The 49785-nt window shown below is 65.5% G+C and carries 46 protein-coding genes and 8 pseudogenes; 30 read left to right on the forward strand and 24 right to left on the reverse strand.

Annotated features, from left to right (window positions below; genetic code table 11):
- The 4 genes and pseudogenes from ACWEQQ_RS42720 to ACWEQQ_RS42735 all read left to right on the forward strand — a co-directional run.
- The coding region (locus ACWEQQ_RS42720; RefSeq protein ID WP_452352243.1) for an alpha/beta hydrolase family protein at positions 1 to 681 on the forward strand (681 nt) is incomplete at its 5' end.
- Between the two features lie 179 nt (positions 682 to 860).
- The gene (locus tag ACWEQQ_RS42725) at positions 861 to 1409 is read left to right on the forward strand and encodes an MATE family efflux transporter (protein WP_452352244.1); all 549 of its coding nucleotides are present in this window, start codon (positions 861 to 863) and stop codon (positions 1407 to 1409) included.
- A 132-nt stretch (positions 1410 to 1541) separates the two neighbouring features.
- Positions 1542 to 2243: a hypothetical protein gene (locus ACWEQQ_RS42730; RefSeq protein ID WP_452352245.1), complete on the forward strand. Its 702-nt coding sequence runs from the start codon at positions 1542 to 1544 to the stop codon at positions 2241 to 2243.
- A 238-nt stretch (positions 2244 to 2481) separates the two neighbouring features.
- A pseudogene (locus ACWEQQ_RS42735) lies at positions 2482 to 3282 on the forward strand (IS5 family transposase).
- A 286-nt stretch (positions 3283 to 3568) separates the two neighbouring features.
- Here ACWEQQ_RS42735 and ACWEQQ_RS42740 read toward each other — a convergent pair.
- From ACWEQQ_RS42740 to ACWEQQ_RS42750, 3 genes are all read right to left on the reverse strand, one after another.
- Positions 3569 to 5176: an ISL3 family transposase gene (locus tag ACWEQQ_RS42740; protein ID WP_452352293.1), complete on the reverse strand. Its 1608-nt coding sequence runs from the start codon at positions 5174 to 5176 to the stop codon at positions 3569 to 3571.
- Between the two features lie 70 nt (positions 5177 to 5246).
- On the reverse strand, positions 5247 to 5417 hold the full coding sequence (locus ACWEQQ_RS42745) for a hypothetical protein (protein WP_452352246.1): 171 nt from the start codon (positions 5415 to 5417) through the stop codon (positions 5247 to 5249).
- 265 nt (positions 5418 to 5682) lie between these two features.
- Positions 5683 to 6312 carry a TetR/AcrR family transcriptional regulator gene (locus tag ACWEQQ_RS42750; protein ID WP_452352247.1) on the reverse strand — a complete coding sequence of 210 codons (630 nt, stop codon included), beginning with the start codon at positions 6310 to 6312 and terminating at the stop codon, positions 5683 to 5685.
- 57 nt (positions 6313 to 6369) lie between these two features.
- Between ACWEQQ_RS42750 and ACWEQQ_RS42755 the strand changes: the two genes are divergently transcribed.
- From ACWEQQ_RS42755 to ACWEQQ_RS42770, 4 genes are all read left to right on the forward strand, one after another.
- Positions 6370 to 8757, forward strand: a complete 2388-nt coding sequence (locus ACWEQQ_RS42755; protein ID WP_452352248.1) for an alpha-L-rhamnosidase-related protein — start codon at positions 6370 to 6372, stop codon at positions 8755 to 8757.
- An 18-nt stretch (positions 8758 to 8775) separates the two neighbouring features.
- Positions 8776 to 10044 carry a DUF3089 domain-containing protein gene (locus tag ACWEQQ_RS42760; protein ID WP_452352249.1) on the forward strand — a complete coding sequence of 423 codons (1269 nt, stop codon included), beginning with the start codon at positions 8776 to 8778 and terminating at the stop codon, positions 10042 to 10044.
- Positions 10041 to 11276 (forward strand): MFS transporter, encoded by a 1236-nt coding sequence (locus tag ACWEQQ_RS42765; RefSeq protein WP_452352250.1) that lies wholly within the window; start codon positions 10041 to 10043, stop codon positions 11274 to 11276. The genes ACWEQQ_RS42760 and ACWEQQ_RS42765 overlap by 4 nt, the downstream gene beginning before the upstream one ends.
- Positions 11277 to 11827: 551 nt before the next feature.
- Positions 11828 to 12505 (forward strand): LppU/SCO3897 family protein, encoded by a 678-nt coding sequence (locus tag ACWEQQ_RS42770; protein WP_452352251.1) that lies wholly within the window; start codon positions 11828 to 11830, stop codon positions 12503 to 12505.
- A gap of 63 nt (positions 12506 to 12568) precedes the next feature.
- Here the strand turns inward: ACWEQQ_RS42770 and ACWEQQ_RS42775 are convergent, their stop codons facing one another.
- Positions 12569 to 12787, reverse strand: coding sequence for a hypothetical protein (locus tag ACWEQQ_RS42775; protein ID WP_452352252.1), 219 nt, complete (start codon positions 12785 to 12787; stop codon positions 12569 to 12571).
- A gap of 90 nt (positions 12788 to 12877) precedes the next feature.
- Here ACWEQQ_RS42775 and ACWEQQ_RS42780 point away from each other — a divergent pair, with 90 nt between their 5' ends.
- Complete coding sequence (locus tag ACWEQQ_RS42780; protein WP_452352253.1) at positions 12878 to 13006, forward strand: hypothetical protein; 129 nt, start codon at positions 12878 to 12880, stop codon at positions 13004 to 13006.
- A 543-nt stretch (positions 13007 to 13549) separates the two neighbouring features.
- Here the strand turns inward: ACWEQQ_RS42780 and ACWEQQ_RS42785 are convergent.
- The 3 genes and pseudogenes from ACWEQQ_RS42785 to ACWEQQ_RS42795 all read right to left on the reverse strand — a co-directional run bounded on the left by ACWEQQ_RS42785 (position 13550) and on the right by ACWEQQ_RS42795 (position 15328).
- Entirely contained in the window at positions 13550 to 13867 is a 318-nt protein-coding gene (locus ACWEQQ_RS42785; RefSeq protein ID WP_452352254.1) for an EthD family reductase, read from the reverse strand.
- Positions 13864 to 14066, reverse strand: a pseudogene (locus tag ACWEQQ_RS42790) (hypothetical protein); the annotation flags it as partial. The pseudogene ACWEQQ_RS42790 and the gene ACWEQQ_RS42785, both read right to left, overlap by 4 nt.
- 126 nt (positions 14067 to 14192) lie before the next feature.
- Positions 14193 to 15328, reverse strand: a pseudogene (locus ACWEQQ_RS42795) (IS3 family transposase).
- Between the two features lie 352 nt (positions 15329 to 15680).
- Here ACWEQQ_RS42795 and ACWEQQ_RS42800 point away from each other — a divergent pair.
- A complete protein-coding gene (locus ACWEQQ_RS42800; protein ID WP_452352294.1) occupies positions 15681 to 16088 on the forward strand; it encodes a Zn-ribbon domain-containing OB-fold protein in 408 nt (135 codons plus the stop codon).
- Between the two features lie 67 nt (positions 16089 to 16155).
- A complete protein-coding gene (locus ACWEQQ_RS42805; protein ID WP_452352255.1) occupies positions 16156 to 16440 on the forward strand; it encodes a hypothetical protein in 285 nt (94 codons plus the stop codon).
- A 51-nt stretch (positions 16441 to 16491) separates the two neighbouring features.
- Here ACWEQQ_RS42805 and ACWEQQ_RS42810 read toward each other — a convergent pair.
- Positions 16492 to 16632: pseudogene (locus tag ACWEQQ_RS42810) on the reverse strand (LuxR C-terminal-related transcriptional regulator); the annotation flags it as partial.
- A 132-nt stretch (positions 16633 to 16764) separates the two neighbouring features.
- On the opposite strand from ACWEQQ_RS42810, the pseudogene ACWEQQ_RS42815 reads away from it, so the two are divergent.
- Together ACWEQQ_RS42815 and ACWEQQ_RS42820 are read left to right on the forward strand one after the other, a co-directional pair.
- A pseudogene (locus ACWEQQ_RS42815) lies at positions 16765 to 16908 on the forward strand (acetyl-CoA C-acyltransferase); the annotation flags it as partial.
- A gap of 57 nt (positions 16909 to 16965) precedes the next feature.
- On the forward strand, positions 16966 to 17811 hold the full coding sequence (locus ACWEQQ_RS42820; protein ID WP_452352256.1) for a 3-hydroxybutyryl-CoA dehydrogenase: 846 nt from the start codon (positions 16966 to 16968) through the stop codon (positions 17809 to 17811).
- A 415-nt stretch (positions 17812 to 18226) separates the two neighbouring features.
- Here ACWEQQ_RS42820 and ACWEQQ_RS42825 read toward each other — a convergent pair.
- Positions 18227 to 18439: pseudogene (locus ACWEQQ_RS42825) on the reverse strand (IS630 family transposase); the annotation flags it as partial.
- Positions 18440 to 18532: 93 nt separating this feature from the next.
- Entirely contained in the window at positions 18533 to 20053 is a 1521-nt protein-coding gene (locus tag ACWEQQ_RS42830; RefSeq protein WP_452352257.1) for a reverse transcriptase domain-containing protein, read from the reverse strand.
- Positions 20054 to 20403: 350 nt separating this feature from the next.
- Between ACWEQQ_RS42830 and ACWEQQ_RS42835 the strand changes: the two genes are divergently transcribed.
- The 3 genes from ACWEQQ_RS42835 (at position 20404) to ACWEQQ_RS42845 (ending at position 22215) form a co-directional block, all read left to right on the forward strand.
- Entirely contained in the window at positions 20404 to 20673 is a 270-nt protein-coding gene (locus tag ACWEQQ_RS42835) for a recombinase family protein (protein WP_452352258.1), read from the forward strand.
- A 382-nt stretch (positions 20674 to 21055) separates the two neighbouring features.
- Positions 21056 to 21733 carry a hypothetical protein gene (locus tag ACWEQQ_RS42840; protein WP_452352259.1) on the forward strand — a complete coding sequence of 226 codons (678 nt, stop codon included), beginning with the start codon at positions 21056 to 21058 and terminating at the stop codon, positions 21731 to 21733.
- Positions 21734 to 21750: 17 nt separating this feature from the next.
- A complete protein-coding gene (locus tag ACWEQQ_RS42845) occupies positions 21751 to 22215 on the forward strand; it encodes a hypothetical protein (protein ID WP_452352260.1) in 465 nt (154 codons plus the stop codon).
- 448 nt (positions 22216 to 22663) lie between these two features.
- On the opposite strand, the gene ACWEQQ_RS42850 is transcribed toward ACWEQQ_RS42845, so the two are convergent.
- Complete coding sequence (locus ACWEQQ_RS42850; protein ID WP_452352261.1) at positions 22664 to 23284, reverse strand: GNAT family N-acetyltransferase; 621 nt, start codon at positions 23282 to 23284, stop codon at positions 22664 to 22666.
- A gap of 75 nt (positions 23285 to 23359) precedes the next feature.
- Here ACWEQQ_RS42850 and ACWEQQ_RS42855 point away from each other — a divergent pair, with 75 nt between their 5' ends.
- On the forward strand, positions 23360 to 23611 hold the full coding sequence (locus tag ACWEQQ_RS42855; protein ID WP_452352262.1) for a hypothetical protein: 252 nt from the start codon (positions 23360 to 23362) through the stop codon (positions 23609 to 23611).
- Between the two features lie 14 nt (positions 23612 to 23625).
- Here the strand turns inward: ACWEQQ_RS42855 and ACWEQQ_RS42860 are convergent, their stop codons facing one another.
- The gene (locus tag ACWEQQ_RS42860) at positions 23626 to 24216 is read right to left on the reverse strand and encodes a leucine-rich repeat domain-containing protein (RefSeq protein ID WP_452352263.1); all 591 of its coding nucleotides are present in this window, start codon (positions 24214 to 24216) and stop codon (positions 23626 to 23628) included.
- Positions 24217 to 24853: 637 nt separating this feature from the next.
- Positions 24854 to 25071, reverse strand: a pseudogene (locus tag ACWEQQ_RS42865) (transposase); the annotation flags it as partial.
- Positions 25072 to 25155: 84 nt separating this feature from the next.
- Between ACWEQQ_RS42865 and ACWEQQ_RS42870 the strand changes: the two are divergent.
- Complete coding sequence (locus ACWEQQ_RS42870; protein ID WP_452352264.1) at positions 25156 to 25554, forward strand: hypothetical protein; 399 nt, start codon at positions 25156 to 25158, stop codon at positions 25552 to 25554.
- Between the two features lie 313 nt (positions 25555 to 25867).
- On the opposite strand, the gene ACWEQQ_RS42875 is transcribed toward ACWEQQ_RS42870, so the two are convergent.
- Genes ACWEQQ_RS42875 through rhaI form a run of 6 tightly spaced genes read right to left on the reverse strand, consistent with a single transcriptional unit; the run spans position 25868 to position 33380 of the window.
- Complete coding sequence (locus tag ACWEQQ_RS42875) at positions 25868 to 26509, reverse strand: LutC/YkgG family protein (RefSeq protein WP_452352265.1); 642 nt, start codon at positions 26507 to 26509, stop codon at positions 25868 to 25870.
- Positions 26506 to 27969: a LutB/LldF family L-lactate oxidation iron-sulfur protein gene (locus ACWEQQ_RS42880; RefSeq protein ID WP_452352266.1), complete on the reverse strand. Its 1464-nt coding sequence runs from the start codon at positions 27967 to 27969 to the stop codon at positions 26506 to 26508. The genes ACWEQQ_RS42875 and ACWEQQ_RS42880 overlap by 4 nt, the downstream gene beginning before the upstream one ends.
- Positions 27966 to 28694 carry a (Fe-S)-binding protein gene (locus ACWEQQ_RS42885; protein ID WP_452352267.1) on the reverse strand — a complete coding sequence of 243 codons (729 nt, stop codon included), beginning with the start codon at positions 28692 to 28694 and terminating at the stop codon, positions 27966 to 27968. The genes ACWEQQ_RS42880 and ACWEQQ_RS42885 overlap by 4 nt, the downstream gene beginning before the upstream one ends.
- A complete protein-coding gene (locus ACWEQQ_RS42890; RefSeq protein WP_452352268.1) occupies positions 28691 to 30169 on the reverse strand; it encodes a rhamnulokinase in 1479 nt (492 codons plus the stop codon). Before ACWEQQ_RS42890 ends, ACWEQQ_RS42885 begins: the two co-directional genes overlap by 4 nt.
- Positions 30166 to 32211: a bifunctional aldolase/short-chain dehydrogenase gene (locus ACWEQQ_RS42895; RefSeq protein ID WP_452352269.1), complete on the reverse strand. Its 2046-nt coding sequence runs from the start codon at positions 32209 to 32211 to the stop codon at positions 30166 to 30168. Before ACWEQQ_RS42895 ends, ACWEQQ_RS42890 begins: the two co-directional genes overlap by 4 nt.
- A 2-nt stretch (positions 32212 to 32213) precedes the next feature.
- Positions 32214 to 33380 carry an L-rhamnose isomerase gene (gene rhaI, locus ACWEQQ_RS42900; protein ID WP_452352270.1) on the reverse strand — a complete coding sequence of 389 codons (1167 nt, stop codon included), beginning with the start codon at positions 33378 to 33380 and terminating at the stop codon, positions 32214 to 32216.
- A gap of 145 nt (positions 33381 to 33525) precedes the next feature.
- Here rhaI and ACWEQQ_RS42905 point away from each other — a divergent pair, with 145 nt between their 5' ends.
- Positions 33526 to 34524: a LacI family DNA-binding transcriptional regulator gene (locus ACWEQQ_RS42905; RefSeq protein ID WP_452352271.1), complete on the forward strand. Its 999-nt coding sequence runs from the start codon at positions 33526 to 33528 to the stop codon at positions 34522 to 34524.
- Positions 34525 to 34588: 64 nt separating this feature from the next.
- On the opposite strand, the gene ACWEQQ_RS42910 is transcribed toward ACWEQQ_RS42905, so the two are convergent.
- Together ACWEQQ_RS42910 and ACWEQQ_RS42915 are read right to left on the reverse strand one after the other, a co-directional pair.
- Positions 34589 to 34798 (reverse strand): hypothetical protein, encoded by a 210-nt coding sequence (locus ACWEQQ_RS42910; protein ID WP_452352272.1) that lies wholly within the window; start codon positions 34796 to 34798, stop codon positions 34589 to 34591.
- Positions 34799 to 35016: 218 nt separating this feature from the next.
- Entirely contained in the window at positions 35017 to 35163 is a 147-nt protein-coding gene (locus ACWEQQ_RS42915) for a hypothetical protein (RefSeq protein ID WP_452352273.1), read from the reverse strand.
- 287 nt (positions 35164 to 35450) lie between these two features.
- Between ACWEQQ_RS42915 and ACWEQQ_RS42920 the strand changes: the two genes are divergently transcribed.
- The gene (locus ACWEQQ_RS42920) at positions 35451 to 35900 is read left to right on the forward strand and encodes a GNAT family N-acetyltransferase (protein WP_452352274.1); all 450 of its coding nucleotides are present in this window, start codon (positions 35451 to 35453) and stop codon (positions 35898 to 35900) included.
- A 75-nt stretch (positions 35901 to 35975) separates the two neighbouring features.
- Here ACWEQQ_RS42920 and ACWEQQ_RS42925 read toward each other — a convergent pair.
- A pseudogene (locus ACWEQQ_RS42925) lies at positions 35976 to 36251 on the reverse strand (IS30 family transposase); the annotation flags it as partial.
- Positions 36252 to 37208: 957 nt separating this feature from the next.
- Complete coding sequence (locus ACWEQQ_RS42930; protein ID WP_452352275.1) at positions 37209 to 37649, reverse strand: GntR family transcriptional regulator; 441 nt, start codon at positions 37647 to 37649, stop codon at positions 37209 to 37211.
- 166 nt (positions 37650 to 37815) lie between these two features.
- Between ACWEQQ_RS42930 and ACWEQQ_RS42935 the strand changes: the two genes are divergently transcribed.
- The 9 genes from ACWEQQ_RS42935 (at position 37816) to ACWEQQ_RS42975 (ending at position 47352) form a co-directional block, all read left to right on the forward strand.
- Entirely contained in the window at positions 37816 to 39003 is a 1188-nt protein-coding gene (locus tag ACWEQQ_RS42935) for a CaiB/BaiF CoA transferase family protein (RefSeq protein ID WP_452352276.1), read from the forward strand.
- Complete coding sequence (locus tag ACWEQQ_RS42940; protein WP_452352277.1) at positions 39000 to 39857, forward strand: HpcH/HpaI aldolase/citrate lyase family protein; 858 nt, start codon at positions 39000 to 39002, stop codon at positions 39855 to 39857. Before ACWEQQ_RS42935 ends, ACWEQQ_RS42940 begins: the two co-directional genes overlap by 4 nt.
- A 2-nt stretch (positions 39858 to 39859) precedes the next feature.
- Positions 39860 to 40669: an ABC transporter ATP-binding protein gene (locus tag ACWEQQ_RS42945; protein WP_452352278.1), complete on the forward strand. Its 810-nt coding sequence runs from the start codon at positions 39860 to 39862 to the stop codon at positions 40667 to 40669.
- The gene (locus tag ACWEQQ_RS42950) at positions 40666 to 41496 is read left to right on the forward strand and encodes an ABC transporter permease (RefSeq protein WP_452352279.1); all 831 of its coding nucleotides are present in this window, start codon (positions 40666 to 40668) and stop codon (positions 41494 to 41496) included. Before ACWEQQ_RS42945 ends, ACWEQQ_RS42950 begins: the two co-directional genes overlap by 4 nt.
- Before the next feature lie 10 nt (positions 41497 to 41506).
- The gene (locus ACWEQQ_RS42955; RefSeq protein ID WP_452352280.1) at positions 41507 to 42538 is read left to right on the forward strand and encodes an ABC transporter substrate-binding protein; all 1032 of its coding nucleotides are present in this window, start codon (positions 41507 to 41509) and stop codon (positions 42536 to 42538) included.
- Complete coding sequence (locus tag ACWEQQ_RS42960) at positions 42535 to 43377, forward strand: cyclase family protein (RefSeq protein WP_452352281.1); 843 nt, start codon at positions 42535 to 42537, stop codon at positions 43375 to 43377. Before ACWEQQ_RS42955 ends, ACWEQQ_RS42960 begins: the two co-directional genes overlap by 4 nt.
- Positions 43367 to 44737: an MmgE/PrpD family protein gene (locus tag ACWEQQ_RS42965; protein WP_452352282.1), complete on the forward strand. Its 1371-nt coding sequence runs from the start codon at positions 43367 to 43369 to the stop codon at positions 44735 to 44737. Before ACWEQQ_RS42960 ends, ACWEQQ_RS42965 begins: the two co-directional genes overlap by 11 nt.
- A 20-nt stretch (positions 44738 to 44757) precedes the next feature.
- Positions 44758 to 45456, forward strand: coding sequence for a hypothetical protein (locus ACWEQQ_RS42970; RefSeq protein ID WP_452352283.1), 699 nt, complete (start codon positions 44758 to 44760; stop codon positions 45454 to 45456).
- Positions 45457 to 45732: 276 nt separating this feature from the next.
- The gene (locus ACWEQQ_RS42975) at positions 45733 to 47352 is read left to right on the forward strand and encodes a PucR family transcriptional regulator (RefSeq protein WP_452352284.1); all 1620 of its coding nucleotides are present in this window, start codon (positions 45733 to 45735) and stop codon (positions 47350 to 47352) included.
- Between the two features lie 77 nt (positions 47353 to 47429).
- Here ACWEQQ_RS42975 and ACWEQQ_RS42980 read toward each other — a convergent pair whose 3' ends face one another.
- On the reverse strand, positions 47430 to 47798 hold the full coding sequence (locus tag ACWEQQ_RS42980) for a RidA family protein (protein ID WP_452352285.1): 369 nt from the start codon (positions 47796 to 47798) through the stop codon (positions 47430 to 47432).
- Positions 47799 to 48081: 283 nt separating this feature from the next.
- Between ACWEQQ_RS42980 and ACWEQQ_RS42985 the strand changes: the two genes are divergently transcribed.
- Positions 48082 to 49263 carry an NAD(P)/FAD-dependent oxidoreductase gene (locus tag ACWEQQ_RS42985; protein WP_452352286.1) on the forward strand — a complete coding sequence of 394 codons (1182 nt, stop codon included), beginning with the start codon at positions 48082 to 48084 and terminating at the stop codon, positions 49261 to 49263.
- Positions 49264 to 49785 lie beyond the last annotated feature (522 nt).

Raw genomic sequence — 49785 nt, forward strand, 5'->3', positions numbered from 1 at the left:
GCCGGAATGGCCTTCCTGCACGGGCGGCCGGAGATCGACGCCAAGCGGATCGGCCTGCTCGGGCACAGCGAGGGCGGGTATCTCGCGCCGCTGTATACCATGCGGCCGGACAGCGGAGTGGCGTTCGTGATCATGATGGCGGGGCCGGCGGTGCCGGGCTGGGATGTGCTGGTGGAACAGACTCGGCTGATCCTCACCGCGGAGGGCGCCACCGCGGAGCAGGTCGATCAGCAGGTGGCGTTCTACTCCGCCCTGTCGACCCTGCTGCGCTCCGGGGATCTGGAGGCCGCCAAAACCTATGTGCGACAGCGCAATGACTCTCTGCCCGCCGACAAGAAGCTGTCCGATGCGGAGATCGACAGGCTCGTGACGCCATACGAGGCGGCGCTGGTCGGCTACGACCCGGCCCCGGCGCTGTCGGCGCTGCGGGTGCCGGTGCTGGCCTTCTACGGCAGCAAGGATCTCCAGGTGCCCGCGGCCCAGAACGCGGGCCCGGCGCGCACGCTGCTGGCCGCCGATCCGGATGCGACCGTACACGTCTTCGACGGGCTCAATCACCCGATGCAACCCGCCGACAAGGGCACACCCGACGAGTACGCCAAGATCGAGACGACCATCGATCCGCAGGTGCTGACCTTCGTCACGAATTGGCTGACGCAGCGATTCCCCACCGCGCACTGACCGACTCGCGCACATTGCCCGAAGTAGTGGCGGGCATGCGAGACCAATCATTTCCGAGTTCCGTTGCCATCGATAGCAGCCCCCTACGCCTGGCACTGCTTCGAAAACCTTGACGATCTCGAACTGGTTGAGCAGATCGCCCGTTTCCCGTAGACGGCCCAGTACAACGGTGCGGCGAGGTGCTGGGATTGTTCGCGACCTGTTCGACCATTGCGTATCAGCTGAATATAGGCCTGTCTCAAGGTTCTTCGATCCTCATCAGCCGATCGATCGGACACGGTGACCGCGCCGCGGCAGGCGTCATCGCGGGCCGGGTGCTCACCACCAGCGTGGCCGCGATGATGGTCTACGGGCTGATCTACATCGTGGCGCCGCACGCGGTGCTGACACCGTTCCTGCACAAGAGCGACGGCGCAGACGTAGTCGCCGCGGCCTCCGGACTGCTGTGGTTCGCAATTGCCTACCAGTACCTCAAGGGTGCGCAGAACGTGTGTGTGGGACTGCTACGCGGACTGGGCAATACCAAGTCCGGACTGCGTAACACGCTCGTCGGGTACTGGGCTATCGGCATTCCCGCCATGGTGCTGTTCGCCCACTATCTCGGCTTGCGCGGTGATGGCGTGTGGCGGGGACTGTGCACCGGTTTCGGTGGAACCGCCGCGTTGCTGCTGCGGCGGTTCCGGCTCGACCTGAACGCGAACGAACCGGAACTCGCCGAAATTCGGTAACGCACAAGCTCACCCGAAGTTGTCCGGACGGGCACCGAGATCGACGTCGCTGCTCGGGCAGCGGCATGGGTGCGGTCGGGAAAAACCGCGAGCATCCGGCTCGGGGATTCGAGAAGAAAGAACGAACATCTGATGAGGAAGATCATCGCGACGTCGGCGCTACTTGCCGCGACGCTGGCCATGACCGCCGGGACTGCCGACGCCGCGCCCACAGCGAGCGACACCGGTGTCATCGACTACACCGCCACCAACAGCGACAAGGACGTGGTCATCCGGACCGATGCGGGATCGCTGGTGGTCGAGAATGGCGAGTTCAAGATCAAGGGGGCAGACGGCACGATCGTGGCCGGTACCGAATTGTCCTTCCGCGTGGACGATTTCGTATTCCCGATCGCGGCCGACATCCACGACCGGGTCGCGACCCTCACCCCGCAACTCGACCTCGCGCACGCGTCGTACCAACCGGTCGCGCTGCCGTTCGAGAACAGTGCGCCGTGGAAAAAGGACTACGACCGGGAGCAGGCTGCCTGGAACCGGATGACCAGCACCATCATCATGGGCGCCACCATCGGCACCCTGGTCGGTGGTATGGGTGGCGCGGCCGTAGGCTGTGCGCTCGGCGGCGTAGTCGGCGCCGGAGCCGCCGCGGCGGTAATCGTCGGCCTGTTCGGCCCGCTGGTGCCGGCCGCAGTGCTCGGCTGCCTCGGCGGTATGGCCGCTATCGGCTTCCTCGGCACGACCGCCGGCCAGCTGTTCATCACTGCTCCTGTCGCGATTCTGGCTGCCGCGCAATACTTCACGACCATCAACCAGCCGTTCGCCCCGGCCAAGTAGCCGGAGCGATCCGGCGGGTCCCGCTGGGGACGCTGGACCCGCGCGGCAACAGTTGCTGGGCGGGTTCGGTGGTCGTCGGGCGCCCGGTACTCCGGGAAAGCACGCGCAGGCGCTGAATTTGGACTAAGAACTCCTAACAGAATGGGGCTAGTGGGGGGAATGATGCTGGGCTGGTTGGTGTTCCCTCTGTGTTGCTTGTGAGTGGAGGTGCGCGACGGCGCAACGTAGGCCCTGGGAGATCGATGATGGGTTGTGGGCGCGGATCGCACCCCTGCTGCCGGTGGTCCCCCGCAAGACACAACATCCCGGCCGCAAGCGCCTCGACGACCGAAAAGTCTTGTGCGGCATCTTGTTCGTGCTCTACACCGGCATTCCGTGGGAGTTCCTGCCCCAGGAGCTGGGATACGGGTCGGGCATGACCTGCTGGCGGCGGCTGCGGGACTGGCACGCGGCCGGGGTCTGGCAGCGGCTGCACGAAACACTGCTGGCCGAGTTGAACGCCGCGGGGGCGTTGGATTGGTCGAGGGCGGTGGTCGACGGCTCCCACATTCGAGCGCTCAAAGGCGGCCCAAAACCGGACCGAGCCCGGTCGACCGTGCCCGAACAGGCTCGAAACACCATCTGATCACCGAAGGGCACGGCATCCCGCTGGCGGTCACGTTGACCGGCGGCAACCGCAACGACGTCACCGAGCTCATGGCTTTGATCGAGGCGATCCCGTCGGTCCGCGGCCGACGCGGGCGTCCTCGCCGACGCCCGGACACCCTCTACGCCGACCGCGGTTACGACCACGACAAGTACCGCAAGCTGGTGCGTGACAAGGGAATAACTCCGTTCATTGCCCGCCCGCCGTGGTATCGAACACGGCTCCGGGCTGGGGGTGCACCGCTGGGTGGTCGAACAGTCTTTTGCGCTGCTGCACTGGTTCCGACGACTGCGTATCCGCTGGGAGATCCGCGACGACATCCACGAAGCCTTCCTCAGCCTGGCCTGCGGCATCATCTGCTGGCGCCGACTGAACAACCTCTCACTTTGTTAGGAGTTCTAACACCGCAGTCAATTAGAGCAGCCCGATTATATGGTCTCGTGGACATCCCGTCCCCCGTGACTACCTGCAGCTCGAGCTCTTCAAGCCGAACCAAGCTCATCCGCGAACTGTTGACCGTGGGTGCGATCGTGGAGTGATATCGGTATGCCCTATGTCGGTTTGATCGTTGGTGTGGTTGTCCTGCTCGCGATTTCATCGGCAATGGATGGCGGGGGTGTCAACCCCGGCTGAATCTTGCATCTGGCAAAAATTTCTTGATTTGGCCGGTCCGGGTTGCTCAGTCGCTCAACAGGATTCGCTTCCGAAGAAGGTCTGGTTTCGCGCGCCCGAACATCTGGCGCTTGATCATCTTGATGCGGTTGACATGCCCTTCGACCGGTCCACTGCTCCAGGGCAGGGTCAGGCCGGCTGTCACCGCATCGAAGTCGCGGCGTAGGCCACGGACGAATGAGTGCAGGGCCGGCAGGTCGTCGGCGTCGACGGCCTTCATCCATTGCTCCAGTTCACGGCCGCGTCGCTGGCGCATCATCGTTGCGAAGGCCCGGATGTGACCGGCCAGGCCGGTGAGTTCGGGGCTCCTCGAGGTGAGGATCGCATCGAGCCGCTGCTGATCATCGGGATCGAGGCTGGTGGGGTCGCTCATGAGCCAGTTCACGACACGACGCACCGACGGCGGCTTGCGGACAGCGCGAGGAATGTGGCCCGTCGCCCGGAATTGATGAAGGTAACTCATGACAATCTTCGGTCCGCCGCGGTAGCCGGGGGCGTTGATCTCGTGGAACAGCTCGGTGGCGTTGGTGCAGCCCTCGTTCCATCTGCGATGCGAGTAGGGCTTGAACTCCTCGAGCAGACTCCGGCGCTGCCCGGTGCCAGTGTTGACCAGCAACTCCTCGACGTTGGCGGCAGGCGCGAAGCGCCGAACGGTTCCCCGAGCAAGCCCGAGCTGGGCGCCGATCGACCGCATGCTCACGCCGTCGGCAAGAAGTGTGTGGACCGCGGCGTAACGTTCGCGGGTCCGCACGGCCCACTTGTCCATCCGGTCCGCCGGTGGCGCAACCACTTCGGCAATGACCGCGATCTCCTGGCGGTCCGTGCCCGCTGGATCGGTGTCGCGTTCGGCGTCAGAGATGGTGTCGAGGCAGTTACTGTATCGGGCCACGACGCGCTCGACCGCCTCACCGAGGTTGTGCCAGATGTGCCAGCGGTCCGCGACCTGCACAGCGTCGGGCGCTCCGTCCGCGATGCCCTCGGCGTAGGCGCCGGCGCGGTCGCGACAGACGATCTCGACGCCGGGATGCGCACGCAGCCAGGCGGCCAGGGTTGCGGCGGTCCGGTCGCCGAGCATGTCGACGGGTCGCCGGGTCTCGATGTCGATCAGGATCGTTGCGTAGTGGTGCCCGGAACGTAGGGCGAAGTCGTCGACGCCGAGCACACGCGGGGTCACCCGATCCGGATCGGGCAGCGCGCGGATCTGCCGCAGCAGCGTCATCCGGCTGACCGTGGCTGCCAGGTGCCGTGTCATCCGGGCGCCCGGACGACCACCCAAGGCCAGCGCGACCGCACACAGCAGGCGTTGCAAGATGGCGGTGCGCCGGGCATACCGCGCCGCCAGCAGTGGCACCTGTTCAGCGAAAGTCCTTCTCCCACAGTCGGAGTTGTCGCAGAACAGCCGCCTTACCCGCAACCGGATCACCACCTCCCGCCCGGTGATCGCGGTGTCGGACAATCGGCGTCCGTAGCGACTGTGGACTCGGCGAGACAACGTGCCGCACCCTGGGCACGCGGCTGGTTCGCCACCCGTCCTCGCGTCGATTCGCACCCGGACCCCTATCGAGTCCACACCGTCGATCCTCAGCCCATCCAGATGCGGGAACAGGACCGCTATCGGTCCAAGATCAGAACACCGGCCACATGATCGATCATCAAGCGCCCGTTCGCAATCCAGGTCGGGTCAATCACGCAAACCGTGCCAGATCCAGAATTGGCATGCTGTTGACACGGCGAGGTGCTGGGATCCTTCGCGACTGTTCGACCTGATCGAAGTCGCCGTCCACACTGCAGATCTCGCCGTCGCCACCGGTCAGGGGGCGGATCGACGAGAAGCTCTGCGACGAATTGCTGAACATCCTGCAACGATCGATCTGAATCTTTATCGGAGGCCCGGCGGATACGGTCCGGAGTCGTCTGCGGCATTCGGCCCGGAGTCGTCTGCGGCATCCGATGGCCCTGCTATCACCGACTGTTGCGGTACCTTGGCCAGACACTGGACTGAAGCGACCAGCCCAGGCGTCACGGCCAGGGGAGCGGTCCGCTCGGTGTCGAGCGGGCCGCGGAGTCCGGACTGATCGTCTCGGCCGGTTTTCAATGCCTCGAATGGGGTTGCCCTACGGGCTAATTGGCCGTGAGGGTGCGGATCAGGTCGCTGGTGAAGGAGTCGGTGACGGCTTGCAGGTCGATCGAGTCGGGGTCGAGTAGCCATTGGGTATTGACGCCCTCGATGAAGGCGACTATTTCGATCGCTTTGACGGCCGGGTCGATGGTGGGGGAGAAGTCGCCGGTGCGCTGGCCCTGTTCGACGAGTGCGGCGACGACGGCGCGCAGGTTGCGGTAGCGCTGGACGAAGTGGTCGTGGGCCAGGTCGCCGGAGTTGAGGTTTTCTGCGAGCAGAACGGCGAACAGGCGCGCCAGGTTGGGGTCGGCGATATTGCGGCGGGCGAAGTCGGGCAGTTTGTCCAGGGCGCGGACGCCGCCCAGGGCGGCGAGTTCCTCGGCGAATCGGAGGCTTTCGTCGTCGCGGGCGTCGATCACCGCGTGCAGCAGGCCGACCTTGCTGCCGAAGTAGTAGAGCAGGGCCTGCTGGGTGACGCCGACGCGCATCGCCACGTCGGCGAGGCTGGTGTCGTGGTAGCCGTGCTCAGCGAAAAGGGTGGCCGCGGCTTGGAGCAGCTCTTCGCGGCGGGAACGGCCGTCGGCGCGTTCCTTGCGGCCTCGTCGGCGTGGCGCTGTCGGCTGCGGTTTCATGGGTTCTTCTTACAACACCCTCTTGAGTTTTACCGAGTGGTAAGTAAAACTCTGAATGTGGCGACCACGCGAGATACTTGGATCGGACAGTGGATCTGGTCCGATCGCCCGGCACTGGGTGGAGCCAGTCGGGCGCAGCCGTACGGATCCCTGGACCCGAGTCGCTTCGACCAGCGGGTGCTGTTCCGGCGTGGCTTCGAACTGGCGAGCGTGCCCGCCCGGGCCACGGTGCGAATCACCGCCGATTCCCGGTATCGGTTGTACGTCAACGGAATCGACATCGGTGTGGGGCCGGTGCGGCACGGGCCGCGCCAGCTGTGCTTCGACGAATACGACATTCGCCACGCACTGCGCGAGGGCGGCAACACGGTCGCGGTACTCGCCCGCTTCTACGGATATTCGGTGCCATGGTGGGAGCCGTCGCCACCGAGCTTCACGATGGGTGGCGGCGCCATGGTGGCGGAGATCCGGCTCGACGAGGAGATCATCGCGACCGACCCCTCGTGGCGGTTCGCACCCGGCGACGCATGGCGCCCCGGTCATCCGACTGACATGCTGTTGACCCAGCTGCCCGAGAACCTCGATGCCCGGCTACTCGAACCACGTTGGATGGCACCGGATTTCGATGATTCGTCCTGGTCGTACGCGCGAGTGCTGGCCGAGTACTCGGTGGTGGGCCCGCGCGGTGTGACGCGGCCGCCCACCGAGCCGTGGGGCGTACTGCGGCCCAGGCCTATTCCGGCTCTGACCGGTGAAATTCGCACTGCGACAGTCATGGACAAGAGGGCGGCCCCGCCTTCCGGCGATGATCCACGCGCCGCTCTGGTCGCGGCCCTGGGCGGGGTGGCCGGCGATCGCGCGCTGCTGGTCGCCGATTTTGCGATGATCGTCAGCGGCAGGTTGGAACTGCATTTCGAGGCAGCCCGCGGTCAGGTCATCGACGGCGCGCTGGTCGAGGTGCCCACAGTGGCCGCGCTCGACAGTGCGCCGGTATTCCGGTACGTGGCCCGCGGCTCGGCTGACACCTATTTTTCGGCTGACTCGGTCGGTGGACGCTACCTTGTTCTCGCACTGGAGGACGCGACGACGCCGGTCGCGCTCCGGATCCGTGAACTACTGCGCCCTCGGGACCCGGTCGCCCCGTTCGACTCCAGTGACCCACGCCTCGACGCCGTCTACCGCACGGGTCTTCGCACCGTGGACCTGACCTCCCACGATGCCTACATCGACTGCCCGACAAGGGAACAGCGGTCCTGGACCGGGGATGCCGTGGTGCATCAGTCCGTCGATCTGATCGCCAACCAGGATTGGCGGCTGGCTCGATGGAACCCGCAGCTGGCGGCACAGCCGCGCGCAGACGGCCTGCTGCCCATGGTGGTAGCCGGTGATTTCGCGACCACGCAGGTGCCGACGATTCCGGACTGGTCGCTGCACTGGATTCGGTCCGTGCACAACCTGTTTCGCTACACCGGCGATCGGGAACTGGTCGGCGGTCTGTTGTCCGCCGCCGAAGGAATTCTGCGCTATTTCGAACCCTATTGCGGCCCTGCCGGTCTCGTGGAGGAGGTGCCCGGGTGGGTCCTCATCGACTGGTCGCCGGTGCAGGTATCGGGCGCGAGCGCGGCACTGAATGCGCTGCTGGCACGCGGATTGCGGGATTTCGCCGAGATGGCACGCTGGGTTGGTGATCATGGCCGGGCAACCTGGGCGGCCGCCTTCCACGATCGCCTGCTCCGCGGGTTCGAGTCCTTCTGGGACCCGGGGCGCCGCGCCTATCGCGACAATCTGGTCGTCGGCCGCCGTGGCACATCGGTGAGCGAGCACGTCGCGGCCGCGGCGGTCTGCGCGGATCTCGTCCCGCCCGAACGCAAGCCGGAGATCTTGCGGCTGCTGCTGGACCGATCGGCCATGTTCACCGCCAGCCCACTGGCCGATCACGGTGGCGACGCGTTGGGACCCAGCGCCGGTCAGCCGGTGTCCGTGCGACCCGAACCCGATTGGGACACAGAGCGTTCGGTGGTCGGGGCGCAGCCGTTCTTCCGCTATGTCGTGCACGACGCCATTGCACGATTGGGTGCGGCCGACCGGATCGTGGAACTGTGCCTGGACTGGGATCGCCTGCGCGCCGATGCCCCGACCGCGTTTCGGGAGTGCTGGGAAGGCGGATCCTACTGTCACGGCTGGTCGGCCACGCCCACCCGTGATCTGGTCTGCTACACCCTCGGGATCACACCGGCCGAACCCGGATTCACGCGGGCTCGCATCGCGCCGCGCCCCGGCGTGCTGACCGCGGCGGCGGGTGCCGCGCCGACGCCGTACGGCGTCGTGTCAGTGGAGATCGACGGCAACCGTGTCGTGGTCGACTCGCCGGTTCCGGTGGAGATCGTCGACAGGTCGGGTACGGCGACCCCGCACGCTGCCGGAAAGTTCAGCGCGCGCTTCTGAAATCTTCTGGAGTATCCGATGAAACACGTGATCCACATGATCACGGCGGCCGCGCTCGCGGTCGGCTCGGTATCGGGGATGGCCGCGGCCGCCCCGCCCGACACCACGACCGGGACGGTGTGGCTGTGCAAACCCGGCATGGCACTCGATCCCTGTGACCAGGATGCCGACGGCAGGCCCGGGGCCCAGCCCGGGCTGGCACGCTATCCGGATGGCAGCCGAGCCGTACTGTCCGTCACCACTGCCGGTCACAGCGACTCCGATGACGAAAGCGGTACCGCCTCAGCACTTCCGGGTGTGGACTGCTTCTACGTCTATCCCACGGTGGACCTGGTGCCCAACCCTGTGCACGGAGATCGGCCGCAGCCTCGGGCCGAGGAACTCGCGGTATTGCTCGCACAGGTGGGGCCGCTGCTCGGTCGCTGCCGCATGTTCGCCCCGCTCTACCGGCAGGACACCCTGCCGCAGCTGGCTCAGCATGTGGTCACCGGCTCCGACGGCTACGCCGGACCCGGATTCGCTGACGTGCTCGCGGCGTGGGACGACTACTGGGCCCACGACAATGTCGGGCCGGGCGGCGACCGGCGCGGGGTTATCCTGCTCGGCCATTCGCAAGGCAGCGTGGCGCTGGAACAGCTGATCCGCGACCGGATCGACGGGCGGCCCGACACCACTGCACAACTGGTCAGCGCCGTGCTACTGGGCGGAAGGGTGCAGGTGCCCGACGACCGTCCAACCGGCGGCGGCGCGGACCCGGACTCCACCTTCCAGCACCTGCCGCTGTGCGGCGCGAGCGCACCCGTTCCGGCCGGATGTGTCATCGCCTATTCCGCCTACGCTGCGGGGCACGAGCCGGGGTCGAAGAGTCTGGTCTGGAGCGCGGCCCCTGGCCATCGCATCGCGTGCGTCGATCCGGCCGCGCTGCGCCGAGCCGCCGATCCGGCCGGGCGCACCCCACTTGACACGGTCATGCCGACGCGGAATCTGCTGCAGGGCACCGATATCGCGCCCGCCGGGCACCTGACGGTGGTGCTGCGCGACTACCGGGTGCCGAGCACCGCAACGGGTTTCACTCGCTATCCCGACGTGCTGACGGCCACCTGCCGCTACGGTCCGGGTAGTGATGGCTCAGCCGCGTGGCTGGAGATCGGCGGCGATCTCGATGCCGTCCTCGGCACTGCCGGCGACACGCAACTCGGCCTGCACGTGGCCGATTATAGTGTCGCGCTGGGTGATCTGGCAGCCGTCCTGGATGGGCAGTCTGCTACCTGGCTCGCTCGCCGATGACCGCGACCACCGCTCATGTCGCCGTGGCGCGGCCCTGGTCGCTGGCGGCATTGGCGGGCATGGCGTCTTATCTGGACGCCGGCACCATCATCGCCGTGTCCGCGGCGCTTTCGCATTGGCAGTCGAGTTTTCGAATGTCGGAGTGGCAGTTGGGTTTTCTTTCCGCCGCGCTGACCGTCTGTATCGGTCTCGGATCCATCGCGGGTGGGCGGATCGGCGACCGCTACGGCCGCAAACGGGTCTACGCCGTGGACCTGTTGGTGTATATTGTCGGGCTGCTGTGGCTGGTGCTGGCCGTCCACCCGGTCATGTTGTTCGTCGGCGTGGTGACCGTGGGTCTGGCAATCGGCGCGGATGTACCCGCGGCGCTGGCGCTGGTCGGCGAGAATGCTCCGGCGTCGGAGCGGGGGCGGCTGGTGACTTTCACCCAATTGCTGTGGGCACTGGGACCTTTGGCCGTAATTGGGCTGGAATTGTCCGGTTCCCGGCTCGGTGATCAGCTGCCGCGCGCGATCTTCGCGCACCTGCTGGCGCTCGCGCTGATCACTTGGCTGCTACGGCGGCGCATGGTCGAATCCCTGCGTTGGCAACCGTCGGACAGCAGCCCCCGGGAGCTGCTCGCGCCGAATCTGAGGCGCGGCAGTATCTTTTTGCTCGCCTTCTATGTCACTGTCACCCTCGGCACCAATTTCTACGGATCCTTCGGCCTCTATGCGCTCGAGACCGTGGGCCATCTCGACTCGTCCCGAGCGCTGACGGCCTCGCTGCTGGTGGTCCCGCTCATCGCGGTCACGGTGCTGGCGATGATGCCGCTGATGGACACCCGGGCGCGGACACCGGTTTTCGTCGCGGGCGCGGTGACACAAACCTTGTCGTGGGCTGTGCTGCTCGTGGTGGACACCGGCGCGCCCGTGCTCGTCGCCGCGTTCATCGCCTATGGCATCGGCAATACCCTGGCCGGTGAGGCGCACTACAAGCTGTGGTGCCAGGAGTGTTTCCCGACGCGATTGCGCAGCACGGCGATCGGCCTCAGCTTCGGTCTCGCTCGTATCGCTTCGGCCATGATGCTGGTCTTCGTGCCGATCCTGCTGCACCGCGGCTTCGCTGTCCTGGTGGCCGTGATGGTCGTCGTCACAGCGATGTCCGGTCTCGTGGGTGTGACCTTTCGCCCGCGCGGCCGGGGCGAGAGCATCGAATCCATCGACGCGCGTCTGGAATCCGACGCTCCGTAACCGAATCTCTCGCCGGTCTCGACGAGATTTTTACTGTCGGCTTTCGGTCAGGGGCGGATCAGCGTGGCTCGCAGCTGTCCGGTGGCCTCGCTGCCGAGTTCAGCCTTGAGAGTCTCGACGCGGGACAGGCCGACAACCCCGGCCGGACGAGACTGCGCGCGGCATTGCGTGATCCGGCCTGACATCTGCTCGTTTAGGCCCTGCCGAACCCGACGCCGCGCCCGGCTGGATGCGCGTGCACGCGATACGCCGGACCGGTAGGCCGATTCGGCTGCCATCCACGACGCCGACCGGCAGGTCGGTCGAACGCCGCGGCCGGGCCGGGGACTGGATCCTCGTTCGACCGGACGGGTATCTCGCGGCTCGGGGGAGCGGCTTCGAGGCCGGCACTGTCGAGCAAGTGTTCAGGCAGCTCCCGCATGTGGTTCACCGGTCCTGGATACCTTGAATTTTACCTAATGGTAGGTAAAACTCATGGTGCTAGCGCGGGTTTCGCGACGGATTCCGCTCGCGCTCATGCAATCCACAATCAGTGAGCAGGAAGGCTTTTCATGACCAGTTCGTCCGATCATCGCGCGCCGCAGGGCTATGGGCCTGTGACGCAGCAGCCTGTCACCGGCTATCCGCCCCCGTGGCCGCCGCAGCCACCGAGGCGACACCGGAGGTGGCTGGGTGGGGTCGGCGGTCTGGTCGGCCTGGCGCTGTCGATTGCTGTCGTGTACGGCTGGCAGCACGTCACCGATCATGGCCATGTTCGAGACAGTGGGCGTGATCCGCTGCGGAAGGTATCCGCGGGCGACTGTGTGAAGGTCAGCGGCGGGCCCGCCATGGTCGACGTGACGTCGGTGTCCTGTGATGACCCGACGACGATCTACCGTGTCGGCGTGGTGCTGAAGGATCCGGGTGGCGGCTCGTGTCCCGGTACCGATTACGACACCGTGCGCTCCATCGGCGGCATGCGCAACACCACTTTGTGCCTGGAATTGCAGGTGCGCGAGGGTGAATGCGTGGCCCAGAACAGCCTCGACAACTCGGCGCAGCCGGTCGACTGCGGCACTGCCGCGGCGCAGAGTGGGCGCCAGGCCCAACTGACGTATTTCAAGATCGGCCGAATCATCAAGGGCTCCATCGACCCGACGGCGTGCGGCGACGCGACCGACGCCCACAACGCGGTCGTCTACCCGAAACCCGATCCGACGATTCTGTGCCTGGTCGATCCCGGCGAGTGAATCGCGGCAGCGGACGGGCGCCGGGTACCGGAGTAACCTTGCGCCCGACGCGCCGATTGGAAGTCAGTGGGTCACAACCAGTTTTATCGGTGTCGAGCAGGGCACCGATGGAGTCGTCCGGGCCGCAGCGCGGGTGGTAACGATCGAGGGATCGAACCTGCCGGTGGCAACGAGGTCCAGAACCGCCGGAATGGCAGGGCGGACCTGCGCGCGGCCGGTATGGAACGTACAGCAGCGCTCGTACATTGCGAACACCGGCAGCGTGACGTCCTCGCGTTCCACGCTGACATTGGTGGAGGTGCCCGTCCATGCTGGTGGCATCGATCGCGGCACGCAGGGCGGTCGCGACGCCGTCTGCCCGCGCCCGACCGTGTGGAAACCTATGCCGCACCGGGCCGCCAAACGCTGCGCATCGACGTCTACCTGCCCGGACACCGTTCCAGCGCACCGCCTCCCGCCATCGTGCTGGCGCATGCGGGCGGCTTCCACACCTTCGACTAGTAGGACTTGCGCGGCCTGGGGCGCAGGCTGGCCGAGCGCGTTATCACGGTGTTCGCCATCGACTACAGCCTCGCCGCCGCCGAGCAGCCCACCTGAGATTGCGTACCTCAGGGCATCTCCAGTGCCGTCGGCCGGGTGCAGGACAATGCTTTGCATTTCGGTGTCTACCCATCCCGCGTCTCGGTTGGCGGCATGTTCGCGGGCGGCATGCTGGCAATGAGCGCGGGATACAGGAGCGGCATCGTGGACTTCGCCTCCGGCTGCGGCAATGACCGCAAGTCTCGGCGTCGGTTGTCAGCCTCTACCCTGGCACCGATATGACCTGGTTGTGGAACAACAACCACGTCGGCAGCCGCGAAGCCGCCGAAATGTTCACGGGCGGAACACCACAACAAGTTCCCGTCCGCTACGCGAGGTCTCGTCCCGCTCCGGCCTGCCCCGCACGCTGCTGGTCGCCGGCAACCGCGAACGCGGCGCGGCCCCGCACACCAGGAACCGGCGGGCACGGCGCCTGGGTCTCCTGCCCGCCGTGTGGCGTGCGGATCAGGGAATCGGTCCTGATTGCTCGAATTGGGTGAACATGGTGACACCGCCGGTGGCGAAGTTACGGACATCGCGGCCGGCGGCCTTCATTTCGATTGAGGCCATTGCCTGATCGAGTGCCTCGGCCGTCGGGAAGTCCAGGCTCGCAACCATGTAGTACGGCGGTTCGCCGCTACCGGGTGCGGAGCAGAGGCCCCAGGTGAATGCGGAGAGCCCGGGGATCTTCCGAGCCAGCGGGACATGGGTTTCGGCGTAGTACACGTCGAAGGCCGCGGGGTCCACCGGGCGGCCGTAGCAGATGGCGATGCGGTAGGTCATGACTTCGCCACGAGGGTGAGTACGTCGTAGCTTGCGACGGGTTCGGCATTCTGATTCGTCACCACGGTGTCCCAGCGGACTTCACCGTAGTCGGCGGTGGCCCAGGGCGTGATGGCCTTCGCGGTGAGGGTTACGGTGAGGATGTCGTCGACCTTGACGGGGTAAGGAATCGCAGGTTGTCAACGCCGAAATTGGCGAGGTAACCAGCACCGAGAGCCCCTGATCTGTGTGTCTCATGAGACAGCGCGGATAGGTGTCGAAAGGTCGAACCGTACCTTGGTAGGGCCAACCCTGGCTGACTGGGCCCCGATGGCGGGTCCACCGATCATGCGAGTTGCAGTGGTTGGTGGAACTCGGTCGGTGACCATTGCTCATGGAAAGCCGTGGGGCTCAGGAAGCCCAGTGATCCGTGGGGTCGGTAAGTGTTGTACTCGATGCGCCAGTACTCGGCAAGGACCTGCGCCTCGGTGAGCGATCCGAATTGCTCGCAGGACAGGAATTCGTCGCGGAATCGCCCGTGCAACGATTCGCAGATCCCGTTCTGCCATGGCGATCCCGGGTCGATGAACGCCGCATCGACGCCGGTGAACCGACACCAGTCCCGCATGGCGTGGGCGGTCATCTCGGTGCCGTTGTCCATGCGAATGTGGGCGGGTTTGCACCCGGTCGCGGCGATGATCTCGTCGGGGACCCCGATCAACGTATCGGCGGTGCAGGAACGGAACGCGCTGACGGCCAAGGCTTCCCGGGTGAACTCGTCGACGATGTTGAGAAAACGGATCTGGCGACCGTCGACGGTGGTATCGACCTGGAAGTCCAACGCCCACATCTGATCCGGCCTCGACGCCCGCAACCGTTGATGGCGGCCGGGCCCGATCCGGCGATTCTTGCGCACCCGAGTCGGGCGTTTGAGTCTTTCCTCCCGTCAGAGTTGTTGCGTTCGTTTGCGATTGGTGACCAACCCTTCAGCGCGACAGATCGCATGCGCCTTGCGCTAGCCCCACCGCGGGTATCGGCGCGAGATCGCTCGCAACCGGTCCCGCAACACCTGGTCGGTCTCGGCGACCGACGGTGGCCGCCGCTGCACCGACCGTGCCTGGCCGGCCACCGTGCAGGCGCGTCGTTCCGACACCCCGAACCGATCCCGCAGTGCCACAACAGCTCTGCGACGACGGTCGGGGGTCAGAACTTTCCCCGGGAGATCTCCTTGAGCATGTCGATATCGAGGGCCTGGTCGGCAACCATCTTCTTCAACCGCGCGTTCTCACGTTCGAGCTCCTTGAGCCGCTTGGCGTCGTCGGATTTCATGCCGCCGTACTGGTTCTGCCAGCGATGCCAGGTCGCGTCGGAAATCTCGAGGTGCTTGCACACGTCCTCGACCGAGAACTGCTGGCCCAGCAGCTTCTCGCCCTCGCGCAGTTTGCGGATGATCTGCTCGGGCGTGTGCCGACGTCGTGACATGGTGTGATCGTCTCCTCCTGCACCCATTCTGGCGCATCGAAACCCTCACAACCGCCGGACCTACTCACCGGGCTCCAGTCATGGCCACCTGGTTGGTGCACACGGATGCCATGTCTGCCCGGGCTCGCAAACCTTGCCGAAAGTTTGGCGGCGTTTGCCGCTCTGTCCTCTCCCAACGCGCTGCATGGCAGAAATAGGTATGTCCTCGGTCAGTTGGTCGTCGTGAGTACCGCCAGCGCAGAAGATGCTGTCGGTACCGCAGTAGCCACTATCCGCAGGAGATTTCATGTGCCCACTGAATCCGGATCGGATCACCACGACCACTCCCGACAAGCTCGGTGAGGTGACCTTGATGATTCGGCGCTGTAATAACTGCGCGACGCTGCTGTCGCCGCTGGCCAGCACATGCACGTCGTGTAAGTCGACGACACTGGAATGGGTGTCTTCCTGCGGGGAGGGGGCTATCGTGTCCTGGCGGGTGGTGTATCAAGTGCCGTCCGACAGGCGTCTTGAGGAATGGGCGCCGTCGCAGATCGCTATCGTCGCGCTCGACGAGGGGCCTTGGGTCTACACCACGATCGAAGGGGAGATCCCGCCATCATCTGACAAGCCGGTAGGAGTGAGGTTCGAACCCAGACCCTCCAGTGGCGGGTTCCCCGTATTCGCAACCACTGCGACCAGCAGACGACGCCCGGACAATCCCCAGCCGGGACCGGTCGCTGTGCCCAATCCGAAAAGCTCGCATCGCGGACTCACGTGATATGGACGTTCCGAGCAGCCCAGAGTGGGTCGGGTCGTTGCTGCACCAATGCGATTCCCTGGAGTTCGTGAAGTCGGTGGATGCAGACGCGAGGTCGATGATCATGTTTGCAATTCGGTGGGCTCCGTTCGGTGGTGCCCCCTCTGATGAACTGATGATCACCTTCGGTGTCAGTCGTTGGCGTTTCCTTCAGATAATTCGCCACACCCTGCGCCCACGTATCAGCGACCGAGGGGATGAGCAAACGATCAAGCGCAATTTGTTGGAGGTTGTGAACTGGTCCTGGCAGGCGTATCCCGATTCGTCGGCTTCCCATCCTGAGCATCCGTGGGGCACGATCGATGGATGTTGACGGGCATCTTCTACTCACTTAGACGAGGATGTCGTGGGAATGCCCTGCAGCTCAGGCCGCGATCTGCGCACGGTCGGTGAATCCCAGTTTGGTGAGGATGTGCTCTGCATGTCCTTGTGCCGTGCGCTGTGAAATCACCGTTCGGGTCGTGATTGCCTTGTTGATCAATCCCGCAACCACGAGGTTGGCGACTTAGCCGATTTCTACCGGCGAACTGACCAAACATATACATGACGCCCTCGACAGATGCGATGCAAAGCTGGCCGCGGATCGTTTTCCCTTGGACCGCAACATATTTCGCGTCCGGGACTGGTCGGCCATCTCATCCGACACCCGCTCGGCATGTCCGGCGCCCGCATCGTCCTGAACCTGGCGCTCAAGCTGCAGCGCCGCGGCGGCGGTGTCGGCGCGGCCGCGCCCTGCGGTGGCGGCGGCCAGGGCGACGCCCTCATCGTCCGTGTGAATTAAGCACCGCCAATCCCTTTCAGAGCCAGAGCGTTTCTACCGAAGTTGAGGAGAATTGTCATGCACCGTATCGGTGTGATCGGTGGCGGCACCATGGGTGCAGGTATCGCCGAGGTCGCCGCCCGCGCGGGTGGTGAAGTCCTCGTCGTTGAACGCGATACTGACGCGGCCTACCTCGCCCGCGCCCGCATCGCGAGGTCCCTGACCGGTGCGGTGGAGGCAGGAAAACTCGCCCGCACCGATGCTGAAGAGACCGCGGACCGGATCGCCGTCACCACCTCGATCGACGACTTCGCCGACCGCGAGCTGGTCATCGAGGCGGCCCCCGAGATCGAGACGCTGAAGACCGAATTCTTCGCCAAGCTGGACGGCATCGTCTCCCCCGAGACCATCCTGGCCACCAACACCTCGTCCATCCCGGTCATCCGGCTGGCCAATGCCACCGCCAACCCGGGCCGCGTCGTGGGTGTGCACTTCTTCAACCCGGTCCCGGTGCTGCCGCTGGTCGAGATCGTGGTGACCCTCAAGACCGACCGCGAGGTCGTCGACAAGGTCACCGCCTACGCCCGCGACATCCTCGGCAAGCGGACCATCGAGTCCAAGGATCAGGCCGGCTTCATCGTCAACGCCCTGCTGATCCCGTACCTCTGCAGCGCGATCCGCATGGCCGAGACCGGGTTCGCCAGTGTCGCCGATATCGACGAGGGCATGGTCGCCGGCTGCGCGCACGCGATGGGCCCGTTGCGTCTGGTCGACGCCATCGGCCTGGAGGTCACCCTCGCCATCGCCGAATCCCTGCACGCGGAATTCCGCGAACCCCACTATGCCCCTCCGCCCCTGTTGCGGCGCATGGTCGACGCCGGCTACCTGGGCCGCAAGACCGGACGCGGGTTCTATAGCTACTGACCGTACGCTCGAATCCGCTTTTGCCCAACAGGTTTCGGTTCCTACGTTGCCTGCGTGACCACCGGGACCGGGCGGGGACGCGGGCCTGGACCCCTTCGCCCCTGCCCGCACTCGTCGCCGGACTGCCTGCAACAGTCCGGCGGTGACCCCACATCTCGATAGTTCACAACTCTGATTCAGCCGTGAACGGGTGACGGGCCAACCAACCTCGACCCTCCGGCCGATTCGGCCCCGACAGCGAGCCACCATGATTGCTAGTTATCTCGCACTTCACCTCGCCTGCCACCGCCGCCCTCAAGCGCGCCGTCGAACGCACTCGCGCACCGGAATGACGGCTGCGGGGGCGTCGCCGTCTATTCGAAGAGTTCCCGCAGCGAGTTCCCGCAGCAACGCCAAACGTGTGAGGTGTTGGCCGCTAGTGTGCTGATTCGCTGTTGAGCGCCGTAAGTTTGTGGCAGTAGTGGACGAGGCTGTCGAGGATCTGGTGGCCGGTTTTGGTCCAGACGAAAGGTCTCGGGTTTTCGTTCCATGACTGGATCCAGGCTTCGACGTCGGATTCGAGTTCGGTGACGCTGCGGTGGGCCGATCGGCGGAGTTTGCGGTTGGTGAGTTCGGCGAACCAGCGTTCGGCGGGTAGCGAGGGCGTGTTGCCACGCCCTCGCCCCCTAAGAACCGGCCGTGCCCGCTTTCCAGGCAACCGGCTCAAGCAAGCCCCGAGGGCTCACAGGTCGGCAGAAGTGCGGTGCCCGCCAACGCTTCTGGTGTGATTGCGGTGGCAGTGGGCGTGCACGAGACGCGTTGCGGTCCGGTCGTCCGGTGGGTGAGCGCCCGTTATGGTGATGGCCTGTCGGCGGATCGCGTTGCGGGCGGCCGTGAGCCACTGCTGCCACTGGTGTGGCGTTTGCTGTTCGCGGTCGGTGTGCAGCAGCAACCCCTGGCAGAGCGGGCATCGGCTGTTCTGCGCGCGCAGGCGGCGCTGGGTGTCTTTGCCCAGCGGGGGTGTGCGGCGGCGACGCTGCTCGGTCCAGTAGTCGATCAGCGCAGGGTCGTCCGGAGACGCCGTGCCTGCGACCATCCGGTGCCGGACGATCGGTGTCCAAGCGAATTTGCGCAGGTAGAAGCCACTGTCATGGCTGCCGAACACCCACGAATCCCGCCTGGCGGGGTTGAACGCGCCGAAGTAGCGGGCCTTGACCCAATACATCGGTTTGTTCGAATGACGGAATCTGGCCGACTTGTAGACCAGCCGCCAGAGGTGGGCTTCCAACGCGTTGAACACCCGTTTGGAAGCCCCGATCCGGTAGTAGGCCGCCCATCCGGTAATGATCGGATTGAGAGTGGCGGTCACCGCGTCGGCATTCGAGCCTCGCAGCCGCTTCATCTCGGTGGACAATCGTGACCGGATGCGCCGCAGCGCAGCGTTGCTCGGCTTGGTCAGCAGCTTCCCGTTCGGGTATCGGCGAATGTTGAATCCCAGAAAGTCCACGCCCTGGTCCAGGGTCGTGATCCGGGTCTTGTCCTCGTTGAAGACGAGCCCTCTGGGAGCCAGCCACCGCGCCAACTGCTTCTTTACTTGTTCGGCCTGCTCGCGCGAATAGCACAGTGCGAGAAGGTCGTCGGCGTAGCGGATAACCGCCGGGCAGCCCTTCACCGTCTTCCCGGCACGAGTGCCGTTGGTGTAGTAGGCGACTCCGGCGGCGGCCTCCATGCCGTGCAGAGCAACGTTGAGTAGCAACGGGCTGATCACCCCGCCTTGTGGGGCACCCTCCTCGGTCGGCGCGAAGCGACCCTGATCGACCACGCCGGCAGTCAGCCACTGCCGCACGAGCCCCAAAGCGGGGAACGTGCCGAGCGAGCCGACGATGTGGGCGTGGTCGAGGTGGTCGAACGCGGCGGCCAGATCGGCGTCCAGAATCCACACGCGTTTGGCGTCGGTGCGGCTGACGGTGGTATGGATGGCCGCGATGGCGTCGTGGCATCCCCGGCCCGGCCGGAACCCATAGGATTTGGGTTCGAACCGGGCCTCCCACTCGGGTTCCAGCGCGTTGACCACCAGCGCTTGCAGCGCCCGGTCGGCGATCACGGGAATCCCCAGTCCGCGGCGGCGCCCGTTGCTTTTCGGTATGAACACCCGCTTTACCGGCCGTGGCGACCACGCGGCGGTGCGATGCTGCAACCAGTCGACCATGTCTTCGGCTGACCCGCTGGTGATTCCGCTAAAGCCCCAGGGAACGCGCTGCATTCGGCTAGCGGACGTTCTGCACCGCATAAGGTTCTGGCCGCTGGCGCCTCGCGTTAGCCGGTTCGGTCAGCGCGGTATGCGGCAATGAGTGGGTTTGCCCGAGGAGCGCGACTATCGGTGTACGCGCAGGGCTTCGGCGAACCGTCTGAAGGCGGGCGCGCTGGGCTCTTCAGGGACATTGCCGTTGATCAAGTTCAGCAGCTGCCAGTGCCTTTCGACATGTGGTTCGGTCGCGGTATCGAGCCAGGCCGAGAGTGAGATCTGGTCAGCGCAGGCAGGTCTGTGGGCACGATCCAGTCCAGGGGCATGCGTCCCTGCTCGGATTCGGGTGCGATACCCGCGGCGACGGCATGGCCGGCATGTTGGCGCGCCGCCCGGAGTGGGACAAGTGCTTCGACCATCTGCGCCGCGGCGACGAGCTGGCGATCACGCGGTTGTCGCGTCCGTTCCGTTCGGTGCGGCACATGACCGAGCTCGCTGCCCAGCTCGATGAGCGTGGAATCGATTTGATCGTGCTCAAACAGGGCATCGACATCACCACTCCGGCCGACCGGTTCCTGTTCCACCCGATCCCGAGGCCCGCTAGCTTACCGTCGCAGCGCTCGCGCTCAACGGACTGATCGCCCACACGGCCGCAGCGCGCCACCGTGGAACAGATGTTCCACTAATATGGTCGAGCCACCGATGGCGAACTGACGCGGATCGTGTACAGCCTGTTCGTTCACCGGGCCAGTAACATCGCTGCCCGCGACCGCGACCACCAGATCCAGGCCCTGACCGCCTTCCCCCGAATACGACGTCAAGTGAACCATCCGCGCCGAAGTCTCCGACTGGCCCAGCCCGCTCTAACCCACCTACCGCGGGGCGCGGCAACGCGCCCCGCCAACGAACGCTGCTCAGGAAACACCGGATGACCAAGACACCAGCGCCGAACCGCGATGCCGAAATCGCCTCCTTGGTAGCCGAATTCACCGAACGAATGGTGCGCATCGACCTCACCCCGTGCGCCAGAAGCGCGGCTTTCACAGCCTCCTCGAGACCGCCTCCGCCGTCACCAAGCGCGCCATCACCGCCGAACAGGAAGCACTCAAGTCGAGCGACCCGGAGCACATCGTGCGATTGGTAGTGCAGGCCAAGCAATGGCGACACACCGTGGCGATCGCCCATGCCAGGCACACCGCACTCATCGCCATCATCATGAGCCGCGATCCCCACCGCAGCCACGTCCACGACTTCCAGCCCCACCTCGACATCGGCAAAGTCATCTGCACCTGCGGGTTAGGCGAACGCGCCGCTGTGGGCCTGGATCCCGACTACATCACCACATGTCACGGATCCGATATCAGCCCGACCGCTGAGGACGGACTAGCGGTTAATCGCACCTCACGCGTTCACTGCTACGCCTGCGATCAATACGATCGCCCCATCATCCACCGCGACGACTACGAGCACGCAATCTACGCAGGCAGTGGGCGAACAGCAGTCGAAGCGGGCCAACCGAATTCTTGGAGTGTTCACTACAAATCGGCGACCTCTGCGTCAGTCTCGGCACAATCATGTGGCGGAACCTGCGGCGAAAAGGTCGGCGCGATGCGTGACCGCGACGGCATTCTTAAGCGCATCCCGAGATCGGCCACCGGCCGAATGAAACCGATCGTCGCGCGACGAATCCACGCCTAGAAGGATAATTATCGGAGATGGATATTTCATTGTTCGGGAATTCTCGCGTGCCGGATTTCGACGAAATGAGTGAGATTGGAGGATTCCTGTTGTCGAATCTTTCTACTTACCTGGGTTCTGGGCTTTCGATTTTCAGGGAGCATTATGTTGAAGAGGGAAGCTTCGCCCTGACCTTTAGATCCGACGGTACAGTTCATAAGGCGCTTGCCATCCAGATCGAAGGCAGCCTGCTTTTTGATGTTCACCCCGATGAATCGCTTCCGTTGATCGATGCCGAAGTGCTTGTTTTTACATTTGGAAAAAGGATGGGGCTGCGGACCAATTCCGGCAATAGCTATTTTCGCATTTCTTACGATGTCACAGGGCAGGGCTGGAATAATCCGGTATGGATTGCGGATACTACGGAGGATTGGGAGAGGGTAGTGGAAGTGAGGGAATCCGACTATCGGAAGGTTAGGATAACGTATGATCGAAAGGAGTGAGGCTTGGTCAAGGGGCTCGAGCGAATGGTTTGCCGAAATTATGTCGGAATAAAATTCCGCCCTGCCTGTGCCGATATGGCCGGCACCGGTAGCCCCTGATCGGGGAGAATCATGTTCCGACAAGCATTGAAGGCCCGTCTTGCCCTGTATATGATTGGCGCCGCCGCACGTCTGCTGTAATCGCACCGTGCGCGATGTATGGCGACGCCGAACCGCTCGCCTGCCTGACGGCGCCGATTGCCGACTCGATGCAACCGGCATCGATGAATTCGTGGCCGGCCACGTTATGGTTTGAAGGCCGCACACGTTCATCTCGGTCCGGAATTTATATCGTGAGTCAGCGTCTGCGCCACCGATATCCCGGCAAAGAAGCCGACGGAATGAATTATGCAAGTCAATTTCTTCGAAATTCCCGGCAAGCTTTCGTTAGACTTGTGACGTGCCAGAGTCAATCCGCCGCAAGTCGCGCGGTCAGCCGTTGTTTGGCGATGGGCCACTCGTCTTTGAGCATCGCGTAGTAGACGTTGTCGCGCCAGCTGCCGTCGGGGCGGCGCATTTCGCGGCGGAAGACGCCTTCGCGGACCGCGCCCAGGCGGGTGATGGCCTGCTGCGACCGCGTATTGAGATGGTCGGTGCGCCAGCACACCCGGCCCATGCCTAGGTCCTCGAAGGCGTGCTCGAGTAACAGCAGCTTGGACTCGGTGTTGACCGCGGTGCGCCACACGGCGCGGGCGTACCAGGTCCAGCCGATCTCCAAACGCTCGTCGCGGGCACTGAAGAATCCGTAGGTGGTCCATCCCACGGCCTGTCCGGTCGCCAGTTCGATGACTGCGAAGGCAACGCGGGTGCCAGCATCGCAATCCGCGATCAGCTTATCCAGTAGGGCGCGCATCTCCTCTTCTGTGCGCGGGGTGGGTACCGGAAGCCAGCGCCAGACCTCCTCGTCTCCTCCCCCCGCTGCGAACAGATCCGTAAGGTGGGCAGGCGCGAGCGGCTCCAAACGGACGTGGCGACCCAAGAGAGTGGTGGCAACAGGAGTTTTTGCAGCGGAAGTGCTCAGTGGACCCATGCCAGCGAGACTAGGCTCCTTCTCCTAGCTTTCCCAGCCGTCGCAATCCGCTGCCCGTCGCCATCCGCTGCCGGTGTGGCCGGCCTGGCGTCGGCCGCGCAGCGGCTGCCGGCCGAGCTGCGGAAGGTCGCCACCGAGTCGGTCAGCGGGGCGATCGAGGCCGCAGACCGGGTCGACGGGACTCTCGGCGCCGACTTCGGCGCGACCGCGCGGCCGTCGTTCCTGGACGGGACGCAGACCGCCGCCTGGATCGGCGCGGGCGTCGCGCCGGCCGGGGCCCTATTGACGCTGCAGTTCCTCCCCGAGCGGGACTCCGCGCGATCCTGAGACGTTCTGGCCCATCACCACGGCGGCTCTCCGCTGAGCGGGTCGTTGCCGGGGGGACCGGCCGGCAGGGCGCGAGGGACGACTTCGCGGAGCGGGGCCGGTAGCTGTGGGAGCAGCCTGTCATCGATCCAAAGCTCGGTGAGGGCGCTGAGATTCCTCATCGAATCGGGGAGCGCCACCAGGTGGTTGCCGTTGATCTGGAGAAAGGTGAGCGCGGCGAGGTCTCCGATCGAGTCCGGAAGCTTTGTGAGCAGATTGTCGGACGCCTCAAGCGTGGTGAGCGCGGTGAGACGGCCAAGCGAGTCCGGGAGCTCGGTGAGCTGGTTGCTGCTCACGATGAGTTCGGTGAGCGCGGTGAGATCGCCGAGCGAATCCGGGAGCGTGGTGAGCGGATTGGCGAACAGGTTGAGCGAAGTGAGCGTGCTGAGGTCGCCTATCCAGTCTGGGAGCTCCGCGAGGAGGTTGACACCCAGGTCGAGTTCGGTGAGCATGCTGAGTCGCCGCAGGGAATCCGGGAGGCTGCGCAGCTCCAGATCTGACAGATCCAATGATTGCGCGCCGGTGTGCAGCGCGTCAGCGATACGTGTCTCGGCCTCTGATGCCATCGAATCCCGCCCGTCTCGTCCGTTGCTTTCGCAGCCTGAGTCTGCCCCACCGACCGACATTGGAGCATCGCCAGCACGGGCTACGGGCGAAGCCGGAACGAGCCGTCTCCGCCGGAACAGCCGAAGGACGTCGTGTCTCTGCGATCGGTGCCGCGGTACTGTGGCGGACGGTCAGGCCGGAGCAACGCCTCCCCTTCATCGCCATCGCCTCGGCACGTCGAGGTGGCCGGCCAAGCTTTCTTGGCTGTACAGCGAGAGTTCCTCGGCGCAGTTTAAATCGCGCTCGACGAGATCACCAGTCTGCCCTGAATTGTGGTCTCCGCCGACGCATTTCGCATGCTTATCCGGCTAACAGGCGGTCGGTTTTAGCTGGGGTGGAGGTGGTTTCGGTTATCGGGCTGATCGTTGGGCGATGGCGGTGTCGAGTCGTGCGATGAGTTGGCGATGGCGGGCGGGTTCGTCGATCCAGCCGCGATGCTCGGCGTCTTCGGCCAGTTTCGCTGTATCGGCGCGTTGTGCGGCGAGGATTGGCAGGTAGGTGGTGACGGTGCGGAAGTTGGGGCAGTGTTCGCAGATGTTGGCATAGGGGCAGGCGCCCTGGGCGAGTGCGCATAGACAAAAGCCGCCTGCCAGAACTCTTCAGTTCCCGGTTCCGTCGGCGAGCGGCACGGAGATCGGCCGACTCGGTCGACGACTCGCCTAATCGCAGGCCGCGATCAATCTCATCCTGGTGCAACCATTTCGACAGTGTCACCGGATGAACGCCAACTCGACGGCGGTCTGCTTGGACGGTCTGCCGGCACGGACGAGCGCGATGGCTCGCGCACGAAACTCGGCAGGGTAGGGACGTGGCATGTCGTTTAGCCTTTCGCGAAGGCCGTTAGTTGGCCACCGAAAGTGGAACCCGAGGAGTAGGGCAGGTCAGGCTGCCACCTGGTCGTGCAGCAGTCCCACTATGTCCTCACCACCGACGCGGGCATCGTTATCCGCTTCGGCGAACCACCGACACCTGTTCCCGACCCGTTCGCGAGCTTGCTCCTCGAGCTGATCTACCAGCGCACGAACATGCGCGCCGCGACCAACCCGAGCTCACGATGGCTGTTCCCAGGCCGTCGCGCCGGACAGCCGCTCCGACCCGAAACCCTCGGCCAACAGACCACAAAGAACGGAATTCCCAGCGTCACAGGACGCATCGCTGCGCTCCGGCAACTCGTCCTGCAAGCATCCGCATCCGTCCTCGCCGACGCCCTCGGCATCCACTACACCACCGCACGCCGGCACGTTGCTCAGGCCGGCGGCACCTGGAACCGCTACGCGTCCAGCGATCACAGCCGGTGACGACTGCCCGCCAATCCCTCAGAATTCCGACTACCTGAATACTGGTCCTCGCTAGTCCGGGACCCCGGTGTGGCGCCATAGAGCATTGATTCCATTCAGTGGTCCCTTCGATGCGGTGGCATGTGTTCGGCGCGGCGGCCGACCCATCCGCAGGGCAGACCGCAGGTTTCGAGGAATTCGACTGTGCGGCTGCCGTCTACGGATATGAGGCTGATCTCGTACACCTCGGCGAAGTTGCTGCATGCCGGGCACGTGCCGAAATAGGGCAGCAGCTCGCGAACGGAAGACGGATGGGCTGGAGGGCCGGGGTCGTTCATGGTGGCGTCAGCGTTTCTTCCGCAGCGGTAGCACGGGATTCGACCAGCACGACGACCAAGTTCCGGGGACCGTGCATACCTTGAACGCGCCGCAATTCGATGTCGCTGGTTGCAGATGGTCCGCTGATGAGCGTGATCGGTCTGGATGGGACGAGCAGGGCCAACAATTCGGGGACGGTGTGCGCGATGTCAGCAGTGCGAACCAGGCAGATGTGCCGATCGGGCACGAGGCTGAGCGCGCGGCGTCCTTGGCCGGCACTGCCGTCGAGGGCGATGGTTCCGGTGTCGGCGCAGGCTGCGGCGGAGGTAGTGATCACGGTTGAGGTGGTGTCGAGTGTGGCCGTGTCCATCGCGGGGTCGTCGATCCGTGCCCCCGAGGGAATCCACGTGATGGGGAATCCTGGCGGAACCGCGGTGATTCGGTCTGCTGTCAGGTCGCGAAGAAGTGCGGAGATGCCCACCTCGGTTGTGGTGTGGACCTCGGCGCCGTAATCGCGCAGACGTTCGGTGAACAGGGCGACCAGTGCTGCCGGATCGGTGGTGCCGTGTTGGCGGTAGCCACGGCTGACGCCACCGATCGGAGCTGAAGTCGTGATGGCCGCGCGGATGCGGCGGAGCATGTCGTCGCGGGTGTTCATCGGTGGTTCCACCAGGTGCGGAAGGTTTCTCGGGGCGGGATCGGGAGGTCGCGTGCGGAAGTCCACGCCGACAGCGGGGGCGGCAGCCTGTCCAGTGTGCCGCGCCGGTTGCGGAAGAGTCTGGCCGCGCGAAGCAGCCAGGTGGCGCGGGTGAAGCGCCGCTGCTTGCGCATTACCCAGGAGGTCGCGGCCATCGTTGTGGATTCCGGCGTTGGCAGGCGTTGTGCAGCAGTGGTTTCCGCTCGCAGGTGTACGAGAATGGAGGGTATGTCGATGCGCACGGGGCAGGCGTCGAAGCACGCGCCGCAGAGGGTGGACGCATAGGGCAGGGAGGGGTTCTCGGCCACGCCGGTGAGCTGTGGAGTGAGGACTGCTCCGATCGGCCCGGGATATACCGAGCCGTAGGCGTGCCCGCCTGTGCGTTCGTAGACCGGGCACACATTGAGGCAGGCCGCGCAGCGGATGCAGTGCAGCGCTTCGCGTCCCACCTCATCGCTGAGGGTGTCGATGCGTCCGTTGTCGAGCAGGACGAGGTGGAAGTCCTGAGGCCCGTCACCGGGGTGCACGCCGGTCCACAGAGAGGTGTAGGGGTTCATGCGTTCGCCGGTGGCCAATCGCGGGAGCAGTTGGAGGAAGACCTCCAGGTCGCGCCAGGTTGGCACGAGTTTCTCGATGCCCATGACCGTGATCAGGGTATCGGGCAGTGTGAGGCACATCCGGCCGTTGCCCTCGGACTCCACCACAGCGAGGGTGCCGGTCTCGGCGATGGCGAAATTCGCACCGGACACGGCGACCTTGGCGTTCAACATGGTTCGGCGCAGGTAGGCACGCGCGGCGGCCGCGAGTTCGGGAGGGTCGTCGGTCAGGTCCGGATCGACGCCTGGCATGGACTCGGTGAAGATGTCGCGAATCTCGCTGCGATTGCGGTGAATCGCGGGAACCACGATATGCGACGGTTTGTCGCCCGCGAGTTGGACGATGAGTTCGGCGAGATCGGTTTCGTGTGCGGTGATCCCGCGTTCGGCCAGAGCCTCGTTGAGGCCGATCTCTTGCGTCACCATCGATTTCACCTTCACCACCTCTGTCGTGCCGGTAGCGGCGATGAGATAGCCGATGATCGCATTGGCCTCGGCAGCGTTCGCCGCCCAGTGCACGGTGCCGCCGTGAGCAGTGACAGCTGCTTCGAGTCGCTCGAGGTGCTTGTCGAGGTGGGCGAGGGTGTGGCGCTTGATGCTCTGGCCGGCCATGCGTAGCGCCTCCCAGTCGGGCACCTCGGCGACCACGCGTTCGCGTTTGCCGCGAATGGTGGCGGTGGCGGCGCTGATATTGCTGCGTGTCTGGGTGTCGGTCACCGCGGCGCGGGCCGCCACGGGAAACGGGTTCACGCCGCGTAGCGGTGAATCACCGTGCGGTGCAGGTAGTCCGAGGAATACGCCGCCTCGATCGCGAGAGCCACTCATGCCGTGGCCGCCAGGATCTCGGCCAGGTGCACCGTGCGGGTGCCCGCGCGCAGCCGCGACAGGCCGCCGCCGATGTGCATCAGGCACGAGGAGTCGGCAGCGGTGCAGGTGTGCGCACCGGTGGACTGTACGTGGCGCATCTTGTCGGCCAGCATGGCGGTCGAGACGTCGGGGTTCTTCAAGGCGAAAGTACCTCCGAATCCGCAGCATTGGTCCGCGGCGGGCAGCTCGACGAGATCGATGCCCGACACGTTGCGCAGCAGACGCAGCGGCCGGTCGTCGACCCGCAGCATCCGCAGGGAGTGGCAGGTGGGGTGGTAGGTGACGCGGTGCGGGTAGTGCGCACCGACATCTTCGACGCCGAGCACGTCGGTGAGGAACTCCGATAGCTCCCAGGTGCTGTCGGCCACGGATGTGGCCGCCGTCGCGAGACCTTTGTCCCGGGCACGGTGGGCGACGGCCGCATGCTGGTGGCGCACCGAACCGACGCAGGATGCCGAGGGCGCCACGATCGCGTCGTAGCCGGCGAAGGCATCGACGTGATTGCGCACCAGGCCCAGCGCCGCGTCGGGGTAGCCGGTGTTGATGTGCATCTGGCCGCAGCAGGTTTGCGCGGGCGGGACGACGATCTCGTGGCCGAGCCGTTCCAGCAGTGTCACGGTGGCCTTGCCGACGTCGGGGAACATGGACTCGACCAGGCAGGTGACGAAGAGTGCGATCCTCATGCAGCGGCTCGTTTCTCGGCCAGCAGTGCCACTCGTCCGGCCGCGTCCTGCCACGCAGGGTCCGGCCTGGGTTCGTAGCGCAATGGTGCGTGTGTATGCGCGATCAGCCGGCGCGCGGCGGCCCAGTCGGGCAGCACGCGTGCCGAAATAGCCTGGGCAAGTATATTTCCCAACGCTGTCGCCTCCGCTGGGCCGGCGGTGACCGGACGGCCGCATGCGTCGGCGGTGAGCTGGCACAGCAGGGCGTTGCGGGCGCCGCCGCCGACCAGATGCACGATGTCGATGTTCGTGCGGCCGGTGCGGACGACATCAGCGATCGCCCGAGCATGTCCCAAGGCGAGGCTGTCGAACACGCAGCGTGCGAACTCCGCAGGTGTGCGCGGTGGCGGACCGTCGCAATGAGCGGCGATTCGGGCGGTCATGCCTCCCGGCGTCTGGTGGCCGGGAGCAAGATACCTCGGGTCGTCGACATCGATGACGGTACTCAATGCGGGCAACTCCGCGGCGCGCTCGCACAGCGTCGACCAGTCCAGGTCGGCCCATTCGCGCTGGCACTCCTGCAATAGCCACAAACCCATGACGTTGCGCAGATAGCGGAATCCGGCGATGCCTGTCTCGTTCGTGAAACCGGCCGCCCGGGCCGTGGACGACAGCAGGGGAGTGGGCTGCTCGACGCCCACCAATGACCAAGTGCCGCTGGATATATAGGCGAAGGACCTGGACTCGGCGGGGACGGCGGCGACGGCGCTGGCGGTGTCGTGGGACGCGACCCGGACCACCTGGACATCGTGTCCGCCGATCGCCTCACGCACCGGGCTGCGCAGCCTGCCCAGTACGGTGCCGGCGTTGCTGATCGGCGTGAAAATGCACTGCGGCAGCCCGAGCCGACGGATCAGGGGATAGTCCCAGTCCCGTTCGGCGATGCCGTACAGCCCGGTGGTGGAGGCGTTGGTGCGTTCGGTGCCCATCCGATCGGTGAGCCAGTAACCGAGCAGATCCGGGATCATCAGCAGGTGCCGGGCGGTGTCGAGCCGGTGCTCCGGCTCGGCGCGCAGTTGATGGATGGTGTTGAACGGCAGATCGGCGATGCCCGTGCGCTGGTAGAGGGTTTGGGTATCCACCGGTGTCGGCGTGCGCCACGATGTGCGCAGGTCACGGTAGTGATACGGCAGTCCCATCAGCCTGCCGTCCTTGTCGAGCAGCCCGTAATCGACGGCCCAGGAATCGATTCCGGCCGAGCGCACCGGCCCGGCGGCGGTCAGCCCGGCGCATGCCTGACGGTACAGGCCGGTGATGTCCCAGTGCAGCCCGTCGGGCAGGTGCACCGGCTCGTTGGCGAAGCGATGTACCTCTCGCACCGTCAGCCGCTCATCGGTCACCACACCGTGGACGATGCGTCCGCTCGACGCGCCGAGATCGATTGCGGCGAAGGTGTTCTCCACGGGGGCGCCGGAGTGCCCGAGGTCGCGGCTCACCGTAGGAACGCCGCGGCGACGCCGCTGTCGACGGGGATGTGCAGCCCGGTGGTGTGCGCGAGCTCGCCGCCGGTGAGCGCGAAGACGGCGCCGGCCACGTGCTCGGGCAATACTTCGCGCTTGAGGATGGTGCGCTGGGCGTAGAAGTTGCCCAGGTCCTTCTCCTCGACCCCGTACACGGCGGCGCGCTGGGCGCCCCAACCACCCGCGAAGATGCCCGAACCACATACCACGCCATCGGGATTCACGCCGTTGACGCGGATGCCGTGCTCGCCCAGCTCGGCAGCCAGCAGCCGGACCTGGTGGGCCTGATCGGCTTTCGCCGCGCTGTAGGCGATATTGTTCGGCCCGGCGAATACGGCGTTCTTGCTGGCGATGTAGACGATGTCGCCGCCCATGCTCTGGGCGACCATGGCACGCGCGGCCTCCCGCGATACCAGGAACGAGCCGCGGGCCATCACCGAATGCTGGATGTCCCAATCGGATTCGCTGGTTTCCAGCAGCGACTTGGAGATCGACAGGCCGGCGTTGTTCACGACCAGGTCCACCCCGCCGAACGCCAGCGCGGCGATGTCGAGGGCCGCACGCACCGCCTCGGCGTCGGTGACATCCATGGTGACCGGGACGGCCGCGTCGGCGGAGCCGATCTCGGCGGCCACGCGGGCTGCGGCGTCGGTGTCGCGGTCGGCGACGACCACACACGCGCCTTCGGCCGCCAGCCGCAGTGCGATGGCGCGTCCGATGCCAGAGCCGGCGCCGGTGACCAGTGCGATGCGGGTCGCCAGCGGCTTGGGTTTGGGCATGCGGGCCAGCTTCGCCTCCTCGAGGGGCCAGTATTCGATACGGAACTTCTCCGACTCCTCGATCGGGGCATACCGGGAGAGCGCCTCGGCCCCGCGCATGACATTGATGGCGTTGATGTAGAACTCACCCGCGACGCGTGCGGTCTGCTTGTCGCGCCCGAAGCTGAACATGCCGATACCAGGAACGAGCACGATTGCCGGGTCCGCGCCGCGCATGGCCGGGGAATCCGCGTTCGCATGGCGTGCGTAGTAGGCCGCGTAGTCCTCGCGGTATGCGGTGTGCAGCTCACGCAGCCGCGCGATCACCTCCTCCAAGGGAGCATCGGCCGCGGCGTCGAGCACCAGTGGGCGAACCTTCGTGCGCAGGAAGTGATCCGGGCAGGAGGTGCCGAGCGCGGCGAGTTCCGCGTGCTTGGTGCGCGACAGGAAGTCCAGCACCACATCGCTGTCGTCGAAATGGCCGATCTGAGGCCGGTCGGTCGACGCCAGGCCGCGGATCACCGGAGCCAATTCGGCGGCCCGGGTGCGGCGCCGTTCCGGCGTGAGCGACTCGAACCCCGCTAGCGTCGGACCGAACGCTTCGGCCTTTCCTCGGGTGTCGATGAAATCCTGTGCGGTGTGAATTATTTCGAGCGAGTTCGACTCGCATTCGGCAGAAGTGTCGCCCCAGGCGGTGATGCCGTGCCCGCCGAGGATGCAGCCGATGGCCTGCAGGTTGTCCCGCCGGATGGCGGCGATGTCGAGGCCGAGCTGGAAGCCCGGCCGCCGCCACGGCACCCACACCACACGGTCGCCGAAGCACTCCTTTGTCAACGCTTCGCCGTCTGCGGCGGTTGCCAGCGCGATCCCCGCGTCCGGATGCAGATGGTCGACATGGTTCGCCTCGACGAGCCCGTGCATGGCGGTGTCGATGCTGGGCGCGGCGCCGCCACGTCCGTGCAAGCAGTAGTCGAAGGCGGCGACCATCTCGTCCTCACGGTCGACGCCGGGATAGATGTCGACGAGCGCCTGCAACCGATCACGACGCAGCACCGCCAGCCCGCCCGCGGTGAGGGTGCCCAGGTCACCGCCGGATCCCTTCACCCACATCAGCTCGACCAGCTTGCCGGTCACCGGATCGGTGTCGAAGCCCTTCGCGGAGGTGTTGCCGCCGGCGAAATTGGTGTTACGAGGGTCCTCGCCCACGCGGTTGCTGCGCTCGAGCAGTTCGCGGACGGTGTCATCGGTGTTGTCGGTCATTCTCATGCTCCCCAGCCCGCGGCCTGGCCGCCGACTCGTTCGTCGATAACTTTCTGCATGTATCCCGAGCGCTGGAACGCGCCGATCGGGTCGGGATCGAGCCCCATGTCCTCGCGCAGGTCCCGCAGCATCGGGCGCACGTCGGTGTTGTAGGCGTCCATCAGAATTGCGTTGGCGCCCAAGATGTCTCCGTCGCGTTGAGCCTGTGCCAGCGCCTCACGGTCGACGAGCAGCGCCTTGGCGGCGGCCTCCTGCACATTCATCACCGACCGGATCACCGCCTGGATCTTCGGCTCGATGTTGTGGCACTGGTCGAGCATCAACAGCACCCCCGAATCCGGCATGACGGCATCGGCGGCGACGATCTCGTTCATGATCCGGAACAGCTGGAACGGATCGGCGGCCCCGACCATGAGGTCGTCATCGGCGTAGAAACGCGAATTCAGGTCGAACGCGCCAAGTTTGCCCTCAGCGAGCAGGAAGGCAACGATGAACTCGATATTGGTGTGCGGCGCGTGATGCCCGGTGTCCACCACGACCGACGCCTTGGGGCCCAGCTTCAGGCAGTGCGCGTAGGCGGTGCCCCAGTCCGGGACGTCGGTGGCATAGAACGCCGGTTCGAACAGCTTGTACTCCAACAGCATTCGCTGGTCCTCCGACAGCCGGCCGTAGATCTCGGACAGTGCTTCGGCGAGTCCCCGCTGCCGTCCGATCAGATCGTCCTGACCTGGGTAGTTCAGCCCATCGGCGAACCACAGCTTCAGATGGCCCGAACCCGTGGCGTCCATGATGTCCACGCAATCGAGCAAATGCCCGATGGCCTTGCGCCGGATCACCGGATCGGGGTGGCAGACACTGCCGAGCTTGTAGTCGTCGTCCTGGAAGGTATTGGAGTTGATCACTCCGATCGAAACACCCTGTTCGCGTGCATGTTCGGCGAGTTTGGCGTAGTCGTCGACCGCGTCCCACGGGATGTGCAGCGACACCTGGGGCGTCACCCCGGTGTAGCAGTGCACCTGTGCCGCGTCGGCGATCTTCTCGAACGAATCGCGCGCCACGCCGGGCTGGGTGAACACCTTGAACCGGGTGCCGGAGTTCCCGAACGCCCACGACGGCAGCTCGATGTGCAGTTCGCGCAGTACCACGCGGGGATCGGCAGAGCCTGGCATCGTCGTCAACTCCTGTATTGAAACGTTTCAGAGCCGGAATGAAAATAATATCCGCTTCTGGCGGCAGTCAAGGCCTTACCGTGCACATTCCTTGCAGGTCGTGGAAATCCACTACGCTTGACACGTTTCAAAGAGAGGAGCTGGAATGGCGGTGAGCATCAAGGATGTCGCCCGACGCGCGGGTGTCTCGCTGGGCACGGTCAGCAACGTGCTCAACCGTCCCGAACAGGTATCTCCTCGCACCCGGGAGCGGGTGCAGCAGGCCATCGCGGAGACCGGGTACGTGCGCAACGATTCGGCACGCCAGCTCCGTGAGGGACGCAGTCGCACCCTGGCCATGGTGGTGCTCGACATGGCCAACCCCTTCTTCGCCGACGTCGCACACGGCGCGGAAGAAGAAGCCACCGCTCACAACGCAATGCTGGTGTTGTGCAATAGCGCCGATGACCCGGTTCGTGAGCGCAGGCACCTCGAACTCATCGCCGAACAGCGGATGCGCGGCGTGCTGATCACGCCGGTGTCCGGTGACGGTGAACAGGTCCTGGAAACATTGGCGGCGCAGGGTATTCCGGCTGTTCTGGTGGACCGCGGGAGCGGCCGTCCGGATCGGTGTTCGGTGTCGGTCGACGATGTCCTCGGCGGACGGCTCGCCCTGGGTCACCTGCTGGATATCGGTCACAGGCGGATCGAATTCGTCGGTGATCCGGCGGGCACCACACAGGTCGCGGACCGCCATCGGGGCGCTGCCGAAGCCGTCGCGGAATCAGGGGCGCGCCTCGAGGTGATTCCCACGGCGGCACTGACTTTCGAAGCGGGTCGTGACGCCACCGAGGCTCTGCTGGACCGAGCCGACCGGCCGACGGCGCTGTTCTGCGCGAATGACCTGCTGGCGCTGGGCGCATTGCAGGCGCTCACCCTGCGCGGCAAGTCCGTGCCGGGGGATATGGCCGTGATCGGCTACGACGACATCGATTTCGCGGCAGCTGCGGCCGTGCCATTGTCCTCGATTCGGCAACCTCGCGCAGAGCTGGGACGCACTGCCGCGCGATTGCTGCTGGAGGAAGCGGACCACGCCGACGGCCATCGGCATCAGCATGTGGTGTTCATGCCCGAGCTCGTCACCCGGCAATCGACTCTCGGCTGAGGACGGCCAGGACTGGCTGGCCTGCCCCGCCCTTCTCGCGCCACGTCGGCGGGCTCGGACACGGTCAAGCCCGGGGCGTCGAAGTCTTTGAGCCACCATAGACCGTGCTTCGCACCGATCCGGCGTACTCCGATAGCGACCCAACAAGTCGAATCCCGTCCCGCCTTTTGTTCGGCGTAGCACGGCCGAAGTGCCGCACCAATGCCAAGGGCGCGGTGATATTGAGGTCGATCACCCGCTCGAATTTATCCAGGTCGCCGTCAAGGAACTCCATACTGTGAGTGTTGGTCCCAGCACTGCAGATGAGCAGTCCTACCTCGATATCGGTTGTGGCTCCGATGAGCTCGCCGACCTTTGCGCCAGGCTCGGGTGGCAGCTGACACGGAAGACGCTCCGGAGCCTTGACCTCGAAACCGATCTCGAAATCAACCGCACAGACGGCAGGGGCTCTACCGCGGGTGAACGGTCCTGATGGCATGCAGACTCGGCAGTTCACCGGCACGCGGGGCGGACTCCGCCATAGCGTTTGAGCAGTTCGCGCACCGTCGAGGGATGTCGGCGCATCTCGCGGGCGAGGACCTTGATGGCCTGTCCGGTTCGCCACCGCCGCCACACCTCCTCGACCTCGGCTTCGGACAACCGTATTCGCTTCTCCGGCAAAGGTCTTGTCGAGGCCATCGCGCATCAGATCCTCATTCACCAGGACAAACCCAGTGTTGCGCTAACCCATTGAGACCACACCGATGACGGGATGTCGGGAAGATGCGAGTTCGACAAATATTCCGGTGCGCAGGTGAAGGAGCATATGGGAGGTTTGCCGCATGTCTCATGATCATGTCGCTGCAGGTGGATGTGGTTCTCGGCCGAGTGTGCGCATAGTGCACTTGAACCGCCGAACATACGAGGCGCTCGCCGATGGAGACCTTGTGGCGGCAAATGCGGCCAGCCCGGTCCCGCTGACGGCTCATTTCGCAGGACCCGAGTGGCGACGGCTGTGGGTGATGAGGGGCGCGCAAGTCGAGGAAGAGCCGACCAGCGCAGGGTGGGTCACCGGTGTCATCTGGGACGAACAACAGCAACTTGCCGTGGGCAGGGCGGGCTTTCACGGGCTTCCCGACGCATCGGGGATGGTCGAGATCGGGTATGCCGTCGATCCAGCGTATCGACGACGCGGCTATGCACGCGCAGCGTTGGAGTGCTTGTTGCGGCGTGCTGCTCGCGAACCCCAGGTGAGAACGGTTCGAGTCAGCATCGGCCCGGACAACCTGGCTTCGTATCGGTTGGCATCGCAGTACGGCTTCGTTGAGGTCGGAGAGCAATGGGACAACGAGGACGGTCTGGAGATCGTCTACGAGGTCGCCGCAGATAAGTTGTAGGTCCCTGTAACACTCGTTCATGCCGCTGATCGCTCGCCCGAACTCGCCGGCCAGTGTCGGTAAACGATGGCGGGCTCAAACGGTCAGTGCGTCACCGCTGTTCAGGTGGTCAGCGTAGACCTCGGCAGGACTGCGGTAGCCGTGGATCTTGCGGGGGCGGTGGTTGAGTTCGTGGGCGATGGTGTCGAGGTCGCTTTGGCTCCAGCGGCGCAGGTCGGCATTCTTCGGCAGGTATTGGCGCAGTAGGCGATTGGTGTTCTCGTTGGTGCCGCGTTGCCACGGGCTTCGAGGTTTGCACAGGTAGATCGGTGTGCCTGTCGCCGCGGTGATGGCCTTGTGGCCGGCGATTTCCGGCGGCCATCTCCCGGGCAGACCGACCCCTTGCCAGGCCGCGAGATATCTTCTCTCACTCAGCCATCGTCAAGTAATGGATGCGTCGCCGTGATGGAGGCCTGCGGATCCCTCTTGTCTGCAAGAGGAACCGCCGGACGTGTTGCAGCGGCATCTCGAGGGATCGAGCTATCGCACTGAACGATTCGCCAGCCCGCCACCGGCGTCACAACTCGTCCTGGCGAGCAGCCGACATTCCGAAGTCCCGCACCCAAACCTCCACGCTGACATGATCATCCACGCGGTGATGCAGCGATCCCTTGAGCCCATGATCGTTTACCGACAACGTGGACGCTGGCCGTGTCAACGGCTTCGGTCGGAGCGGTATGCGGTATGAGCAGACGGCTGGCCTGCGACAAACCCTGGTTGCTGTAGTGGTCAACGGGGCGGCCCAACCGGTCGCAGTTGTCGCACTTGACGGGGCGACAGTCCGGATGACCGTGGCCGAGTACGAAGCCGCGTTCTACTCTCAACAATCGCCACGCCGACCGGCGCTGGTCTGAAACCGAAGCCGGTCCCTTACGCGTGACGGTTCACCTGAGCGGGCCGTGTTGGTTGCTGAGAAGGCTCGCCGGGCCAGCAGCGGGGCGAGTTGGGCGTGTGAGGGGCGCATCCTGGTCTCGCAACGATCGCCATATCGAACTCACGCCAGGATCGCGGTTCGTCGCTCGGTGCTCAGATTGCTGCCCGGTTCGCGCGCTGGTGTATTGAGACCAGGCCGGCTGAAGCTGCGAGCTGGACTTGTTGCACCATATGGTTTTCGGCGCCTGCAGCGTCCCCAGCTTCGAGTAAGGCCACTAGCCGGGCGTGGGATTCCACCGCCTGCTCGGCGACTTTCAGGTTCGACCAAACCGATTGCTCGATGGGGATGGGGTGGCTTTCCCAGATCCATTGCAGGTGGCGGGCGATGATGGAGCGTCAACCGGCGCGGGCGATCTGGGCGTGGAACTCGCGGCTGGCGGCGGACATGCGGCCGGCGTCGCCGAGCTGCAGGGCTGCTCGCAGTTCCCGGTGGATGTCGTGGAGGCGGGCCAGCTTGGCGGGGGAGATAGAGGTAGCCGCCAGGCGGGCAGCCAGGCCGTCGACGGTGGCGCGCAACAGGTAGAGCTCCTCCATGTCGTCGGCGGCGTGTATGGCTACCTTGGCGCCGAAATTCGGTTCGTAGACGACCAATCCGACCGATTCGAGATTGTGTAGGGCCTCTCGCACCGGGGTGATAGAGACGCCGAGCCGCTCGGCAACCTTGTCTTGCAGGATCGGCATGCCGGGAGGCATTGCGCCGCTGAGGATTTTCGACCGCAACACCTCCTGTACGTAGCCCGCGCGGCTGCCCGGGGGCCTGACCGTGGCGTACGTCATGTCGGGACCGGTGGACCCGGTGGCGGTTGACGCCGTTCGAGTCACGGCGTTCGCGCTGCGCCGTGCCATCGAATCGAACCTCCTGCTTTCATGCCGCTGTCCGTCCTGATCGTAGTGCTCGCAGCGGCCCCTTGACGTTTCATTTTATAACTTATAAGTTAGTGCCATGATGTGTCTTGAGTCACTGAAGGTGGTGGATGCGGCGACTCTGTTTGCCGGGCCACTGGCGGCAACGATGCTGGCGGACTTCGGCGCCGACGTTGTCAAGATCGAACACCCGCGTCGTGGCGATCCCAGCCGGGGTCACGGCGCGAGCAAGAATGGGGTGGGTCTGGTCTGGAAACAGTTGGGCCGCAACAAGCGCCCGATCGGTGTGGACCTGTCGGCGGCGGAGGGGCAGGCCATCGCGCGGGCCCTGCTAGCCGATGCCGATGTGCTGATCGAGAACTTCCGACCCGGCACCCTGGAGCGTTGGAACCTCGGACCGGAGGTGCTGCACGAGATCAATCCGAGGCTGGTGATCGCCCGTGTCACCGCCTTCGGGCAGTTCGGGCCCCGCTCGCACGAGCCCGGATTCGGCACCCTGGCCGAGGCCATGAGCGGGTTCGCCGCCATGACCGGAGAGCCGGACGGGCCGCCGACCCTGCCGCCGCTGGCGCTTGCCGACGGAATCGCCGGGTTGGCAACGGGTTTCGCGATCATGGTGGCGCTGGGTCAGCGGGAGCGTACCGGGCGGGGCCAGGTGGTCGACCTGGCCATCATCGAACCCATTCTCATGATGCTGGGCGCGCAGATCACCACCTACGATGCGCTCGGTACGGTGCCGCGTCGCACCGGGAACCGGTCGGACAACAATGCCCCCCGCAATATCTACCGCACCCGCGACGGCCGCTGGCTGGCGGTATCGACCAGCGCTCAATCCATCGCCGAACGCGTGATGACCCTGGTGGGCCGCCCGGATCTGGTAGAGCAGCCGTGGTTCGCCAGCGGGTACGGCCGCGTCCAGCACGTCGATGAGGTCGACGGCGCGGTGGCCGCCTGGATCGCCGACCGCGACGGCGCGGCGGTGATCGAGGCCTTCACCGAGGCCCAGGCCGCGATCTCCCCGGTCTACGACATCGCCGACATCTTCGGCGATCCGCAGTACAAGGCGTTGGAGACCATCGTGCGATTGCCTGATCCTGACCTCGGCACGGTGGCCATGCAGAATGTGCTGTTCCGGCTGTCGGAGACCCCGGGTGCGGTCCGCTGGGCCGGGCGGGCGCCGGGCGCGGACACCGACGCGGTGCTGGGCTCGCTCGGCTTCTCCAACGAGCAGATCCGCACCTGGCGCGAAGCCGGTGTGGTGGCATGAGATACCCGGGTACCTGGCTGTATGTCCCCGGCGACCGGCCGGACCGGATGGTCAAGGCCATGGTCTCCGGCGCGGCGGTGGTAGTGCTGGACCTGCAGGACGCGGTCGCCGAGTCGCGCAAGACCCAGGCCCGCGCGAGCGTGGCCGAATTCCTCGCGGCGGCCGATCGGGGGGCGCGGGAAACGCAAATTCACGTGCGGATCAACAATGTCCACACCGAGGCAGGGCGGCGTGATCTCGACGCCATCGCCGGATCGCCCGCACTCGACGGGATTCGGCTGCCGCTGGTCGAATCGCCCGCCGATATCGAAGCTGCCGCCCGCATCGCCCGCGCGGGGGGGTCGCAGTCCGGATTCCACTGCCTGATCGAAACCGCTATCGGCGTCGAGAACGCCTACCTCATCGCCTCGGCACCTGGCGTCGCCGCGATCTCGTTGGGGGAGGGAGACCTGCGGGCCGAGCTCGGCACCTTCGAGGAAGATGGGCTGGCCTGGGCGCGCAGCCGAATCGTCGTGGCTGCTGCGGCCGCGCAGCTGCCGGCACCGGGGATGGCTGTCTTCGGAAATGTGAAAGATGCTGCGGGACTGCGTGAGTCTTGTCTGCGCGGCCGCCGGTTGGGTATGCGTGGCCGCTCGGCCATCCATCCCGCCCAACTGCCCGTCATCGCCGAGGCATTCCAACCCGCGCCCGCCGAGATCGACCAGGCGCGGCGCATCGTCGCCGCGGCGGACGCCCGATCGGGCGGATTCGCCCTGGGCGACGGCACCTTCGTCGACCAGCCGGTCGTCGCGGCGGCGCGGCTGACCCTCGAATGGGCCGCACCGTATCCACCACTCCAGTGCACAAGGTCGTGACCATGAGTGACCACCCCGAGCCGGACCGGTCTCCGGCATTGATCGAATTCACCGATGTCGCCATGACATTCCGGGGCGCCGGACGCTCCTTCCGGGCCATCGACGGACTGTCGCTGTCCATCCCACGGGGACAGTTCTGCTGCGTCGTCGGCCCCAGCGGTTGCGGCAAGTCCACGCTGCTCAATATGGTTGCGGGCCTGCTCGAACCCAGCCGCGGCCAGGTCCTCTACGACGGAAAACCGGTGGCGGGAGCCAATACCCGCGTCGGCTACGTCACCCAGAAGGACAATCTGCTGCCCTGGCGCACCGTGCGCGCCAACGTGCGACTGCCCTTGGAGTTGCGTGGCGTCGGCAGGGCCGAAACCGACAGGCGCACAGACGAAGTGCTCGACCTGGTCGGACTGGCCGGCTTCGGGGACGCCTACCCGCGTCAGCTCTCGGGCGGCATGCGCAAACGCGTTACCCTCGCCCGCACCCTGGTGTACGAACCGGAGGTCATCCTCGCCGACGAACCGTTCGGCGCGCTCGACAGCCAATTGCGCACCGTGCTCCAGGACGAACTGCTCGGGCTGCGGGCCCGTACCGAGGCTACGGTGCTGTTCATCACCCACGATCTGGGCGAGGCGATCGCGCTCGGCGACCGGGTCCTGGTGATGAGCGCGCGACCCAGCCGTGTCCTGCTCGACGCGCCGGTCACGTTGCCGCGCCCGCGTGACGTCCGCACCGCGCGTTTCGACCCGGAATACGCGCGCCTGCACGAAACCCTGTGGGCGGCACTGAGTCCCGAGGTCGAAATGGGAGTACCGGCATGAGCACCCTGGCCGCCGCTCGAACCATCGTGCCCGCCCCGAGCACCGACGAATCCGACGCCCGCTACCGTCGCAAGCGACGAACCTACCGCCTGGTGGTGTACACCGCCCGGATCCTGATCGTCGTCGCGGTCCTAGGCACCTGGCAGGGCCTGTCGGGCCCCGTGATCGATCCGTTTTGGGTCTCCTCGCCCCAGGCCATCGGGGAACGGCTGCTTGAATGGACCCGCGACGGCACCCTCGCCGGCAATGCCCGAGCCACTTTGCTCGCCATGGCCATCGGCCTGCTACTGGGCTCCGCAGCCGGGATCGTCGCCGGATTCCTGCTGGGCCGCATCCGATTCCTCGGCGATGTACTAAACCCGTTCATCATCGCGCTCAACAGCCTGCCGAAACTGGCGCTCGCGCCGCTGTTCATCCTCTGGTTCGGCATCGGCCTGCAGGCCAAGGTCGTGATGACGGCCCTGGTGTGCTTCTTCCTGGTCTTCTACAACACCTTCGCCGGGGCCCGCGACGCGGATGCCGAACTGCTCGGCGTCGTCACCGTCCTGGGAGCCAACGGGCGGCAGCGGCTGACCAAAGTGATTCTGCCGCACACCATGTCATGGATCCTGACCGGACTGCGGCTGGCCGTGCCGTACTCGCTGCTCGGCGCGGTGGTCTCGGAGATCACCGCCTCCAACGAGGGCCTCGGGCATCTGCTCAAGACCTCCGCCAACACCTTCGACACCGCAGGCACCTTCGCCGCCATCGCTGTACTAGTGGTGGTTGCACTGCTGCTGAATATCGCGGTGAGCCGCGCCGAGAGCCTGAGCTCCCGGTGGAAATGAGAGATCAGCCATGTCAACCAGAACCCGAATCGCGGCCGTCATGGCCGCACTGGCACTGACCGGGTCCGCGGTCGCGGGCTGCGCCGGGCGCGGGCCCACCGTCACCGACTGCGCCGGGCAGACCGTGAAGATCGGACAGTCCACCGCGAACAACTTGCAATACGCGGCCCTGTACGTTGCGCAGGGCAAGGGCTACTTCGAAAGCCAGGGCCTGAAGGTCGAAACCGTCGAAATGGGTGGCGGATCCGAGGCCATCCAGGCACTGGCGGGCGGCAGCGTCGACGTCGCGCTGACCACCTTCGCGGCCATCCTCAGCGCCGCCGAGAAGGGCGCGCCGCTGGTGGCCTTTGCGTCGACCGCCGACCGGAACACCGCCGATATCGGTGTGAAGAATCGCTACGCTCCACCCGCAAACGCCGATCTCGACACCGCTGTGCGCGCGCTGCGCGGGCTGCGAGTGGCCGTCACCTCGGCCGGATCCGGGGCCGACCAGACGCTGCGGTACCTGCTGCGGCACGCAGGCATGAACCCGGACTCCGACGTGAAGGTCGTCGCAGCGGGCGGTGCGGCGGAGACGGTGGCGGCCTTCGCCAACGGCTCGGTCGACGCCTACATCATCGGTTCGCCGTCCTCGTTGGTGGCTGCCGAGCGCGGTGACGGCCGAGTCATGCTGCGCCTGGCCTCCGGTATCGCACCTGACCTGGACGGTCTGCTCTACGGCGTGGCCGCCACGTCCACGGCGACCATGGGCCGCAAGGAGGCGGTGATGCGGTGCTTCGCCCGCGCTCTGAACCAGGCGGACGCACTCATCCATAGCCAGCCCGATCTGGCGGCGGCGCTGCTGCGACCCCGGTTCCCGGAGATGACCGACCCGCAGTTCACCCTGAGCTGGGAGCCGATTGTGAAGGCCACCCCGCCCACGGCGTCAATCGACCCCGCCGAGGCCGACAAGGCGGCCCGATTCGTCGCCACCGTGTTGAACAAGACCAGTGTCGACGCCACCAAGGCCTACGACACCCGATTCTCGGAGGACCTGAAATGAACACCCCCACAACCGATTCCATCACCGCACTGCAGGCCCTGCTCGGCGGTCTGCGCACCATCGAGCTGGGACAGCCGCTCGAGAACGGCATGCCCTGCTCGCCCAGCCATCCAGGCTTCCGGATGGCGCTGCTGCGTCGGCACGGTGACCGCGTGAACGCCCAAGGCGGCTCGGGGGCCAACGAGCTCATCGTCACCGGCGGACATGTCGGCACGCACCTGGACGCGTTGTGCCACGCAGCCATCGACGGTCTGATGTTCGGCGGTGTGGATGCCCATGCGGCCAGTGTCGGCGGCGCGTTCACGGTGCACGGTGTGGACACCGTGCGACCGTTCCTGTGCCGGGGCGTGCTCGCCGATATCCCGAAACTGTTGGGAGTGTCCCGGCTCGAACCCGGCTTCGGCATCACCGCCGACCATTTGCGCGCGGCCTTCAGCGACACCGTGCCCGGAACGGATGAGGTCGCGCTCATTCGTACTGGCTGGCCGCAGCTCTACCACGATCCGGCTGCCTACGTCGGCCACGAGACCGGTGTTCCGGGCATTACCGCCGAGGCCGCGGAATATCTCGCGGATACCGGGGTTCGCGCGGTGTGCAGTGACACGATCGCCACCGACCAGATCCTGCCTGGCGTCGGGCACGCGGCGCTGCCAGCGCACGGGGTGCTGCTCGTGGAACGTGGTGTGCACATCATGGAGGTGCTGACCTTCGAGGAACTGGCCGCAACCGGCGCGCGCGAAGTGCTGTATGTGGCTGTGCCGCTGCGGATCACCGGTGCTACCGGATCGCCCATCCGGCCGCTGGCGCTGATCCCCGGGGAGGCCGCCGGTGTCCACTGAGCTGTCCTGGGCGGTCGCCGACTGGGCGCACGCCGCCTACGCGAAATCCGAGGTGTCGGATGCGGCCTTGACCGCCGCCAGTGTGCATCTGGTCGACACGGTCGCCGTCGCCGTGGCCGGAGTGGGGGAAGCGCCGGTCGAATCCATGCGGCACGCGACCCGAAATCGCTGCGACGCCGGTCGTTTCGCCATGGTGCTGGGTACTGCCGCGCACGCACTGGACTACGACAATGCCCAGACGCCGTCGCTGGTCCATCCGTCTTGCGTGATCGTGCCGACGGCTATCGCTGTTGCGCGCGAACTGCCGCGTCCGGGCGCGCGAGAGCTGCTGCGCGCCATCGCGGTAGGGGAGGAGGTGAGTCTCTGGCTGGGTGAAACTGCTGTGGCGAACGGAAATTCGGTGCTGTTCGAGCGAGGCTTCCATCCGACGGCGGTGTGCACCCCGATCGGGGCGGCGGTAACAGCCGGTCTGCTGCGCGGGCTACCGCCCGAACAGCTCGCCCACGCCATCGGTGCGGCGGCCTCCCTGTCCGGCGGGATTCTCGAGGGCAACCGCACAGGCGGCCAGACCAAACCCATGCACGCCGGATTCGCTGCGGCCGCAGGCATTCTCGCGACCGATCTGGCCGCCGCGGGCGCGACCGCCCCGCCGACCGCACTCGAGGGCCGCTTCGGGTTCCTACACGCGTTCCTCGGCGGCGAAGCCACCGTGGGAGGGCCGCCGGACTCGTCCGGGGCGTGGCGCGTGCAGTCGGTGACCACGAAACCGTATCCCACCAACGGCTTCACCCACTCGTCGATCGACGCCGCACTGCAGTTGCGGCAGCAGGGATTTCGCCTCGAACACGGGGCCACCCTGCGCATCGGGGTGGCCGGGCCGGTGCTGCGGACCATCGCCTTCCCTGAAACCGCCAAATACGCTCCGCCCACGGCATACGCCGCCCGGTTCTCCGGCCCGGTGGTGGTCGCGATCGCCCTGCTCGGCGGCTGCGGCCTTGGGGTCGGACTAGCCGACTTCGACGGCGAGGATCCGCCCGGCGACGCCGTTCTCGCCGCCGCCGCGCGGGTCCGCTTCGAAGCCGACCCGTACGCCACGGCGGCCTTCCCGGACCGGGTCATGAGCAGAGCCGTCGGCACCGACAGCGACGGCCGGCAGTATCGGGCCGATGTCGATACCGGCCGTGGTGGTCCTGGTAACCCGCTCTCACCGTGGGAGCTGCGCGCGAAATTCGACGACTGCGTCACACCCCGGTTCCGGGCGGTGACCACGACATTCTGGAATGCCCTGCAAGACACCATCACCGGCGACGACACGGCCTGTGTCGCCGTCCTGTCCACCCTCGCCGAGCAGCTCGGCTGACGATAGAAAAGGAATACCTGATGAGGAAAATGGCCACGGCATCAACGTTGCTCGTTGCGGCCACGACCCTGGGGGTCGGCTCGGTGACCGCCGCACCCCCCGATATCGACGCGATCAGCTATACCGCCACCACGACCGAGCACTCGACCGTGATCACCACCGGCGCGGGATCGATGGTCGCCGAAGACGGACGCTTCAAGATCAAGGCGGCCGACGGTACCGTCCTGGCTGGAACCGAATTGTCCTTCCGCGTAGACGATTTCGTCTTTCCGATCGCCGCCGACATCGCCGGCCGTACCGCCACACTTACTCCGCAGTTCGACCTGCGGTACGCCCGCTATGCTCCCGTCGCCCTGCCCTTCGAGGACCAGGCACCCTGGAAGACCTCCTACGACCGGGAGCAAGCCGCCTGGAACCGCCTGCGCGACACCATCAGCATGGGCGCGACCGTCGGTACCTTGGTCGGCGGCCTGGGTGGTGCGGCAGTCGGTTGCCTTGTCGGCGGAATCGCCGGGGCCACAGTCGCATCGGCCGCCATCGTGGGCTTGTTCGGCGGCTTCCTCCCCGCCGCCGCGATCGGCTGCCTCGGCGGCATCGTGGCCGTCGGCGCTCTCGGCACGATCGCGGGCCAGCTCCTGGTCACAGCGCCGGTCGCGATCCTGGCCGCGGCCCAGTACTTCACCACCATCAACCAACCGCCGCCCACCCCGGCGAAATGATCGTGTGCCGGCTCACTCTCGATCGCGAGAACCGTTCTGGTGATCGCGTGCCGAAGGCGCAGGGTGAGCCGCCTGGACCACGACGCTGTGCTAGCCGGGCTTTAGCGGAGTACGGTACAGCGGATCCTCGTTGCAGGTCGATCGACCGTCCTGAGTAGTGCAACGGCAGTCGAGTTCGAGGTACGTTCGGCGCGCCGTACCAGGTCGTTTGCGGCGAACAAGCCGGGAACAGCACCGGGAGTCGCGCCGCATCGTATGAGGAGGAGTGCCGAGTAAGTGGTTGCATCTGCCGGCATCAGCATCGGACGCCTGCTCGACGCGCTCGGTGACGTGATAAATCAGGTTCCGATGGGTGGGCTGACGCGCACCGCTGAAGTGAGCAGATTGGTGATCCACGACCCAGACGGGCGAGATGATCCGGCGGGTGACGCATTGGTGCTCATCATCGGTCAGAGGTCTACCGCTGAGATCGCCGAACTGATAGGAACACTCGGTAGTCGCGGCGTACGAATAATTGCCATCCGGTCCGTGGTTCCACTCGACCCGAAAATCACGGCGGTCGCCGAGTCTGCCGGGGTGACGTTGCTGGTGTTGGCGGCGTCGGTGTCGTGGACACAGTTGATCGTCCTACTGCAAACGTTACTTGCGGCGGTCCCTGCGGAGGGAGCGATGTGCGTCGCGGGATTCGAGGCGGCCAATGACTTGTTCTCGTTCGCCGATTCTGTCTCAGCCCTGGTGGATGCTCCGATCACCATAGAGGACGCCGAATTTCAGGTGCTCGCCTTCTCTCGCCGGCAAGCAGCGACTGATCAGGCGAGAATTGCGACGGTGCTCGATCGAAAGGTGCCGAGCGGATACGTCGCCATGCTCGAGCGGAGCGGAGTCGTGCAACATCTTCGCACCAGTGCAGAGCCCGTGTGGGTTCCTGCCGGTGCGGTAGAGTCGGAACTTGCGCGAATCGCGATTGCCATTCGATCCGGGGATCGGTACCTGGGTTCGATGTGGGCCGCCGTTTCTGCACCGCTGACCCCGGAACGAGAGTGCGCACTTCGGGAGGCGGCGAACATGCTGGGTCTTCATCTCGTTCAACGGCAGTCGTTGGAGGAGGTCGAACGACGCATCCATGCTGAACGGGTGGAGGCATTGCTCTGCGGCGAATACCCGGAGGAGGCTGCGAAGCAACTGGACCTTGCTTCCGGCTCGGCTGTGGTCCTTGCGGTGGGATTTGTGACGGACTCCCGCGAGCCGGACGGTGACGCTAGGCTTATTGCGTTGTCGGAAGCACTCGCGGTCCACCTTCGAGCAGTACAGCCGAAAAGTGCTGTAGCCCATATAGATGGGGCCGTCTACGCAATTCTCGCAACGCGGAAGCGGGAGGCTGACGCAGTGGCGTATGCACGAGCTGTGGCAGGTGACTTTCTGAAGCGAATCGGCCACCGCTTCCGCGTTGTTGCGGGAATCGGCAGGGCAGCCGCCAGGCCCGAGGATCTGAGTAGGGGGCGGCGGGACGCCGAACGTGCGCTCGGTGTACTGAAGAGGGCGCGTGGCGACCAGCGCGTGGCCACATTCGAAGATGTGTACGTCGACCATGCCCTGCGGACTATTTCCGAGACCGCTCGAGGCGAAGGACTTGATCCGCTCGGCGCGATTCGGATGCCCTCGAAGCTCGATCAGCAGTACATGGACACCCTGTTCGAGTGGCTCGAGGCGTTCGGTGACATCTCGAAAGCGTCTGCTGCACTGCACGTCCACCAGAACACGTTCCGTTACCGCCTTCGGAGAGTGCGTGAAGTGATGCAACTCGACCTCGACGACCCGGACGTTCGCTTCCGCCTACTCGTGCAACTGCGCATCGCGAAGTGCATGGACTGCACCGGAGCGGCCGACAGCGAGTAGGTCGAGATCGGCCCCGATGGTGCTCGACGGGACCGGTCTCGAAGTTCAGCCCACGTGGATGGGCGGCACGTTCCGAATCACGCAGTCGATGCGATGGCGGAAATCTCGAGTCGCACCCCGGGGATGGTGAATCCAGTGACGGTGGTGCATCGTGCAGGTCGCGGGTCCGCCCAAGTCCTGACGAATACGTCGTTCCAGCGCGCGGCGAGACCAGCGTCCGAAAGGAACGCGTCTATCCGCATGACCTGGGACAGTTCGGCGCCGACCGATTCGAGAGCCTCCTTCAGGTTCTCGATCACTTCTGCCGCTTCCTGTTCGAACGTGATATCGGCTCCCCGGCCATCGAGGACGGAGTGGGAGACGACGCCAGAGGTCGTGATGAGAGCGCCAGCCTTCACAGCACCGCTGAACGCGGGGATCTGGCCGGGGGCATGTTCGATAGTCATGGGTCCTTTCGGGGGCTTCGGAGGTTCTGGCGTCGCCGGCAGCGGAATCCGCCACCCGCCTGGTGCAGGGTGTCCGGCATGCTCGCAGAGTTGATCCTGCGTGTTCTCTGACACGAGCGCTCGTCGGATTCCTCAAATTGCCGATCGGCAACTCTGTTGGGATGAACAAGCTTTCGAACGTCGAGCCGGGCACTCTGATCTGAATGAACAGGATCACCGCTCCCCAACAACATTCGCCGCACTGCTCGGCGGCTGGCAGGCACGACGCACAGGTGGAGGGCCGATGAGCGACCAGCAATCGAGCGACTTCGACGTCGTCGTCATCGGTGGCGGCATCGCTGGTGTGTCGATCGGATACGAGTTGGCCGTCGACCAGTCGGTGTGCCTACTCGAACAAGAGTCCACGTTGGCGTACCACACCACAGGCCGATCCGCGGCGGTGTATCTTGAGACCTTCGGCAACATGGAGGTTCGAGCGCTCACCACCTGCAGTCGTGCCTTTTTGACGAATCCACCGGAATGCTTCGAGGCCGAGCTCCTTACGCCCATCCCATACCTCGTCTTCGCGCGACCCGGCCGCGGTGGAAGTTTGAGGGAGTTCTTCGAAGAGGTTCGTGGCCTTGCGCCGGCGGTTCGCATGCTGTCGCAGCAAGAGGTGCTCGACATGTTTCCCTTTCTCAAGCCGGAGGCAGTGGAGGCGGCGCTCGTCGACCCGGGGGCGATGGAGGTCGATGTCCACGCGCTGCACCAGGGCTACGTTCGAGGTATGCGTGAACGCGGGGCGCAGATTCGTACACGTCAGCGTGTCACGGAGATCGTCCGGGTGGGGGACAGGTGGCGTATCGGTACCGAAGACGGAGAAACTGTCTCCGCGTCGGTGGTTGTCAATGCAGCGGGTGCTTGGGCCGACGAGGTCGCCGGCCGTGCTGGTGCCGGGGTGTTGGGTATCGAGCCGCTGATTCGCACCATCTTCGGTGTCGGCTCTCCAACGGGGACCCTTCCGAAGGGGACGCCGATGGTCCACGATCTCGACGACACCTTCTATCTGAAGCCCGAGGGCGATCAGTTCCTCTGTTCTCCGGCGGATGAGACGCCGAGCTTTCCGCACGATGTGTCGACCGACGATCTCAAGATTGCGCGCGCGTTAGACGACATCAACGAGGCAACGGACCTCCGGGCGCGGCACGTGCGATCGTCGTGGGCGGGGCTGCGGAGCTTTGCGCGTGACCGTATCCCGGTGGTGGGGTTCGACTCGCAGCGTGACGGCTTCTTCTGGTTCGCGGGGCAGGGCGGGTACGGCATCCAGATGTGTGATGCGCTCGCGCGCGTCGGCGCCGCCGCGATCAGGGGTGACGACCTCCCCGCCGATGTTGCAGCCACGGGCCTGCAGTTCTCCGACCTCGCCGCCGATCGGCCTGCGCTGGATGCTGCGCCCGAGGCAGGCGCGGATTTGATCCGCAGCTGATCCACGCGCACCACGTGGCTGGGGGCTTCCGGCCACGTGGTGCAGCTGGTGTCATCTCTCGGAGACTTCTCCTCCTCGCAGTCAGCCTGATCTTCTGTGTTCGTTCCTGGCGTGTCCGAGGCAGATTCAGCATTCGTTCGCGGATCCGCGGCGTGACCGCGGCAGTTGGTGTTCTCATCGTCCTGCTACTGGTCAAGAGTCAGGGCAACTGGAACACGATCCCGATCGCAGTGTGGTACCTCGGCGCACTCGCCGCGGCCGGGGGGAGTCAGCGGCCTCGTCGGCTTGTGGTCGCAGCGGCCGACGTGTGTCCCGAAGCGTCGTTTGGAATCCGGTCGCCAGCTGTGTGCCCACAGCCGGCCCGCCGACATCGCCGCACCGGCCTCCTGATTCGCGGAACCGAATTCGATTTGTACAGAGGCGATTCGATATCGTGTTCGGTGTCGATCGGCGAACGCCGAGGTCATTGTGTGTCCGGTGCTGACCTCGCTGTGATACTCGATCGCTTTGTTCGCGACGAAG

Source organism: Nocardia sp. NPDC004123 (assembly GCF_053603795.1).

Excerpts from the sequence above, each read along its gene's own strand:
- ACWEQQ_RS42730 (WP_452352245.1), top strand. The coding sequence starts at position 1,542 with ATGAGGAAGATCATCGCGACGTCGGCGCTACTTGCCGCGACGCTGGCC.
- ACWEQQ_RS42745 (WP_452352246.1), bottom strand. The coding sequence starts at position 5,417 with ATGTTCAGCAATTCGTCGCAGAGCTTCTCGTCGATCCGCCCCCTGACC.
- ACWEQQ_RS42750 (WP_452352247.1), bottom strand. The coding sequence starts at position 6,312 with ATGAAACCGCAGCCGACAGCGCCACGCCGACGAGGCCGCAAGGAACGC.
- ACWEQQ_RS42760 (WP_452352249.1), top strand. The coding sequence starts at position 8,776 with ATGAAACACGTGATCCACATGATCACGGCGGCCGCGCTCGCGGTCGGC.
- ACWEQQ_RS42765 (WP_452352250.1), top strand. The coding sequence starts at position 10,041 with ATGACCGCGACCACCGCTCATGTCGCCGTGGCGCGGCCCTGGTCGCTG.
- ACWEQQ_RS42770 (WP_452352251.1), top strand. The coding sequence starts at position 11,828 with ATGACCAGTTCGTCCGATCATCGCGCGCCGCAGGGCTATGGGCCTGTG.
- ACWEQQ_RS42785 (WP_452352254.1), bottom strand. The coding sequence starts at position 13,867 with ATGACCTACCGCATCGCCATCTGCTACGGCCGCCCGGTGGACCCCGCG.
- ACWEQQ_RS42800 (WP_452352294.1), top strand. The coding sequence starts at position 15,681 with ATGATTCGGCGCTGTAATAACTGCGCGACGCTGCTGTCGCCGCTGGCC.
- ACWEQQ_RS42820 (WP_452352256.1), top strand. The coding sequence starts at position 16,966 with ATGCACCGTATCGGTGTGATCGGTGGCGGCACCATGGGTGCAGGTATC.
- ACWEQQ_RS42830 (WP_452352257.1), bottom strand. The coding sequence starts at position 20,053 with ATGCAGCGCGTTCCCTGGGGCTTTAGCGGAATCACCAGCGGGTCAGCC.
- ACWEQQ_RS42835 (WP_452352258.1), top strand. The coding sequence starts at position 20,404 with ATGGCCGGCATGTTGGCGCGCCGCCCGGAGTGGGACAAGTGCTTCGAC.
- ACWEQQ_RS42845 (WP_452352260.1), top strand. The coding sequence starts at position 21,751 with ATGGATATTTCATTGTTCGGGAATTCTCGCGTGCCGGATTTCGACGAA.
- ACWEQQ_RS42850 (WP_452352261.1), bottom strand. The coding sequence starts at position 23,284 with ATGGGTCCACTGAGCACTTCCGCTGCAAAAACTCCTGTTGCCACCACT.
- ACWEQQ_RS42860 (WP_452352263.1), bottom strand. The coding sequence starts at position 24,216 with ATGGCATCAGAGGCCGAGACACGTATCGCTGACGCGCTGCACACCGGC.
- ACWEQQ_RS42875 (WP_452352265.1), bottom strand. The coding sequence starts at position 26,509 with ATGAACACCCGCGACGACATGCTCCGCCGCATCCGCGCGGCCATCACG.
- ACWEQQ_RS42880 (WP_452352266.1), bottom strand. The coding sequence starts at position 27,969 with ATGAGTGGCTCTCGCGATCGAGGCGGCGTATTCCTCGGACTACCTGCA.
- ACWEQQ_RS42885 (WP_452352267.1), bottom strand. The coding sequence starts at position 28,694 with ATGAGGATCGCACTCTTCGTCACCTGCCTGGTCGAGTCCATGTTCCCC.
- ACWEQQ_RS42895 (WP_452352269.1), bottom strand. The coding sequence starts at position 32,211 with ATGACCGACAACACCGATGACACCGTCCGCGAACTGCTCGAGCGCAGC.
- rhaI (WP_452352270.1), bottom strand. The coding sequence starts at position 33,380 with ATGCCAGGCTCTGCCGATCCCCGCGTGGTACTGCGCGAACTGCACATC.
- ACWEQQ_RS42905 (WP_452352271.1), top strand. The coding sequence starts at position 33,526 with ATGGCGGTGAGCATCAAGGATGTCGCCCGACGCGCGGGTGTCTCGCTG.
- ACWEQQ_RS42910 (WP_452352272.1), bottom strand. The coding sequence starts at position 34,798 with ATGGAGTTCCTTGACGGCGACCTGGATAAATTCGAGCGGGTGATCGAC.
- ACWEQQ_RS42930 (WP_452352275.1), bottom strand. The coding sequence starts at position 37,649 with ATGACGTACGCCACGGTCAGGCCCCCGGGCAGCCGCGCGGGCTACGTA.
- ACWEQQ_RS42935 (WP_452352276.1), top strand. The coding sequence starts at position 37,816 with ATGATGTGTCTTGAGTCACTGAAGGTGGTGGATGCGGCGACTCTGTTT.
- ACWEQQ_RS42940 (WP_452352277.1), top strand. The coding sequence starts at position 39,000 with ATGAGATACCCGGGTACCTGGCTGTATGTCCCCGGCGACCGGCCGGAC.
- ACWEQQ_RS42945 (WP_452352278.1), top strand. The coding sequence starts at position 39,860 with ATGAGTGACCACCCCGAGCCGGACCGGTCTCCGGCATTGATCGAATTC.
- ACWEQQ_RS42950 (WP_452352279.1), top strand. The coding sequence starts at position 40,666 with ATGAGCACCCTGGCCGCCGCTCGAACCATCGTGCCCGCCCCGAGCACC.
- ACWEQQ_RS42955 (WP_452352280.1), top strand. The coding sequence starts at position 41,507 with ATGTCAACCAGAACCCGAATCGCGGCCGTCATGGCCGCACTGGCACTG.
- ACWEQQ_RS42960 (WP_452352281.1), top strand. The coding sequence starts at position 42,535 with ATGAACACCCCCACAACCGATTCCATCACCGCACTGCAGGCCCTGCTC.
- ACWEQQ_RS42970 (WP_452352283.1), top strand. The coding sequence starts at position 44,758 with ATGAGGAAAATGGCCACGGCATCAACGTTGCTCGTTGCGGCCACGACC.
- ACWEQQ_RS42980 (WP_452352285.1), bottom strand. The coding sequence starts at position 47,798 with ATGACTATCGAACATGCCCCCGGCCAGATCCCCGCGTTCAGCGGTGCT.
- ACWEQQ_RS42985 (WP_452352286.1), top strand. The coding sequence starts at position 48,082 with ATGAGCGACCAGCAATCGAGCGACTTCGACGTCGTCGTCATCGGTGGC.